Below are 57,671 nucleotides of genomic sequence, written 5' to 3'. Positions count from 1 at the left end.
CACGGAACACATCCCATTTCATTGTCAGCTCTTCATTTGGCTCCCGCTTTTTTAATCGTACAGATTCCTGATACACTTCTCCATCCGCTACCATACATAAGTTCACCGCAATACCAGCACCATAGCTTTGATGATACGGAAATTCAAAACGGACTATAGAATCGGATAAAACCAACCTTCTACTTTCTAACATTTGTTTACCAGTAAGTATATCCACCATCACATAAGCATTCTTATTCGATGTACCGAAATAGAAAACAGCCGGATGCGTTTCATCAAAATCCGTTTTATAATAATATTGCCATATTGGAGTTTTAACCGGCGGACATCTATCGTCTTTAGAAAAGAGAGTTGTTTTTACTTCATTAGTCATTTCTTTACCTTGGTTGTCCTTGACTAACATTCTCAAAACATAAAGTCCCGATGGAATATTTTTCCAGTCAAGCATCATTGTTTTGTTGGAAACGAATGTTCCGGTAGCAACGGGAGATTCCTCTAACTCATTGCCGGACTGGTCCTTTACACGAAACAACCGGTAAGTCCCATCTACTTCCACCAATTCCCCATTCAGATTCTGAGTTTCAAATGCTAAATTAACTAAATCATCCTTGCAGTTTCTGCTTGGCAAAGCCACGTGTAAATTCAACGAATGACTTCCTGCCGATACCGTATAAGTAGATGTTTGAGTTTCACCGGCCGCATTCCTAACAATTGCTTCTATCTCGTAACGATAGGAGATTTTCTCATTATTTTCACACCGTTTATCACCATCCAGTCGCACTGGAATAGTAAATTTACCATCCTCATCTGCCGTCACTTCACCGGAAGTAACATTTTTATGATCAATAATTCTCCAAAGCTCGTAAGCTGAATAACTTATCCTATAAGCAACGGTAGCATTCTGCAATAAAACGCCATTGTAAGCCTGTACTTTTCCCTGCAACAGAACTTCATCTCCCAACCGATAACTATTTTGCTGTTTTTCAAAAGTAATATCAAATGTCGGGCGTTTATACTCTTCCACCTCAATGATTCTACTTCCTGCCGATGTAACTAACTCGAAAGCACCATTCTGACAAACAGCCGGAATTATAAACTCCGTATAAAATGAACCAAACTCATTGGTTTTCAGCGTATTCTTTCCTATTTCCTGATGATTTGCATCCTTTAGAGATACTATATATTCTTTATTCGGAACTACATGAGCCGAATCCATCTTTTGGTTGTAAGCGATTCCTTTCACATATACAGTTTGCCCGGGACGATATAAGGAACGATCAGTCAATAAGATAACTTTTTCTTTTATTTCATCATTAATATAATATCCAAAATCTCTCTCTCTTCCAGTATTTTGTTTCGGCATAGCTGTATCATCATCTTTGGTAGCTATCAGATGTTCATACTCTGATTTCCAAGGAAATACTATTTCCCCTTCCAGCCCCGTGGTGAATTGCTGCAAAACTTCACCGTCTTTATTATAAAGGGTAATACACGCATTGGGAACGGGATGCCCCGTCTGTGCATCAAGTGTCAATACCTTATATTTTTGTTCGGGCAGACTACAAGTTAATACCTTAAACCGAGTCACCATCAAATCTTGTTCCATATCTTTCACTTCAGACTTGTCGGGGACAATACACATCCTGTACTTACCTACTTGTTCAGGAATTTTGAGTGTAAAAACAGTATCCTGTAAACAATAACTTTCCGGACGAACGACTGAATACTGTTGCTCTGACATCAACTTCCCTGCCAGATAAAGCCGAACAGTAAAGCCATCTATATTTTTATGAGAAGCCCTGATTTTAACTTCTTTGCCCGGAAAAGCAACCTGCAGTGTCCTCACAGCCAAAGAAGGTATTAGGATAGACTTACGAAGATTCTTCAAATCATTCACTCTACGATATTGGGGATACAGCTGAATAGCTTCATCACAAAGTTGCATAGCCATTACCAATTGATTCTTTCCCATTAAATATTCCACTTCTGCAATATATATTTCAGCACAAATATCGAATGACTTATAATCCTCAATCAGTGTATTTAGTTTTGCAAGATAAGGGTGCTGAGCCAATCCCTCCAATCCCTTCTTCTCATCGATGGCCAAAGACTCAATTCCCTTTTCATTCATCGGACGTTGGCGTTTCAAATAACTTAAGTAGGTTAATATATAACCTTCCTTATCATCCTCTCTTTGATAAACAGAAAACATATTTTCATAAAGCCTCACAATATCCTGTTTTATATTTTCTTCCTCTCTGGAAAATCTCATGATTTTACTTAAGGCATCAATGCTACGAAAAGCCAGCAGGTGATACATATTATGATGATAATATCCACTTGTCTCACCTAACTCCACAAAAGGAGCATAATTGCGCGAAGAAGTTTTCAGTAACAACACGGAATCCTCCATCGCCTTACGAGTATGTAATTTGACGCTTTCTATAAACATTCTTTCTGTCCATTCGCGCATATCTGTCGGAACTTCTCCAACAATTTCTTCACGGTCACGAAGTTGCCTCTGATTTTTATCTACATAATCCGCATAAAATCCTGCAATCAAAGAATGTAAAATAGCACGGTCCATGGGTACATCTGTCTGTTGAGCCCACTGCTCCAGACCTTGTAAACCAACATAAAAACTATCGGGAACAATTATATCACGATGTTTCATTCGCCACATATAGGCTTTTAGCATCTGGGGAGAATTCTTTTCTTTCTTTCCTTTCTGGTAGATTACATCTGTCAGTTTTACCACAGTTTCCGGCAAGCTTTTCTTTTCTGCTTGCTCCACCTGTTTCCATAACTTTTTAAAAGTTTGTGCCTGTGTGCCGGGAATACTTATCAGACATAGCAGTATTCCCATACAAATCTGTCTTATTTTCATAAGCTGTTATGTATTAGTTCAATAAACATCTTACTCTAGATTAACAAAGAAAAGAATTTTAATCCAGAAAGTTATACGTTTTACTTAAAATAATCGGTAGCATGATACTATTTCTCGAATTATTCTACTACTTCTTTTCTAAGAAACAATGATTATATATTTGATTAATGGGTTCTTTATTGTCGCATATTAAGAGAAAAGTTATTCTTACTTTATCATAAACTTCCTTTTGATTAAGAGTAAACTTCCTTTTGATTAAGAATAATCTATAAATGCAAGTTTTGTTTTTACAAATGCAAGTTGCATTTATATAATTACAAGTTTCATTTGTAAAAACAAAACTTGCATTTATAGTTTGATTCCTATCTAAAGAAAGATTAGTATTAGAGAACAAGAAGTTTATCACTAATAGACAATAATTTGTTTATTAATAGATATGCTTTAACTATATAATCATTGTACTGACAAGAGGCGATACATACTGTTTTATATAAAAAGAGAGGATAACACTTACAAGCATTACCCTCACTTAAATCATTTATTTAGTGCACTCTAAGTTCACTTACTAGGTTTGAAACCTGATAGCAACTCTACTTCGCAGAAGAAGACACTACTACCACCGTTGAAGCTGAATGTGAAGCATACTCCGGTGCATAAGCACATTGTATGGTAGCCAGACCTGTTTCATAAGTACCTTCGCGACTGACATAATAGCTATACTCCAATACATAAGTTCTTTTTCCCAAATGATCGAAGAAGAAATTGGTAGAAGCATCTTTGATATCGACATAATAACCAATGCCATCATCCCAACGATAACCGGAGATATTACCAACTGGTTCGAAACATGCACCACGTTGATCTTTCAACTGCACAAAGTCCATCGGACGATCTGCACGAATACTCAAACGGGAAACCACTTTATCACCTACCTGAAGGTTTGTCTTTTCAGTGACAGGCTGTAACTGGGCTACATTATTTACAATACGCTCTACATACAACTGTTTCTGTACATTCAATTCTCCACCCTGTTGTTTCACATCACGAATCGGTGATTCATATTCTGCATAAACAGCTCCCCAAGCAATGCCGGGATTCCGTTTTTCCACCTTAATAGTACGGGCATCAACTACGTTCTTTTGAGTAAATGAACGCTTAATGTATCCCAATCCGGGAACAGTCGTTTTGCTTGGAGAAACCGTTTCGAGCACTTCGTTAGCTATTGTTATCCGGACATCGCCCTGATTATCGAGAAGATTAATTCCTTTCATCAGTAAAGCATAAATAGCATCGACACTGGCTACCGGAGATTTCCATTGCTGAGTTTGCTTCTGTGTCAATAACCAAAGCTTCATTTCTTCTACAATTGCTTCATTGCCGCCAACGAGTTCCAACGCCTCCATTACATCAACATGAGTTTGAATCTTCATGCCACCCCAATCAAACGGATTTTCATTAAAAGCAAAGGACATACCTTGTTCACCTGTCTTGGTCAAATGCTCTTTCAAGGAAGCAATAAACTCTTGTGCTTCTTTCTTACGTCCTGCTTTATCAAGCACAATAGCTGCAAGGGCTTTAGTCTTCATTGAAGAAGATGGCAGCAGTCCACCCACTTTGGACAGGAAATAATCATAAGCGGTCTTGTTAGCGTCAGGAACTTTTTCGCCTGAAATAGCAATCAGATACAGGTAATTCAAAATATTTTCAGGAAGACCTGTTATCTTTATTCCTGCTTTCTGTGCTTCGAGAGTAGCTTCATATTCTTCTAAAGCCAATTTATGAAGATAGATGAAAGCATCTTGCTGCATTGCCAAAGCCAAATCGCCCGGTTGCTCACCTGTCAGCATAAATAGGCGGGCATACAATTCCATAATATAGGTAGTTACATACAGACTTCCGCTCATTCCTTTATACCACGACCATGTTCCATCACCATTTTGCAAGTTTTGCAGTCTTCTCAAAGCAGCAGAGTTATTGCTGAGAATATTATTCAGATCGAACAGCGTAGCGATACGTTCTTTCTGTTGTTCCTCTGTCTGGGCTTCGAGTATCCAAGGTGATTCAGAAAGAAGAATATTCTTCACTTCCTGATTCTTTTGCAAATTGCTCAGTAAAGTTTCTTTAGTTCCGCCTTGTAGTTTCCAGCTATCAAATACGGCTTTAATACGAGGTTGGCTATTCATAATATAAGCAGCCAATGTATTTGCATAATAAGCAGTAGCCCAGGAAATGGCGTTATCATTGGTCGGAAGACTCAATGAAGGTAATGCTTGTATAGCATACCAAGACGGATTACCTGTAAATTCAATTGTCAGGTTACGGTCTGTAGCTGTTGCACTATGGTGATTGAAAAGACTATCGAGTGAGAAAGTACGAGTCTCTTCTCCACGGATAGGCATCGGAAGAGTTTCAATCAAATGCTCTTTATCACTAAGCACCGGAATCAATTGCTGTTCACCGTCACTAAACGTTCCGCTATCAGCTATCATGCGGCAACCTAATATACTATATTTATCATCTACAGTGAACTCGAAGCTTACACCGATTGTTGCTCCCGCCTCGACTTTAAATTCCTGCTTCTGAGTACTTACTATCTTATCCGTCATCGGGTCAAAGAGAATCATGCTTACCGCTCCCGATTGCATCTTTCCTGTCATATTGGAGATAGAAGCAGCAATGGAAGTCTTGTCTCCTACACGTACAAAACGCGGAAGATTGGGGACAAGCATAAATTCTTTGCTGGTTACAGTTTCTCCATCCAATGTCCCCAACATCATATCCTTCGTATGAGAATATCCGCGGAAGTTCCAACGAGTCAGACTCTCGGGCATAGTAAATGAGAAAGAAACTTCTCCTTGCTCATTGGTACGGAGTTGAGGATAGAAGAAGGCTGTTTCGGCAAGGTTGGTACGGATATTATCAGTTACCGGAGAGATGGTTTCTCCCTCTGCCTCCAATATTCCCGGAACATTTCCTGCGAGAGCATCCTTCAAACTGCTGCTTCGAGTAGTTACAACCGATTCTTCGAGCACTGATCCTGTCTTTTTCTCTGAAAATTTAGCTCTGTTCTGTTGTGATGGAGATGCGATTCCTCTTATCCAGAATTCACCAACACCCTGCCCGGCTTCTGCTGGAATTGATGATGATGGTACTATCACAAAGTGATCATATTCGAATGAAGGTACTTTGAACAGCTTTTTATCCCACTCATATTCAAACCAAATAGAGGAAGTAAAATTACCCATCCAACTTATATTTATAAGATTTCGGTTATGGAATACCATGAATGTTTGCCTTTGCTTCCATATCTTATCCAAAGAAGCGTCATACATTGTTGCAAGCATCTCTGCATCCGCGCCTTTTCCCTGAGGGTTCTTAATCGTCAGTTTCCATTCCTCTGTCTGTCCGGGACGTAACTTATCACGAAATACCTCCCATTTCATATTCAGTTTTTCATCTAATGAACGTTTTGTCAACCAGACTCTTTCCTGATAGACTTGACCATTTCTTACCATATATATATTTACAGCAATTCCACCACCATAACTCGCCTGATAAGGATACTCAAAACGAGCAATGGAATCGGATAAATGCAATACTTTACTTTCTAGCAATGCCTCGTCACTGAATACATCAACCATCACACAAACATCTTTCTCTGATGTACCGAAATAGAATACAGCCGGATGTGTAGCGTCAAACTCAGTGTTACTCTTAAAATACCAGTCCGGAGTCTGAATAGGCGGTCGTTTATCATGAACAGAATAAAGAATTGTGCTCGCTTCTGCACTTCCTTCTCTACCCTGAGCATCTTTGGCTGATATTTTCAACACATAGGGTCCCGAAGGAATATCCTTCCAATCGAGGAATATTTCTTTATTAGAAGCAGCAGTTCCAGTAATAACCGGTGTATCTTCCAATTGCTTCATCGACTTATCTTTGGCACGATACAAGCGATATGTAACCTCTACATCAACAAGCTGACCTTGGTTAGAAGCATAGAAATCGAATTTGATTGGTTCATCCTTACATGATTTCGGCATTAAATATGTTCTTAAATACAATGGAGTATTTCCTGCAGAAATGACTTTTGTAGATGTCTGTGTCTCACCTGCGGCATTCGTAACGGTTACTTCTATCAAATAATTAAAGTAGTTTCCCCTACTGCTATTATATAGCGTATCACCTTCCAATTGTACTGGTATTGTAAATACTCCATCAGCACCGGTTGTCACCTCACCGGATGCTATCTGGTCATTCATTCTCAACTGCCAGAAACTGTAAGCTGAACGTTTTATGGTATATTTCACCGGAAGATCTCGTAAAAGGACGCCACTATAAGACTGCACCTTCCCTTTTATCTCAGCTTTATCTCCCAATTGATAATCTTCTTCCTGCTTCTCAAAAGTAATATCAAATGTCGGACGCTTATACTCTTCCACACGAATACTGGTTTCCCCGGCCGGAGTTATCAGTCTGAATTCTCCATTCAAGCAAGCCAAAGGCAAGGTAAAGCTTGTTGTGAACGAACCGAACTCATTGGTACGCAAAGTCCGTTTGCCCACTTCCTGATTATTGTTATCTTGCAAAGAGACTGTATATTCTTTATCAGTAAGTACATGAGCAGCACCCAGTTTAGATGCATAAGCAATACCTTTCACATAAACAGTTTGCCCGGGACGATATAAAGAACGATCGGTTAATAGAATAACCTTCTCCGGCGTATTATTCATAACAGGAGGTCTGAAAAATCCGTTTCTGATATCTTTTTTCTTCATAAAAGTATCATCCCCTTTAGTAGCTATCAAATAACTATAATCAGACTTCCAAGGGAATATGGCTTTCCCTTCTTCATTCGTCGTAAACACCTGCAAAGCTACATCCTTATTACTGTAAAGAGTAACTTGCGCATTTGCAATAGGATGTCCTGTCCGTGCATCCAATGTTATGACTTCGTATTGTTCTTTGGGTAATTCACTAGTCAAAACATAAAAATGAGTAACATTAAACTCCTTCTCTATTTCTTTTTTAACACGAATATCGGGAACAATACGCATTACATATTTCCCTACTCCCGGAGCTTTGAAAGTGAAAGTTGTATCCTGCGACTGATAATTCTCTGGTTGTATCACTGAATAATGTTGTTCGGATACGAACTTCTTTTCCCGATAGATACGAATAGTAAAACCATCCAGGTTTTTATGCGTAACTTTGATCTTCATCTCCTGTTCCGGGAAAGCAGTCTCTACTGTTTTGACAGACAAAAAAGGAGATAATATTTCCTCCCGAAGGTTCTTCAAAGCATTGATTCTTCGATAATCCGGATATAGCCGGATAGCTTCGTCACAAGTCTGCAATGCAGCAAGTGGTTGTTGCCTTTCAAGAATCAAATTAGCTTTTGCCAACAACACTTCGGCACAAATATCCAATGTTTTATAGTCAGCCGCTAACTTATTAAGATCTGTAATATACGGATCTTCGCTCAAGACATAAGGAACGGCTTTATCAATCACAGGCCGAAAAAAATAATTCGATTCATATTTCCATTTCAGAAAGTCTAAAGAAGTGAGCACATAACCCTCCTTATCCCCCTTCTCCTGATAAGCATAACGCATATTATCATAAAGCCCGGAAATATGTTGTTTTACATTCTTCTGCTTATCCAGATACTGCACTCTCAACAAAGCTTCAATGCTACGGGAAGCCAACAAATGGTACATATCATGATGATAATACTCACTCGTTTCGCCCAATTCTATGAAAGGAATGTAGGTACGTGAAGAGGTTTTAAGTAATAATACCGAATCGGCCATCGCTCTCTGGATATGAGTTTGTATTGTATCGACAAATATATTCGCTGTCCAATTGAGCATATTGGCAGGAACCACTCCCACAATATCTGTTTGCTGTTGAAGGGACCATTGATTTCTTGCTGCATAATCCGCATAAATTCCGGCAAGCAATGAATGTAGAATAGCACGGTCCATGGGTTTATCTGTATGTTCTACCCATTCTTCAAGTCCTTTAAGGCTAACATAAAAACTATCCGGAGTAATTCTCTCCCGATACTTCATACGCCACATATAAGCTTTTAGCATTTGCGGAGAATTCTTCTCCATTTCACCTTTCCGATAGATTTCATCTGTCAGCTTTATCACAGTTTCGGGCAGACTTTTCTTCTCCGCCCGCTCCACTTGTTTCCACAATTTGTCGAAAGTCTGCGCATATATGCCTGAAATACTTCCCAAACATAACAGCATGATCATACCAATCTGCCTTATTTTCATAATCTTTTCCATTTAAATTCAATAGATAACTAACCTATAAATAACAAAGTAAGGAAATAAAGTTTGAATTTTTATACTTTTTAGCTTAAAAAATAGTTTCTATCAAAAGCTGTTCTAAGAAGTAAAAGATATATTTAGTGTACTATTTATACGACAAAAAGGCGCAGAAAGCATATTATCCGCGCCTTTTAATCTCTTATACCTATTAAAAAGAAAATAGGATATATAGTAGAAAACTATTTCATTGGTGTCTGCTCCAAAGTAGCTACAAGAAAATCATAGAACTTCTGCACTGTCGGAATAAATGCTCTCTCGTCCGGTGAGTGCGGTGAACGCAAAGTAGGACCGAAAGATATCATATCTAATCCCGGAATAATAGCACCGATAATTCCACATTCCAAACCGGCATGAATCACTTTTACAGCAGGTTCTACACCAAACTGTTGTTTATAAGAAGCTTTCATAGCATGAAGAATAGGTGAATCAACATTAGGTTGCCAGCCGGAATAGCCTCCGGTCATTTCAACTTTCATTCCTGCCATAGAGAAACAGGATTCCAGACTTGTTGTCAAATACTCTTTCATACTATCACTGGAACTACGGGCAAGAATCTTAATCTCTGCCTTTCCTCCACCAATGGTAATAATAGCCAGATTGGAAGAAGTTTCCACTGTATCAGGCACCGTTGGAATCATACGTGTTACCCCATTCTGACAAGCAAAAATAGCGTCAATCAAATTATCCTGGATTTCTTCAGGTACTTCACCAACGGGAAGTTCAACACGTTCAGCCTTAAAGCTGATAGGTGTTTCAATTGCAGAAAATTCTTCATTGAAAAGATCCTCACAATACTTCACCAAACCAAGAAGTTCTTCTTCGTTTTCTGCCGGAATTGTAATGACTGCATGCGCTTCACGAGGAATGGCATTGCGCATATTACCGCCTTCCCAACTTGCCAGACGAGCTTCATAAGAAGCTACAGCTTCACGCAGGAAACGAACCAGTAATTTGTTTGCATTCGCACGACCTTGATTAATTTCCAATCCGGAATGTCCGCCACGCAAACCTTTCAACGTCACTTGTATAGCAATATCTCCTTCTTCAGGAGCTACTTCTTTATATTCTAAAGTAGCAGTAACATCCATACCGCCCGCACAACCAATATACAATTCTCCTTCATCTTCAGAGTCAAGATTCAATAGGATTTCTCCGTTCAAAGTTCCCGGCTTCAATCCGAAAGCACCATACATACCGGTTTCTTCATCTTTGGTAATTAAAGCTTCCAACGGACCATGTTTCAAATCTTTCGATTCCAATACAGCCATAATAGCTGCCACTCCAAGCCCGTCGTCGGCACCCAAAGTAGTACCTTTGGCTTTCACCCAGTCACCGTCAATATAAGTTTCAATAGGATCTTTTTCAAAATCATGTACTGTATCATTGTTTTTTTGAGGAACCATATCCATATGTGCCTGCAAAATCACACCTTTCCGGTCTTCCATTCCTGGAGTTGCCGGTTTACGGATAATTACGTTTCCTACTTCGTCTACAAAAGATTCCAATCCTAAACCTTTTCCAAAGTTAATCAAGAATTCAGTGATCTTTTCCATATGTCCCGACGGACGAGGAATCTGAGTCAATGAATAAAAATGCTTCCACACATTCTGCGGAGCTAAAGAAAGAATTGTACTCATAACAAATAATTTATTAAGTGATTACTTTCGCTGTCTATTGGTAAGCGGCAAGGCTACCAAACCATATATGCCCAACAAAGCTACTAAAAAGGTTTGAATCACGTGCACAATCAATGCAAATATTCCCGCATCTGTTACATTTACTCCATAAAGCATCATCATGGAAATAATAGCAAAATGCCATGGTCCCGCACCATTAGGAGTAGGAACAATCACAGCAAACGTACCGGCAACAAACATAACGAGTGCTGCCATTATATCTAAATGGGCTGTAAATGCAAAACAGTAGAATGTAAAATAGAAATGGAAAAAGTAACACGCCCAGATGGCTATTGTATAAAATATAAAGAGAGGAATATTACGTACTCCCTTCAATGACATCACACCTTCCCAAATGTTAAGAACAAAACCTTTTACTCGTTCATAAAAAAAGAGTGTCTTTCTCAGAGCATAAAGAAGAATTATCACGCCTATAAAACAGAAGAAAACAATATAAAACCAGACGGAAGACAAGAGATGTAAGAAAGAAGGTATCTTTGTACCTGTCTGATGTAGAAACGTAATAAATACGGGCATTTGCAACAGTACTGTAATTCCGGTAATCAGAAGAATTGTGAGGGTATCGACCAATCTTTCCGTGACAACTGTCCCCAATGACTTTGCAAAAGAAACATTATCGTATTTCGCCAGTATACCGCAACGACTCACTTCTCCGATTCGGGGAACAATCAAACTAGCCGCATAAGATACAAAAATGGCATTAACACAATCACTCTTTTTAGGAAAAGCATCTAACGGTTCCAAGGTCTGCCTCCACCGCCAACCACGAAACACTTGGGCAAATACTCCAAACACCAATGAAAAAAGCATCCATCCCCAGTTTGTACCGTATAGCAAGACATCACCGGCCTCTGCAAAATCAAAGTCCCGATAGACCCAATATAAGATAAAGCCACCCAAAACAATCGGCAATACCAGTTCAAGTGTCTTTTTTAATAGTTTCTTCATCCTTAATTCTTTATTCTTCATTTAAAAGAATTATCTTTGTCAGCTGCAAAAGTAATTATTTAGTTTGTAAATGAAATTAGTAAAGCCTAAAAAGTTTCTCGGGCAACACTTTCTGAAAGATCTGAAAGTAGCACAGGATATTGCCGATACAGTTGATACGTTTCCCGAATTACCTATCTTGGAAGTAGGACCGGGTATGGGAGTATTAACTCAATTTCTGGTGAAAAAAAACCGACTCGTCAAAGTCGTAGAAGTAGATTACGAATCTGTAGCCTACCTCCGTGAAGCTTATCCGTCTCTGGAAGATCATATCATTGAGGATGACTTCCTGAAAATGAACTTGCATCGGCTGTTCGACGGAAAACCTTTTGTACTGACAGGTAATTACCCATATAACATTTCCAGCCAAATATTTTTTAAAATGCTGGACAACAAAGATATCATTCCCTGTTGTACAGGAATGATCCAGAAAGAAGTAGCCGAACGGATCGCTGCCGGTCCGGGTAGTAAAACCTATGGTATACTAAGCATACTCATACAAGCATGGTATAAAGTAGAATATTTATTTACCGTCAGCGAATATGTGTTTAATCCGCCTCCTAAAGTGAAAAGTGCGGTCATTCGTATGACTCGCAATGAGACGAAGGAGCTGGGATGTGATGAGAAGTTATTCAAAGTGGTAGTGAAAACCACTTTCAATCAGCGCCGTAAAACATTGCGTAACTCCATCAAACCCATTCTGGGCAAAGATTGTCCATTGACAGAAGATCCGTTATTTAACAAACGTCCTGAACAACTATCAGTAGAAGAGTTTATCAGCCTGACCAACCAAGTGGAAATTGCTTTAAAAGCAATAAACACTTCAACAGCAAATTCTTAGTTCTTCCTTTTTAATTTTTGATTAATATGAACGAGGAATATATAGATAATGTAAAACAACTTATCGAGCAGAAGGATGCCGACAGGGTTAAAGAGCTTTTAATCGATCTTCACCCTGCCGATATCGCTGAATTATGTAATGACCTGAATCCGGAAGAAGCCAGATTTATCTATCGTTTACTAGACAATGAAATCGCTGCCGACGTACTTGTCGAGATGGATGAAGACGTGCGTAAAGAATTCCTCGAAATTCTTCCCTCTGAAACGATCGCCAAGAGATTCGTAGATTATATGGATACGGATGATGCCGTAGACCTGATGCGCGAACTTGACGAAGACAAACAAGAAGAAGTCCTTTCACACATTGAGGACATCGAACAGGCAGGTGACATTGTCGATCTGCTGAAATACGATGAAAATACAGCCGGTGGTTTGATGGGTACGGAAATGGTGCTGGTCAATGAAAACTGGAGTATGCCCGAATGCCTGAAAGAGATGAGGCTACAAGCAGAAGAACTGGACGAAATATATTATGTATATGTTATAGATGACGATGAACGTCTGAGAGGTATTTTCCCACTAAAAAAAATGATCACTTCTCCTTCTGTATCAAAAGTAAAGCACGTGATGCAGAAAGATCCTATTTCGGTACACGTAGATACTCCTATTGATGAAGTAGTACAAGTGATTGAAAAGTATGACTTAGTTGCTATTCCGGTAATAGACAGCATAGGTCGTCTGGTAGGACAAATTACCGTCGATGACGTTATGGACGAGGTTCGTGAACAGTCTGAACGCGATTATCAGTTGGCATCCGGACTTTCGCAGGATGTAGAAACAGATGATAATGTACTCCGTCAGACAACAGCACGTCTACCGTGGTTACTGATTGGTATGCTGGGAGGAATCGGTAATTCCATGATATTGGGAAATTTCGATTCTACGTTTGCTGCTCATCCGGAAATGGCATTGTATATTCCACTTATCGGTGGTACCGGAGGAAACGTAGGTACTCAATCTTCTGCTATTATTGTACAAGGTTTGGCCAATAGTTCGCTGGATACCAAAAACACATTCAAGCAAGTCACTAAAGAAGCGGTTGTAGCGCTAATCAATGCTACTATCATTTCTCTGCTGGTATATACCTATAATTTCATCCGTTTCGGAGCAACGGCTACAGTCACCTATTCAGTATCAATCAGTTTGTTTGCCGTAGTCATGTTTGCCTCTATTTTCGGAACATTGGTGCCTATGACACTTGAAAGATTTAAAATCGACCCTGCTATTGCGACAGGACCATTTATAGCTATCACAAATGACATCATTGGAATGATGCTATACATGGGAATCACGGTTTTATTATCGTAAAAACAAGATAAATAAAAAAAAACAAGCAAAATAGTATGAAGTAATCATTTTATTTCATTAATTTGTGATCCAAAACTAATATACAATGATGGACGCTCATGACACTAATCAACCTTTGAATCAAGGGGAATTAGAAGAAGAAAAGAAAACAGTCGAGGTTTCTGAAGAAATTACGGAAACTCCGGTTGAGGAAATTATTACCGAAATTCAACCTGAAGTAACCTCGAAATTTCCCACTAAGGAAGAGATATTGAAACGGTTGAAAGAACTTGCTCAGGATGCTGATAATGCTAGTAAGCAAGAAATCGATAGTCTGAAACAAACATTCTACAAGTTACATAATGCCGAATTGGAAGTTGCCAGAAAACAGTTTGTTGAGAATGGCGGCATCCTCGAAGATTTCGTACCTGAAGAAGACTCTGAAGAAAATGAATTCAAAGTCCTAATGACGACTATCAAAGAGAAACGCAATATGCAGACTGCCGAACTGGAACGCCAGAAAGAAGAAAATCTGCAAGTTAAACTTTCCATTATTGAAGAACTGAAAGAATTGGTAGAATCGGGTGATGATGCCAACAAATCATATACAGAGTTCAAAAAACTACAGCAGCAATGGAATGAGACTAAACTAGTTCCACAAGGTAAAGTCAATGAACTTTGGAAAAACTACCAGTTATATATAGAGAAATTCTATGATTTACTAAAACTGAACAACGAATTCCGCGAATATGATTTCAAGAAAAATCAGGAAATCAAAACCCATCTTTGCGAAGCTGCTGAAAAGTTGGCTGATGAAGAAGATGTAGTTTCTGCTTTCCACCAACTCCAAAAGTTACATCAGGAATTCCGTGATACAGGACCTGTAGCTAAAGAATTACGAGATGAAATCTGGAATCGGTTTAAAACTGCTTCAACAGCAGTGAATCGCCGTCATCAGCAGCATTTTGAATCATTAAAAGAATCAGAACAACATAATCTGGATCAGAAGACTGTAATCTGCGAAATCGTAGAAGCAATCGAATATAATGAACTGAAAACATTCTCTGCCTGGGAAAACAAAACTCAGGAGGTTATTGCCTTACAAAACAAGTGGAAAACCATCGGTTTTGCACCGCAAAAAATGAATGTAAAGATCTTCGAGCGTTTCCGTCATGCCTGTGATGATTTCTTCAAAAAGAAAGGAGATTTTTTCAAGAGTCTGAAAGAAGGAATGAACGAAAATCTGGAAAGAAAGAAAGATCTTTGTGAAAAAGCAGAAGCATTGAAAGACAGTACCGACTGGAAAACTACATCAGATGCATTAACCAAGCTTCAAAAAGAATGGAAAACAATCGGACCGGTAGCTAAGAAATATTCGGATGCTATCTGGAAGCGTTTCATCTCGGCTTGCGACTACTTCTTTGAACAAAAGAATAAGGCTACTTCTTCACAGCGCTCTGTCGAAGTAGAAAATATGGATAAAAAGAAAGCATTGATTGAAAAACTTTCTGCCATTGATGAAAATATGGATACGAATGAAGCCAACACTTTGGTACGTGAGTTGATGAAAGAATGGAATTCAATCGGTCATGTTCCGTTCAAAGAAAAAGATAAGTTATATAAACAATATCATGGATTGATTGACCAGTTGTTCGATCGCTTCAACATCAATGCATCAAACAAAAAATTAAGTAATTTCCGTTCTAACATCAATAATATTCAAGAAAGTGGTCCGCAATCTCTGTACAGAGAACGTGAAAAGCTAGTACGTACTTATGACAATATGAAGAATGAACTTCAAACTTATGAAAATAACTTGGGATTCCTGACTTCTACATCAAAAAAAGGTAGCAGCTTACTAACCGAGCTCAACCGCAAGGTTGATAAATTGAAAGCTGACTTGGAGCTAATTATGCAAAAAATTAAAGTTATTGACGAATCACTGAAAGAATAACAACGACTCTTTATGATTTAAAAACAGGTTTGATTGCCCCCAGGCAGTCAAACCTGTTTTATTTTTCTCCCACTCTAAATCATAGAAAGAGATATCGGAAATAAAATGTTTTTTAGGGTCAAAGCAGAAATCTTTATTGGTACTTTTTCAGGATCAAGTCAAAAAGTATGTGGGTGACAAATCACAACCGTAAATCATCGATGCAATCGGTATATAAATAAAGCTAATTATTGATTGATCTATAGTGTTTTATAAAAGGATATTATCACATTACAAAAAACATAAGCACTTCGATAATTTAACATACCCACAGGGCTTTCGGACTGATCTCTTTTTCAGACTAACTTAACGCCAAATCATAAAATACAAAAACCTACTAAAAAGATTCTTTTAGTAGGTTTTTATCTGTAAATAATTTATTTCTCTGTTGGGCTACCAAGACTCGAACTTGGAACGTCAGGACCAGAATCTGATGTGTTACCATTACACCATAGCCCAATAATATCCGTTTGCGGGTGCAAAGATACAAAGTTTTCGTGAACTACAAATATTTCCAATATTTTTTTTGCAAAAAAACTTCAAATTATCATTTCAAACAAAAGAGACTACACTAAAAAACACAAAAATTAGTCCATAACTTTCTTGTATCCAATAAATCAGCGTATATTTGTCAAAAATATCACGTTTATAAACTGAAACAAAGGGGAAACCTTTTTTGTTATAAACCAAAAGAGAACATGAATTATTAATTTCAATCAAAGAATGAACGAGACAAAGATATTAATTGAAAAAATAAAAGAGGGAATTCAAGAAAAGAAAGGTAAAAATATTATTATTGCCGATTTAACTAATATAGAAGATACTATCTGTAAATACTTCGTTATTTGTCAGGGAAACTCCCCCAGTCAGGTAAGTGCGATCGTAGATTCAATCAAAGAATTTGCACGTGAAGGTGCAAACAGTAAACCTTCTGCCGTAGATGGCCTGCGTAATGCAGAATGGGTGGCAATGGATTACGCTGATGTATTAGTGCATATTTTTCTACCCGAAACCAGAGCTTTCTATAATCTTGAACATCTCTGGGCTGATGCCAAACTTACGCAAATTCCCGATCTTGACTAATTTATAATTATGGATAATAACAACGCTAATAATAACAAGCCTACCAATAATAAGGTGAATATGCCCAAGTTCAATTTGAACTGGATGTATATGTTTATCGCTCTGATGCTTCTCGGACTCTATTGGAGTAGTAATTATCAAAGCAATGGAAGCAAAGCCGTTCCATACAGTGAGTTTGAAAAATATGTAAAAAACGGATATATCGGGAAAGTTATAGGTAATGATGACAGAACGATTGAAGCTTACATCAAATCCAATGCAGTAGGTGCTGTATTCGGAGCAGACTCCAGCAAAATTGGAAAAAATCCGATAGTAACGACTAATGGCCCGTCCAACGATGAATTAAATCAGTTTCTAAAAAAGGAACAAGAAGCAGGAAACTTTGACGGAACATTCGATTATCCGACAAAATCAGATCTATTTCCGACAATTCTGACCAGTATACTGCCACTTGTATTGTTAGTCGCTTTATGGATATTCTTCATGCGCCGGATGAGTGGCGGTGGCAGCGGTGGTGCCGGTGGTGTATTCAATGTGGGCAAATCTAAAGCACAGCTCTTTGAAAAAGGAGGATCTATAAAGATCACATTTAAAGATGTAGCAGGTCTGGCAGAAGCCAAACAAGAAGTTGAGGAGATTGTTGAATTTTTGAAAGAGCCTCAAAAATATACGGATCTGGGAGGTAAAATTCCTAAAGGTGCTCTACTAGTAGGTCCTCCGGGAACAGGTAAGACATTGCTTGCCAAAGCTGTTGCCGGTGAAGCAAATGTACCTTTCTTCTCCCTCGCCGGTTCCGACTTCGTAGAAATGTTTGTAGGCGTAGGCGCCTCTCGTGTACGTGACCTTTTTAAGCAGGCAAAAGAAAAAGCTCCTTGTATTGTATTTATCGACGAGATCGATGCGGTAGGACGTGCTCGTGGTAAAAATCCCGCAATGGGAGGAAATGACGAACGGGAAAATACACTGAACCAGCTTTTAACAGAAATGGATGGTTTCGGTTCCAATAGCGGTGTTATTATTCTGGCTGCTACCAATCGTGTAGATGTGCTTGATAAAGCCTTGCTTCGTGCCGGACGTTTTGACCGTCAGATACACGTAGACTTACCTGACCTGAATGAACGAAAAGAAGTATTCGGTGTACATTTGCGCCCTATCAAAATAGACGATAGTATCGATGTAGATTTGTTAGCACGCCAAACTCCGGGATTCTCCGGTGCAGATATCGCAAATGTCTGCAATGAAGCTGCCTTGATCGCAGCTCGTCACGGAAAGAAATTCGTAGGTAAGCAAGACTTCTTAGATGCTGTAGATCGTATCATCGGTGGTTTGGAAAAGAAAACCAAGATAACTACAGAAGCAGAACGTCGTTCTATTGCTCTGCATGAAGCGGGTCACGCATCTATATCTTGGTTACTGGAATATGCAAATCCATTAATTAAAGTCACCATTGTTCCCCGTGGACGTGCATTAGGTGCTGCCTGGTATTTACCGGAAGAGCGTCAGATCACTACGAAAGAGCAAATGCTGGATGAAATGTGTGCAACATTAGGAGGACGTGCTGCCGAAGACTTATTTATCGGTCGTATTTCTACAGGGGCTATGAATGACTTGGAAAGAGTTACCAAACAAGCATACGGTATGATTGCTTATTTAGGAATGAGTGATAAACTGCCGAATTTATGCTATTACAATAATGACGAATATTCTTTTAACCGCCCTTATAGTGAAAAAACTGCGGAGTTAATCGATGAAGAAGTCAAGAAAATGGTAAACGAGCAATATCAGCGCGCTAAACAAATTCTGTCTGAGCACAAAGAAGGTCATAACGAATTGACTCAACTGTTAATTGACAAAGAAGTTATCTTTGCTGAAGACGTTGAACATATCTTTGGCAAACGCCCCTGGGCTTCCCGTTCTGAAGAAATTATGGCAGCTAAAGAAAGCCAGGTAGCAGCCGAAGCTGAAAGGAAATTAGCCAAAGAAGTAGAAAAGGAAGAAAAAGAAATTAAGGAAGAAGAAGCTGAAAATTCTGCTAAAGAAAAGAATGCCGAATCCAATAACTAATAACACGATATATTTTGAATAGTAATTTTATAAAACGGGCTATTACTGGAGTACTTTTTGTAGCTATTTTAGTAGGATGTATTCTTTACGGGGTATTAAGTTTTGGCATTTTATTTGTTATAATCAGTTCATTAACTATTTTCGAGTATGGACAACTGATAAACAATCGGGCAGAAGGAGCCAACATTAATAAGTTCATTAATATGCTGGGAGGAGCTTATTTATTCCTGGCAATCATGGCGTTCTGTATTAATGCAGCAGATTCAAAGATATTCATTCCATATGTAGTGCTGCTACTTTATCTGATGATTAGTGAGTTATATCTGAAAAAGGAGAATCCGATACTAAACTGGGCATATTCTATGTTTAGCCAACTGTACATCGGACTACCTTTTGCTTTACTGAATGTACTGGCATTTAATGTAGATCCGGAATACGACAGTGTAAGTTATAATCCGATTCTACCACTATCTATTTTTATTTTTATTTGGTTGAATGACACCGGAGCCTATTGCGTTGGTTCATTAATCGGAAAACACCGTTTATTCGAACGCATTTCTCCTAAAAAATCGTGGGAAGGTTCTATTGGAGGCGGTATAGTAGCAATCGGAGCTTCTTTTGCACTCGCTCACTATTTTTCATTCATGTCTATGTGGCAGTGGGCAGGATTAGCCTTAGTGGTTGTTATATTCGGAACTTGGGGAGACTTGACTGAATCACTACTGAAACGCCAACTCCATGTAAAAGATTCCGGAACAATTCTTCCCGGACATGGAGGTATGCTCGACCGTTTCGACAGTTCTTTAATGGCAATCCCGGCAGCAGTTGTTTACATATATGCCCTGACTTGGATTTAAACCATCTTTTAGAGAGAAATATTATAGATTCCTTAATAGAGAAATCATAAAAAGGAAAAGACCGGAAGCTATTTTTATCAGAAAGCTCCCGGTCTTTTTTACACACTATCACATCAAAACATCACTATTATCATTGTATCATAGAAGAAGTAGTATGCACTGCCTTGGATTTTTCAGGTACTCCTACCGGATGATCAAAATCAAGAACGACAATTACACCGTCTCCATTTTCCTTTGAATTCATCTTTATCTTAAATCCTTTCATTACGGGCTCTGCATTTTCTTCTTTTTCTTTAGGATAAAACTCTTCAAGATTATAGGACACTCGTCCCCAACCCCAATCTTTTGTCACATCATCATAGGTATTATAACGTAATTCCAAATGTACATAACCATCTTCATCCACACTTTGAGTTTCTGGATTTTCTGGTACTTCAGGAGTTTTTATTTTATTCTGAACCAAGCTAATACGATGTTTTTTTGAATAAGGGACATTCTGATAGAAGATAATATTCAGAAATTTACCTCCAAGCCACATATCGCCCTGATAAATCAAAATAGGATCATTACCGAATTCTTCTTCATTCTCCGCAGTCATCTCTTCTACTTCTTTGGTTAGCACTTCATTAATGCCTTTCATCTGAACCTCCACACCATCTTTAGTATCAGCTAAAGGATTAAAAATAGCAACCACTCGTTTTCCATCCACCGGGCGATACCATGGAATTGCTGTAGTAACCGGATCAATAATACCCCAACGGTCACCTTCCAAATAATAGCTTCCACCACCTGTAGCATGAACGGTAGCCCAATCCCAACTAAAATCCTCGATAGAATAATAATCATCATTGTCATCACACGATTGCAGCACAGGTACTAATGCCAGCAACAACAAACTTAAAATCCAATTCAATTTTTTCATATTAGTTTTTTCTTAGTTAATCTTCTGTTTTATAAATAAAAAAGCCGGGCAATTACTGCACCGGCTTTACGTTTATTCAGAAAAAGAAAGTTATTTTTTCAAAATTCTCAGCATTTCATGAGCTGCCTTCTTAGGTGCACCGCCAGAACCTAGCCGTTCTGCCACGTACTCATAGCCTGCCAACATCGTTTTCTTATATTCTGCATCTTCAAGAATATTTTTTAATTCCAGTCGCATATTTCCAACTGTCATTGTATCGGCTACCAATTCTTTCACAACTTCACGATCAGCAATCAAATTGACCAATGAAATAAATTTCACTTTCAATATATGTCTGCGCAAAAATGAAATCACCTTTCCGATAGGAGTATGATAACAGACCACCTGAGGAATACGAAACAATGCAGTCTCAAGAGTAGCTGTTCCTGAAGTGACCAATGCAGCTTCCGCATTTTGCAAAAGCCGATAAGTCTGTCCAAAGATAATTCTCACTTCGACTTGCCCCACATATTGTTTGTAGTATTCCAGAGAAATACTTGGTGCACCCGCCAAAACAAGCTGATATTCGGAGAAAGCGGAAGCTGCTTTCAACATATCCGGCAGGTTATCTTTTATTTCCTGCTTCCGGCTACCTGCCAGCAAAGCAATGATAGGTTTATCTTCCAAGCCATTCTCTGTGATAAACTCTTGAAAGTTTGCGGGGTGAGCTTCCTGATAGGCAGTCACCTCATCCATTGTAGGATTGCCTACATAGTGAATAGGATATTGATGCTTACCTTCAAAAAACTCAATTTCAAAGGGAAGAATAGAAAAAAGTTCATCCACATCCCGTTTGATATTTTTAATACGGTACTCCTTCCAGGCCCAGATTTTCGGAGAAATAAAGTAGTAAACCGGAATTTGTGTCTTTTCATGCACAAATTTGGCAATTTTAAGATTAAACCCCGGATAATCTACCAGTATCACCACATCCGGATTCCATGCTACAATGTCTTCTTTGCAACGTTTCATGTTAGCAAAAATAGTGCGCAAATGAAGCAATACAGGAATAAATCCCATGTATGCCAACTCCTTATAATGCTTAACCATTTTCCCTCCAACAGCAGACATCAGATCCCCCCCGAAAAAACGGAAGTCGGCCTGCGGATCTTCTGCTTTCAAAGCAGACATCAGATGAGACGCATGTAAATCACCGGAAGCTTCACCGACAATCAGATAATATTTCATAAAACAAGAAAATTAATTACTCTTTATTTTCTTCCATCCAGCTATTTAGTTCTTCAATAAAACTATAAGCAGTTAAATCTACCGTAGTTGGAGTAATAGCCACATATCCGTTTGCCAATGCCCAGTGATCATTCTTTTCATTTTCCGGTTCATGATCAGCAAATTCACCTGTCAGCCAAAAGTAATTCCGGTCGTTTTGACGTGGGCAGACTTCCCATTCATTTGTCCAACATCCTTTCGCTTGTTCGCATACCTTTATTCCTTTAATATCAGGAGTATCAGGAAAATTCACATTCAGACAAGTCAGAGGAGGCAAACCTTTCTCCAGAACCATGGCTGCGATTTTACGCACATAAGGACCGGCAGCTTCAAAATCAGCACCCATATCATGATTACATAGTGAAAAGCCGATAGACGGAATACCATTCAGGCAACCCTCAATCACTACTCCCATCGTACCCGAATAATGCACGTTCGTAGCAGAATTATCACCATGATTAATACCTCCGACTACCAGATCCGGTCTTCGGCCGAGCACTGTATTCCATGCTAATTTAATGCAGTCAGTCGGTGTTCCGGAGCATTTATATACCGTCACTCCTACTTCTTGCTTGACCAATTTATAATGTACGGGTTGTGTCACTGTCAATGCACTAGCACTACCGGAACGCGGAGCATCAGGTGCCATTACAACTATTTCCCCCAATGTCCGAAGAAACTTAACCAATTCACTAATACCTTTAGCCATGATACCATCATCATTCGACACAAGTATCAGCGGTCGTTTATTTTCCATACTTTTCAATCCTTTCCTTTTTATTTAATGTCTGCACAAAAGTAACAAAAAGTAGACGTAATACCAACCACGTAGTTATTAATAATTAATTTATCACCGTTCATAAATGATGCTCTCGGTTTACCAAAACTAATTCGTTTTACTACTGTGTCCGTTTCGTTCTACATAGGTGGGATGAAACGGACACAGTGGTAGAACGAAGCGGCAACCTGGGTGGAACGAACCAAACATTACATTTTAAAATGGAAAAAATCACCACTCTACAAGGTACAAACTACTATCCGGCACATAACCACCCGTTTACAAATCTTAATCTTCTGCAAGCGACTAAAAAAAGAAATAGATTTCCAATATAAATATGTATATTTGCAAGCTCTGAGAAGAAAAACTGTTGATATAACTATCAAAGTTTTGTAATCGCCTCACCCGGCAGTTATTAACAAAACAGGCAACTTATCAACAGAAATTGCAAAGTTTCTATTTTTTCGTAGGCGCTCTAAGGATTTATCACTTATTTCGCTGCCAATAAATTTAGAGAATATGGGAAAGATTATTGCTTTGGCCAATCAAAAAGGTGGTGTAGGAAAAACAACGACTACAATCAACCTCGCAGCGTCACTTGCTACACTTGAAAAGAAAGTACTCGTGGTAGACGCCGATCCGCAAGCGAATGCCTCTTCCGGTTTGGGAGTAGACATTAAGCAATCGGAATGCACTATCTATGAATGTATTATAGACAGAGCCAATGTACAGGACGCTATCCTCGACACAGATATAGACTCTTTAAAAGTCATCTCCTCACATATCAATCTGGTAGGAGCTGAGATTGAAATGCTGAACCTTCCTAATCGCGAAAAAATACTAAAGGAAGTGCTCACACCATTGAAGAAAGAATATGACTATATTTTGATAGACTGTTCACCGTCATTAGGACTGATTACAATTAATGCATTGACCGCTGCCGATTCGATAATCATTCCTGTACAAGCTGAATATTTTGCCCTTGAAGGAATCAGTAAATTATTGAATACAATCAAAATTATTAAGTCAAAACTGAATCCGGCTTTGGAAATTGAAGGATTTCTGCTAACTATGTATGACTCACGTTTGCGCCAAGCCAATCAGATTTACGACGAAGTGAAACGACATTTCCGGGAATTAGTGTTCAACACTGTCATCCAACGAAATGTCAAGCTAAGTGAAGCACCTAGTTATGGCATCCCCACCATCCTTTATGATGCGGATTCAACCGGTTCTAAAAACCACTTAACTCTCGCAAAAGAGATTATCAACAGAAATAAATAACGAAGAAGATATGGCAACACAAAAAAGAAATGCATTAGGACGTGGACTTGACGCCTTGCTCTCAATGGATGATGTGAAAACCGAAGGCTCTTCTTCCATTAATGAAATAGAATTGGCAAAAATTTCTGTCAATCCTAACCAACCACGCCGTGAATTTGATACAACGGCATTGCAAGAATTGGCGGATTCAATTGCAGAAATCGGAATTATCCAACCAATCACTCTACGCAAACTCTCGGACGATGAATATCAGATCATTGCCGGAGAGCGCCGTTATCGTGCTTCACAAAAAGCAGGAATGAAAACAATCCCTGCCTACATTCGCACAGCGGACGACGAAAACATGATGGAAATGGCGTTGATTGAAAACATCCAGCGTGAAGACCTGAATGCTTTGGAAATAGCACTCGCCTATCAACATCTGCTCGATCAATATGAATTAACTCAGGAACGCTTGAGCGAACGCATCGGCAAAAACCGAACAACAATTGCTAACTATCTGCGTTTACTGAAACTGCCGGCTCCAATACAAATGGCCTTGCAGAACAAGCAAATTGACATGGGACATGCCCGTGCACTGATTTCATTAGGCGATCCTAAATTGCAAGTAAAAATATTCGAAGAGATACAAGAACACGGATACTCCGTTCGCAAAGTAGAAGAAATTGTTAAATCACTCAGCGAAGGAGAGGTTGTGAAGAGTGGTACACGGAAAATTGCTCCTAAACGTGCCAAACTTCCGGAAGAGTTTAATTTATTAAAGCAACAACTAACCGGCTTCTTTAACACAAAGGTACAACTCACTTGCTCCGAAAAAGGTAAAGGAAAGATCAGTATTCCTTTCAGCAACGAGGAGGAATTGGAACGTATCATGGAAATCTTCGATACGCTAAAAAAGTAAATGACTAGGAAAAGTAAAAGATATCAGTTACTAATCACTACCCTGCTTCTCTGTTTCTTACAGGTGGCAGGGATTGATATGTATGCGCAGGAGCCTGTAACTCCGGTACAAAAAGATAGCACAATCCAGCAACGTCAGCCTCCCAAAGCACGTGCCCGAAGACATCGTGATCCGGCTCAGGAACAAGATTCATTAAAGCAAGATTCCCTGAGACTTCTCAAACTAGAACGCTTGCAGCCAGTAGATAGCCTTTCTGCCGCTAAAATACATATAGCCGATAGTCTGGATGTATCCAACCAAAAAGAGTTGAAGAAAATAGAACAGCCAAACGCAATTGTGATTAGTCAAGACAGCCTCCCACCTGCGCAGGATTTAAACAAAAAAATATTTGTACCTAATCCGACCAGAGCCACATGGCTCGCTGTTGTTTTCCCGGGAGGAGGACAAATATACAATCGAAAATATTGGAAATTACCTATTATATATGGAGGATTTGCCGGTTGTGCTTATGCACTGAGTTGGAACGGCAAAATGTACAAAGACTATTCACAAGCTTATTTGGATATTATGGACAGTAACCCAAATACCAAAAGTTACGAAGATTTGTTACCTCCTAATGCTAATTATAATGAAGACCAATTAAAAAATACCATAAAAAAAAGAAAAGATATGTTCCGGAGATACCGGGACCTTAGTATATTTGCATTTATCGGAGTTTATATCATTTCCATTATCGACGCTTATGTAGATGCGGAATTGTCTAACTTTGATATCTCTCCCGACCTAAGCATGAAAGTAGAACCGGCAATCATTAACAACCAGTTCAACTCCAATAAAAAATCGGTCGGCCTACAATGCGTATTACGATTTTAAAAGCACAACTAAGATTGAACTTATTATTGAACATGAAGAAATTATCAAACTATTATCCGATTATTTTATTTTTTTTACTAGCAATTTCTCAAGCCAAAGCCCAAAGTGTAGATGTAGTCATTCATGAAAATGGAACCGAACGCAAAGAAAGCATCGAATTACCAATGAGTATGACATATCCGCTAGATAGCTTACTGAATGACTGGAAAGCTAAAAATTACGTTGATTTAGGTAAAGATTGCAGTACAGCAGAAGTAAATCCCCTATTCAGCGATTCCGTATACACAGACCGCCTTTCACGCATTCCAGCTATCATGGAAATGCCTTATAATGAAGTAGTACGTAAATTTATTGATATGTATGCCGGACGTCTGCGCAATCAGGTATCTTTCATGTTGAGTGCCTGCAATTTTTATATGCCGATTTTTGAAGAAGCTTTGGATGCCTACGGACTTCCAATAGAACTTAAATACCTCCCTATTATTGAATCAGCCTTAAATCCATCTGCCGTATCACGGGCAGGTGCATCAGGATTATGGCAATTCATGCTTGGAACTGGGAAAATATATGGTCTGGAGTCTAATAGTTTGGTAGACGAGCGTCGTGATCCTATTAAAGCAACATGGGCTGCTGCTCGTTATTTGAAAGAGATGTACACTATTTATGGAGACTGGAATCTAGTCATTGCTGCCTATAATTGTGGTCCTGGCACCATTAATAAAGCGATTCGCCGTGCGGGAGGAGAAACTGATTATTGGAAAATTTATAATTTCTTGCCGAAAGAGACAAAAGGATATGTACCTGCTTTTATTGCTGCTAACTATGTGATGACTTATTACTGCGATCATAATATTTGTCCGATGGAGACTAATATTCCGGCAAGTACAGATACAATACAAGTAAACAAGAACTTACACTTCGAACAAATATCCGAAATCTGTAATATTCCTTTAGATGAGGTCAAGAGCTTAAACCCGCAATATAAGCAGCAAGTCATTCCGGGAGATACGAAACCTTATACATTGCGACTTCCGATCAACGCAATAAGTACCTTCATTGATAAACAAGATACTATTTATGGACATCGTGCTGACGAATTATTCCGCAACAGAAAAACGGTTGCTGTAAAGGAAAAAGAACCCGCTACACGTAAACAAGCTACTTCTGTTGCAGGCAAAGGCACTCCGACCTATTATAATATCAAAAATGGAGACACATTATCTACTATCGCTGATAAGCTAGGTGTTCGAGTGAAAGATATACAAAAATGGAATGGAATGTCTAATACTAGAATATCTGCGGGTAAACGATTGAAAATATACAAATAAGCAGCTTCTCGCTTGCTTCATTCGGAAAATTGTTTATTTTTGCAAAACTAAGCAAGTGAAAGGATAACAAATATGGAGAATCTGACCCCCAAAGAAATAGCAGATGAGGAGATGATCAATCAGGCATTCCAGGAACTACTGAATGATTATCTTGCTACCAAACATCGCAAACGAGTTGAAATCATAACCAAAGCTTTCAACTTCGCCAATCAGGCACACAAAGGAATCAAACGTCGTTCCGGTGAACCTTATATCATGCACCCGATTGCAGTCGCTACAATCGTATGCAACGAAATTGGATTAGGTTCTACTTCTATCTGTGCAGCGTTGCTGCATGATGTAGTGGAAGACACCGACTACACAGTAGAAGATATAGAAAATATTTTTGGTCCTAAAATAGCTCAGATTGTAGACGGACTTACTAAGATCTCCGGTGGTATTTTTGGAGATCGCGCCTCCGCTCAAGCAGAGAACTTTAAGAAGTTACTGCTTACTATGTCTAATGATATCCGTGTTATCCTGATTAAAATAGCCGACCGTTTACACAATATGCGTACCCTGGGTTCTATGTTGCCAAATAAGCAATTTAAGATAGCCGGTGAGACTCTCTATATTTATGCACCATTGGCAAATCGTCTGGGACTCTATAAGATTAAAACTGAATTAGAAAATCTCAGTTTCAAATATGAACATCCTGAAGAATTTGCTGAAATAGAGGAAAAATTGACTGCTACCGCTGCCCAACGCGATAAAGTATTCAATGATTTCACAGCTCCTATCCGTACACAACTAGATAAGATGGGGCTCAAATATCGAATATTGGCAAGAGTAAAATCTATTTATTCCATCTGGAATAAAATGCAGACTAAGCACGTCCCCTTCGAAGAAATTTATGACCTACTGGCTGTCCGCATTATTTTCGAACCACGCAATCAGGAGGAAGAGTTGAATGACTGTTTCGATATTTATGTATCCATATCTAAGATATATAAGCCGCATCCCGACCGTCTGCGTGACTGGGTAAGCCATCCGAAAGCCAACGGATATCAGGCATTACACGTTACCTTGATGGGGAATAATGGTCAATGGATTGAAGTCCAAATCCGTAGTGAACGTATGAACGATGTTGCTGAACAAGGCTTTGCCGCTCATTGGAAGTATAAAGAAGGGGGAGGTAGCGAAGACGAAGGCGAATTGGAAAAATGGTTGAAAACAATCAAAGAGATACTTGATGATCCGCAACCGGATGCTATAGACTTTCTAGATACCATCAAATTAAACTTGTTTGCTTCCGAGATTTTTGTATTCACGCCCAAAGGAGAACTAAAGACGATGCCCCAAAACTCAACGGCACTTGACTTTGCTTTTTCTTTGCATACAGATATTGGTAGCCATTGTATCGGTGCCAAGGTTAATCACAAGCTAGTACCATTGAGCCATAAGCTGCAAAGTGGTGACCAGGTTGAAATCCTAACTTCAAAATCGCAACGTGTACAACCTCAATGGGAAGTTTTTGCGACCACTGCCCGGGCTCGTGCCAAGATTGCTGCTATTCTTCGTAAAGAGCGCAAGGCCAATCAGAAGATTGGTGAAGATTTACTGAGCGAATTCTTAAAGAAAGAAGAAGTACGTCCGGACGAGACAGTTATAGAAAAACTACGTAAACTTCATAATTCTAAAAATGAGGAAGAATTTCTAGCAGCTATTGGCAGTAAAGCCATTGTGCTGAGTGAGATCGACCGAAATGAGTTAAAAGAAAAGCAAACCAGTAATTGGAAAAAATACCTGACTTTCTCATTTGGAAATAATAATACCAAAGAAAAACAAGAGGAGAAAGAACCGCAAGAAAAAGAAAAAATCAATCCGAAGGAAATACTGAAACTTACGGAAGAAAGTTTGCAGAAAAAATATATCATGGCTGAATGTTGCCATCCCATTCCAGGTGATGACGTTTTAGGATACATCGACGAAAACAACAGAATCATTATTCATAAACGACAATGCCCAGTAGCTGCCAAGTTAAAAAGTAACTATGGAAACCGTATTATAGCAACAGAATGGGATACTCACAAAGAACTTTCTTTTCTTGTTTATATATATATAAAAGGTATAGACAGTATGGGCTTATTAAATGAAGTAACGCAAGTTATCTCCAGACAATTGAATGTAAATATCCGTAAGCTGGCAATTGAAACCAATGACGGAATATTTGAAGGTAAAATACAACTATGGGTACATGATGCTGAAGACGTAAGAGCTATCTGCAATAATTTGAAGAAGATTCAGAATATCAAGCAGGTTACCCGCATTGAAGAATAAAGGAGGAAAGCACGCCAATCATATTATGTAAAAGCAAATGAAAAACACGAAGAAATTACTATTACTATCGTTCACTGCAATTACTCTTTCCAGCTGTGATTTTTGTGCTCTTGGAAAGATAGAGAACCAGACAAATGATACAATAAGAATAGTCTGTCGTACTACTGAAGCGCTTTCGACATTTTATGCCAAAGGTGCAACTAAAGAGTATAATGATAAGACAGGCGGATATTTTTTCGGAATGAATCAGAATGGAAATGAGGGTCCCTATCATCAATTAAACGATAGCACCGTCTACTTCGATATTGCGCCCAAAAGTTCCTTTAATAAGATACGCTTGGGTATGAACCTCACTTGGAGTGAGGAAAGAGTTCAAGCCTATCTATCCTATATAAAACGAATGGAAATCAGAACACCTAACAATACCTTAGTATATAATGGGGGAAGACAGTTAAATAACCTCTTTTTAGAGAATAGGGGGTTTAATAAACAAATCCGAATCAATATAGAGAAATAGAGTCCGAGGTTTCCTCCCTAATGTCGTCCGTCCAACTCCTTTTTAATGGCTAGAAGTTCTTCCTTGATAGCTTTTAGCCGATTGACTATTTCATAGTTTTTGATAGTTACTTCCTTATTATCTTTCAACCGCTGGCGTGCTCCCGGAAGCGTCATTCCTTTCTCTTTTACCAAATGATAAATAAGTCCAATCGTTTCTACATCTTCCTTGCGGTATTGACGTACCCCTCTCCCACTAGTTCTGGGAGAAATTTGTGGAAATTCCTTTTCCCAAAATCGGAGTAAAGAAGGATTGACGCCAAACATATCAGCCACTTCGGCAATCGAATAATATAATTTTAATTCTTTATCAGTATGAAGCATAAGACTCGTTATTTATTAATTAATCAAAGACTTTACCATGGTTAGCAGCTAATTGAATCATCTTTTCGTAGTCTTCAGCACTCAAATCCATGAAATAATAATTAATAGGATTAACGATTTGTCCCTTCACATGGACTTCATAATGTAAATGAGGTCCAGTACTTTTACCTGTACTTCCCACCTTGCCTATCACTTCACCACGCACTACCTTCTTCCCAACTTTCGTATTAAAACCTTGTAAATGAGCGTAACGAGTTATATAGCCGAAGCCATGGTTAATTTCAATCGTATTCCCATATCCGGTTTCCCATCCGACTTTCACCACTGTACCATCACCTGTTGCATATACATCTGTCCCCGGATGAGCAGAGAAATCCATTCCGGCATGGAACTTTGTTGTACCATAAATAGGATCGACACGGGTACCATAGCCGGATGCTGTCTGACGAAGATCTTTATTAGAAATAGGTTGGATGGCCGGAATACATTTCAGCATCTCATCATGGTTCTTACACATATCCACTACATCATCAAAAGATTTGGACTGTATATATAACTGTTTAGAAAGCACATCTAATTTCTGAGTTGTATTCACCACCAACTTTGAATTGACCATATCCATCAATTCTTCATAACGGTTTGTACCTCCATAACCCGCTTGCCGAATAGCCGGAGAAACAGGATCTGCTTGCAGAATTACCCGATACAAATTATCATCACGCTGCTGGATATCTTGAAGAACTCCCATTGCATCATCCAATCGACGGGAAAGTACATTATATTGTGCTTGCAAACGACTGTTTTCAATTCGAAGTTCTTTCTCAGACGGAGAGCCAAATACTAGAAGTAATACAAGAAAACTTCCTGCTCCCAACCCCATTCCCCAGAAAAGCCGGCGTAAAATACTAAGCGCACGTTGCCGCACGGTGGGGTAAATTCGATCATACGTCTGCGTCTGTGAATTATATATGTAGTATACCTTGCGCATCTTTTTGGAAATATTTCGCTTGTTAATACGGCAAAAATAATAAAAACGAGCTATCTTTGCACTGTTTTTTGAGAATATTAACCTCAACAATAGATATATATAGAAGTATGCTGACTGCAAAAGAGATCAGAGATTCATTCAAGAATTTCTTCGAGTCGAAAGGACACCACATCGTTCCCTCGGCTCCGATGGTGATAAAAGATGACCCTACCCTGATGTTCACCAACGCGGGTATGAACCAGTTTAAAGATATTATTTTAGGTAACCAGCCGGTGAAATACCACAGAGTCGCGGATTCTCAGAAATGTCTACGTGTAAGCGGAAAGCATAATGACCTGGAAGAAGTAGGACATGATACATATCACCATACCATGTTCGAGATGTTAGGAAACTGGTCATTCGGTGATTACTTCAAGAAAGAAGCTATCAATTGGGCATGGGAATATCTGGTAGAAGTATTAAAACTCAATCCGGAATACCTGTACGCTACCGTATTTGAAGGTAGCCCTGAGGAAGGATTGAGTCGTGACGACGAAGCTGCTTCTTATTGGGAGCAATATTTGCCTAAGGATCATATCATCAACGGTAATAAACATGATAACTTCTGGGAAATGGGTGATACAGGACCTTGTGGACCTTGTTCTGAAATCCACATTGACCTTCGTCCGGCAGAAGAACGTGCTAAAATTTCAGGACGCGATCTGGTGAATCATGACCATCCTCAAGTAATTGAAATATGGAACCTCGTGTTTATGCAATATAACCGCAAGGCTGACAGTAGCCTCGAGCCACTCCCTGCAAAAGTTATTGACACAGGTATGGGATTCGAGCGTCTCTGTATGGCATTACAAGGCAAAACGTCCAATTACGATACTGACGTATTCCAGCCGATTATCAAAGTTATAGCAGCCATGGCAGGTACAGAATACGGTAAAGATAAGCAAAATGACATCGCTATGCGTGTAATTGCCGACCACATTCGTACAATTGCATTCTCTATTACAGACGGTCAGTTGCCATCAAATGCTAAAGCCGGTTACGTAATCCGACGCATCCTTCGCCGTGCTGTGCGTTACGGATACACTTTCCTGGGGCAGAAACAAGCATTCATGTATAAGTTACTGCCTGTATTGATAGAAAACATGGGAGAAGCATATCCTGAACTGATTGCACAGAAAGGTCTGATTGAAAAAGTAATTAAAGAAGAAGAAGAATCATTCCTCCGTACTTTGGAAACAGGTATCCGTTTGTTGGATAAAACAATGGAAGATACAAAAGCTACCGGAAAGACTGAAATCAGTGGTAAAGAAGCCTTCACTTTGTATGATACCTTTGGCTTCCCACTCGACCTTACCGAATTGATTCTCCGTGAAAACGGAATGACAGTCAATATCGAACAGTTCGATGCTGAGATGCAACAGCAAAAACAACGTGCACGTAATGCTGCAGCTATTGAGACAGGCGATTGGATTACTCTGAAAGAGGGAACAACAGAATTTGTTGGTTACGACTTTACGGAATACGAAGCTTCCATTCTTCGCTACCGTCAAATCAAACAGAAGAACCAGACTTTGTATCAGATTGTACTTGACTATACTCCATTCTATGCAGAAAGTGGTGGTCAGATAGGTGACACCGGTGTACTGGTTAGCGAATATGAAACCATCGAAGTAATCGACACCAAGAAAGAAAATAATCTTCCGATACATATTACCAAAAAGTTGCCCGAACATCCGGAAGCTCCGATGATGGCTTGTGTAGATACCGATAAGCGGGCTGCTTGTGCAGCCAACCACTCGGCAACTCACCTGTTAGACGAAGCACTTCGCGAAGTTCTGGGCGAGCATGTAGAACAAAAAGGTTCACTGGTGACTCCGGACTCTTTACGTTTCGATTTCTCACACTTCCAGAAAGTGACAGACGAAGAAATACGTAAAGTAGAACACTTGGCAAATGCTAAGATTCGTGCGAACATTCCATTAAAAGAATATCGCAACATTCCTATTGAGGAAGCTAAAGAACTGGGAGCAATCGCACTCTTTGGTGAAAAATATGGAGATAAAGTACGTGTAATTCAATTCGGTTCTTCTATTGAATTTTGTGGAGGTACACATGTAGCCGCAACCGGAAATATTGGAATGGTGAAAATTATTTCTGAAAGTTCTGTTGCAGCCGGAGTTCGCCGTATAGAAGCCTATACAGGTGTTCGCGTAGAAGAAATGCTGGATACAATTCAAGATACACTCAATGATTTGAAAGCACTCTTTAATAACGCTCCGGACCTTGGTATTGCGATCCGCAAATACATTGACGAAAATGCAGGCTTGAAGAAACAGGTAGATGATTTCATGAAGGAAAAAGAATCTGTTCTAAAAGAGAGATTACTGAAAAACATTCAAGAAATCAATGGCGTGAAAGTAGTGAAATTCTGCGCACCACTTCCTGCTGAAGTTGTGAAAAACATTGCCTTCCAACTTCGTGGAGAAATTACTGAAAACTTATTCTTTGTCGCTGGAACCATAGACAATAACAAACCGATGCTTACAGTTATGATTAGTGACAACTTGGTTGCAAGTGGATTGAAAGCCGGTAATATAGTAAAAGAAGCAGCCAAACTGATACAAGGAGGCGGCGGTGGACAGCCGCACTTTGCAACAGCCGGAGGAAAGAATACAGATGGAATGAATGCAGCCGTTGAAAAAGTACTAGAACTTGCAGGAATTTGATAAATAAAGAATGAAAAATGAAAAATTAAGAATTGCTATGCAGCTATTGTGCAGCTAATTCTTCATTCTTTATTTTATGATTCTTCACTATAAAAGAGATTAGTTTCTAATGAAAAGAAGAGACTAGTCTCTTCTTTTTAATTTATTTTTTCTACCTTTGTAAATAGATTAATTATTTTCTTTATCCTTCAAATAACAAAATAAGTAATCACTAATACCCAAAAGACAATGAAAACGCCGATTTATCTATGCCTGTTTTTAGCTTGCATTTTTGCTGCTTGCACTTCTACAGAAGAAAAACATGAAATAGATTATTCATCGTACGTAAACCCATTTATCGGAACCGATTTTACAGGTAATACTTATCCCGGTGCCCAAGCCCCCTTCGGCATGGTACAACTTAGTCCGGACAACGGACTTCCAGGCTGGGATCGTATCTCCGGTTATTTTTATCCAGACAGCACGATTGCAGGATTTAGCCATACCCACTTATCAGGAACAGGTGCAGGAGACTTATATGACATATCTTTCATGCCGGTCACGTTGCCATATAAAAAGGCAGAAGCCCCACTTGGTATTCACTCAAAGTTTTCTCACGAAGATGAAATAGCATCTGCAGGCTATTACCAAGTACGATTGAAAGATTATAATATTAATGTTGAATTAACAGCAACGGAGCGCTGTGGTATCCAGCGATACACATTTCCTAAAGCACAAGCAGCAATCTTCCTAAACCTGAAGAAAGCTATGAACTGGGATTTTACTAACGATTCTTATATTGAAGTGATAGATTCAGTTACCATTCAAGGTTACCGTTTCTCCGACGGTTGGGCACGTGACCAACATATCTACTTTCGTACTCGTTTCTCCAAACCCTTTGAAAAAGTTGAATTAGATACTACAGCTATTATTAAGGATAACAAACGTATTGGAATTACAACTATCGCACGTTTTGATTTCAATACTCAGGAAGGAGAACAAATCCTTGTAAATACAGCAATTTCCGGTGTCAGCATGGAAGGTGCAGCCAAAAATTTGCAAGCAGAAGTCCCAGAAAACAATTTCGACAAATATTTGGCAGAAACTAAAGACAGTTGGAATCGGCAACTCAGCAAAATAGAAGTAACGGGAGACAACGAAAATGATAAAGTGAACTTTTACACCGCCTTATACCATTCCATGATCGCTCCTACTATCTATAGCGATGTGGATGGAGCTTATTATGGTCCGGATAAAAAGATACATAAAGCAGATGGTTGGGTAAACTATAGTACCTTTTCTTTGTGGGATACTTATCGTGCTGCTCACCCACTTTTTACCTATACCGAACCGGAGCGTGTCAATGATATGGTGAAATCTTTCATTGCATTTTACGAACAGAACGGACGCTTACCAGTCTGGAATTTCTATGGAAGTGAAACAGACATGATGATTGGTTATCATGCAGTACCCGTCATTGTAGATGCTTACCTAAAAGGAATCGGTAACTTCGATGCAGAAAAAGCACTGGCTGCGTGTGTAGCTACTGCCAACATAGATAGTTATCGGGGAATTGGTATTTATAAGAAACTGGGATATATCCCATATGATGTAACAGATAAGTATAATGCTGAAAACTGGTCATTATCCAAAACCTTAGAATATGCTTTCGATGATTACTGTATCGCTGAAATGGCTAAGAAGATGGGGAAGAAAGACATTGCAGATGAATTCTATAAACGTTCTCAAAATTATAAGAATCTCTACAATCCCGCCACTTCATTCATGCAGCCTAGAGATAGTAAAGGAGGCTTTATCAAAGACTTCAAAGCTGATGACTATACTTCACACATCTGTGAAAGTAACGGTTGGCAATATTTCTGGTCTGTACAGCATGATATGAAGGGTTTAATAGACCTTCTTGGAGGCAAAAACCGATTTGCTCAGAAGCTGGATAGTATGTTTACTTATTCTCCTTCGTCAAATGAGGAACTCCCTATATTCAGTACAGGTATGATTGGACAATACGCACATGGCAATGAACCGAGTCATCATGTGATTTACCTCTTCAACTCCATTGGACAAGAGAATCGTACACAGGAATATATTGCCAAAGTAATGAATGAACTTTATCTCAATACTCCGGCCGGTCTTTGTGGCAACGAGGATTGTGGACAGATGTCCGCTTGGTATGTATTCAGTGCTATGGGATTTTATCCTGTCAATCCGGTAAGCGGGCAATATGAGATAGGCACTCCCCTCTTCCCGGAGATGAAACTTCATCTGGCTAATGGCAAAACATTCACAGTACTCGCCCCGAAAGTAAGTAAAAAGAATATCTATATTCGCTCAATCAAAGTGGACGGACACTCCTATAACAAAACCTATCTTACACATGAACAAATCATGAATGGAGTTAAAGTAGAATTTGAGATGAGCGATACTCCTAAAACATTTGGAGTCATTTTTGGAGGAAAAGAATGAACGAAAACTTCGAATTAACCTACAAAGTCCTATTCCGCAGGTACTATCCAAGCCTGATTTTCTATGCTACCCGCCTGGTAGGAGATGAAGAGGCAGAAGATGTAGTACAGGATGTATTTGTAGAACTCTGGAAAAGAAAAGACAGTATGGAGATAGGCGACCAGATTCAAGCCTTTCTCTATCGGGCTGTTTATACCCGGTGTCTCAATGTACTGAAACATCGCAGTATAGAGGAAGGATATTGTGCTGCTATGGAAGAGATTAACCAAAAGCGGGCAGAATTCTATCAACCGGATAATAATGAGGTTATTCGAAGAATCGAAGACCGGGAACTACGAAAAGAAATATACGATGCCATTAACGAGTTGCCAGACAAATGCAAAGAGGTATTCAAATTAAGTTACCTGCATGAGATGAAGAACAAAGAGATAGCGGACATTCTTGGAATCTCACTCCGCACAGTGGAAGCTCATATGTATAAAGCACTAAAATATCTACGAAATCGCCTCGATCACCTTTGGCTTGTTTTTTTCTTATTTTTATGGAAATAAGATAAGTGTTTTTAGAGATTAAATTGTTTTTATAATAAGAAGGAAAAGAAAAATGAGAAATCTGAGCGAAGACATACTAAAAAAATATTTGATGGGAGAATGTTCTGAAGAACAACTGACCGAGGTAAATGCCTGGGTTCAAGAGTCCGACGAACATGCCTGTCAGTTATTTCGTATGGAGGAAATTTATCAATTGGGTAAAGTAAACTCTTATGCGGATAAGTTACGTATGGATGTTGCAGAAAAGAGACTTTACAAGAGAATTAAACAAGAAAGCGACAAACAACTTAAAACAATACGTATGTACCGGTGGATGAAATATGCCGCTATTATTACTGTAATATTATTGTTAGGCGGAGGTGCCGGATACTGGTTCTATCAAAACGAAACAGAAATGTTGGTAGTTACTGCCAATAAAGGAATTGTCGAAGAAATAACTTTGCCGGATGGTACTCAAGTATGGTTAAATAATTCTGCTATCTTGAAGTATCCAAGTAAGTTCTCCGATACAGAACGGAATGTTTATCTGGAAGGAGAAGCTTTTTTTAAAGTAACCAAAAATCATCAATACCCATTTACCGTAGAAAGTGATGTGATGAAAGTACGGGTATTGGGCACCGTTTTCAACTTTAAATGCGACAAACAGGGTCGGGTTGCCGAAGCAACATTAATTGAAGGAGAAATCGAAGTAAAAGGCAAACAAAATGAAGGTCACATTATTCTAGCTCCGGGACAACGTGCTGAGTTGAATAGAAGCACCGGCAGGCTGACTGTTAAACAGGTTGAAGCCAGATTAGATGCAGTTTGGCACGATGATTTGATTCCATTTGAACAGGCCGATATCTTCACCATTACTAAAGCTTTGGAACGTTTTTACGATGTAAAGATCATCCTTTCACCGGACATTCGCTCCGACAAGACCTATTCAGGTGTATTGAAAAAAAAATCAAATATAGAGTCAGTATTGAAATCGTTGCAAAACTCAATACCAATCAATTATAAAATTGTAGGAAATAATATTTTTATTTCTTCAGATAACAAATAAGCAATTAAACATTAACAGACATATACCATGAATGTAAAAACACTCTTTATAGGATGTTTAGGGGGACTATTATCTCTAAATTCCTGTACTGAAACAACAGAAACTGCCGATTACAGTGCCTATGTAAATCCCTTTATCGGGACTGGCGGACATGGACATACTTTTCCGGGAGCTGTGGTTCCTCACGGTATGATCCAACCAAGTCCTGACACCCGTATTGATGGTTGGGATGCTTGCTCCGGATACTACTATGCTGACTCAACAATTAATGGTTTCTCTCATACACACATCAGTGGTACAGGCTGTTGTGATTATGGGGATGTACTCCTTATGCCTACTGTAGGCAAACAGCAATATGTAACAACAGATCCGGAAAGCCAACATCTGGCTTACGCTTCCTCCTTTTCTCACCAAAATGAGATAGCAGAACCCGGTTACTATTCAGTTTTTTTGGATACTTACCAGGTAAAAGCCGAACTCACCTCTACCAAACGCGGAGCTCTTCATCGTTACACTTTTCCTGAAAGTAAAGAAGCCGGATTTATTCTGGATCTTGATTATAGCCTACAACGACAAATCAATTCCGAGATGGAGATTGAAGTTATCAGTGATACTGAAATATGTGGACATAAAAAAACAATGTATTGGGCTTTCGACCAATATATAAATTTCTATGCGAAATTCTCAAAGCCATTCACTTATACATTAATCACTGACTCCGTCACAATGGATAATGGAAAACGTCTACCCAGTTGCAAGGTATTATTACACTTCGAAACTACAAAAGATGAAGAAATATTGGTAAAAGTCGGAGTATCTGCAGTTGATATAGCCGGTGCACGCAAAAATGTTGAAAGTGAAATAAAAGACTGGGATTTTGAAAAAGTACGCAAAAATGCACGACACGCCTGGAACAAATATCTGTCTAAAATAGATATCACTACACAAAACCAAGATGATAAAACGATTTTCTATACAGCTCTATATCATAGTGCCATCAGTCCAAACCTGTTTACAGATGCTGACGGACGTTATTTAGGTATGGATATGCAAGTTCATCAGGCAGATACAATCAACCCAATTTATACAGTTTTCTCTTTATGGGACACTTTCCGCGCATTGCATCCATTAATGACCATCATTGATCCTGATCTGAATAATCAATTTATCAACTCATTGATCAAGAAACATCAGGAAGGCGGTATTTTCCCAATGTGGGATCTAGCATCTAATTATACCGGAACAATGATTGGCTATCATGCTGTTCCTGTCATTGTAGATGCATATATGAAAGGATACCGAGATTTTGATGTCAAAGAAGCCTACAATGCTTGTCTACGTGCTGCTGAATATGATACAACTGAAATTAAATGTCCCGCATTGGTACTTCCTCACTTAATGCCTAAAGCTAAGTTCTACAAAAATTCCATCGGATATGTGCCGTGCGACCGTGAAAATGAATCCGTTGCTAAAGCTCTGGAATATGCATATGATGATTGGTGCATCTCTATATTCGCTGACGCTATGGGTGACTTTGAAAACAAAGCAAAATATGACCGTTTCGCAAAATCTTATGAATTCTATTTTGACAAATCAACGGGATTCATGCGTGGACTTGACTCCAATGGCGAATGGCGTACCCCCTTCAATCCTCGTGCTTCTACCCATCGTAACGATGATTATTGCGAAGGTACAGCCTGGCAATGGACATGGTTTGTTCCTCACGATGTAGAAGGATTGGTTAGTCTCATGGGAGGAGAAGATGCTTTTGCCGGCAAACTAGATTCATTGTTTACTGCCGACTCAGCATTAGAAGGAGAAACCACTTCTTCAGATATCAGCGGACTTATTGGACAATATGCACACGGAAACGAACCAAGCCATCACGTTATTCACCTATATAATTACGTAAACCGCCCTTGGAGAACTCAGGAACTGGTAGATAGTGTTTATCGCAGCCAATACGCCAACAGCATCGACGGATTGTCCGGAAACGAAGATTGCGGACAAATGTCTGCTTGGTATATTCTCAATTCAATGGGATTTTATCAACTATGTCCCGGCAAACCAATTTACTCAATCGGACGTCCGGCTTTCGATAAAGTAGTGATTCGCTTGCCAGAAAGAAAAACTTTCACTATAATTGCAAAAAATAATACGAAAACAAATAAATACATCAAAAGTGTTACTCTAAATGGACAACCACTTACCACTCCGTTCTTCGAACATTCAGATATCACGGCAGGAGGAATAATGGAAATCATAATGAGTGACAAACCGACAAAATGGGGGAAAAACAACTAACTACCAATAAATATAACATGAAAAGATTTTTATTATCAGCCTATGTATTTTGCATAGCACTCTTCTCGTATGCCGATGACTGGACACAGTACGTCAATCCGTTAATGGGTACACAGTCTACTTTCGAATTATCAACTGGTAACACCTATCCAGCCATTGCCCGTCCTTGGGGAATGAATTTCTGGACCCCCCAAACCGGAAAGATGGGTGACGGATGGCAATATGTATATACAGCCAATAAAATCCGTGGATTCAAACAAACTCACCAACCTAGCCCGTGGATCAACGACTACGGTCAGTTCTCTATCATGCCTGTAGTAGGTAAGCCTGAGTTTGACGAAGAAAAGCGTGCAAGTTGGTTTTCTCATAAAGGCGAAGAAGCAACTCCTTATTATTATAAGGTATATCTCGCAGAACATGATGTCATTACTGAGATGGCCCCTACAGATCGTGCAGCTATCTTCCGCTTTACATTCCCTGACAGCAAAAATTCATATGTCGTAATCGACGCTTTCAACAAAGGGTCCTACATCAAGGTAATTCCCGAAGAAAATAAGATTATTGGTTATACTACCCGCAACAGTGGAGGTGTACCCGAAAACTTTAAGAACTACTTCATCATCGAGTTTGATAAGCCATTCACTTATAAAGCTACTGTCAATAACGGTGCAGTACAAGAGAATGTTGCTGAACAGACTACAGACCATGCAGGTGCTATTATCGGCTTCGAGACTCACAAAGGTGAAAAAGTGAATGCCCGTGTAGCTTCTTCTTTCATCAGCTTTGAACAGGCTGCTCTTAACATGAAAGAACTTGGAAATGACCAACTGGAACAAGTATCAGAAAAAGGAAAAGAAGCTTGGAATCAGGTATTAGGCAAAATTGAAGTTGAAGGTGGTAATCTTGATCAATATCGTACTTTCTATTCTTGCTTATATCGTTCTCTCCTATTCCCGCGTAAGTTCTACGAACTTGATGCAGCCGGTAAACCGGTTCATTACAGCCCATACAACGGAAAAGTTTTACCCGGATATATGTTCACTGATACAGGCTTTTGGGATACGTTCCGTTGCTTGTTCCCATTGTTAAATCTGATGTATCCTTCTATGAACAAAGAAATGCAGGAAGGACTGATCAACACTTACAAAGAAAGCGGTTTCTTCCCCGAATGGGCAAGCCCCGGACATCGTGGTTGTATGATTGGAAACAACTCAGCTTCCGTATTGGTAGATGCTTATATGAAAGGTGTTAAAGTAGAAGATGCCCAGACGCTATATGAAGGACTGGTTCACGGAGCAGAGAATGTTCATCCGAATGTATCATCTACCGGACGCTTGGGACACGAGTATTATAACAAACTCGGTTATGTACCTTATGATGTTAAGATCAATGAGAATACTGCACGCACATTGGAATATGCTTACAATGACTGGTGTATCTACAAAATGGCTAAAGAATTGAAACGTCCGAAGAAGGAAATCAATCTTTACGCTCAACGTGCCATGAATTATAAGAATGTATATGACAAGGAATCAAAACTAATGCGCGGTAAGAATGCAGATGGTACTTTCCAGTCTCCATTCTCTCCGTTGAAATGGGGTGATGCCTTTACCGAAGGTAATAGCTGGCATTATTCATGGTCTGTATTCCACGATCCTCAAGGATTGATCGATCTGATGGGTGGAAAACAAGATTTCGTTCAGATGCTGGATTCCGTATTCTCCGTACCACCTATTTTTGATGAAAGCTATTATGGCGGCGTTATTCATGAAATCCGTGAAATGACTGTAATGAATATGGGTAACTATGCACATGGTAACCAACCAATCCAACACATGATCTATATGTACAATTATGCAGGCGAACCTTGGAAAGCTCAATATTGGTTACGTCAGGTTATGAACCGGATGTATACTCCGGGACCGGACGGTTATTGTGGTGATGAGGATAACGGACAGACTTCTGCTTGGTATGTATTCTCTGCATTAGGTTTCTATCCTGTATGTCCGGGAAGTAATGAGTACGTAACAGGAGCTCCGCTCTTTAAGAAAGCAACTTTGCACTTCGAAAATGGAAAGAACCTGGTAATTGATGCTTCTAATAACGACAAAAAAAACCTCTATATTGAATCTCTCAACTTCAACGGCAGTAATTATACAAAGAACTATTTCGGTCATGAAGATCTGTTAAAAGGAGGATTGATAAAGGTTAATATGAGCGATCAGCCAAACCTTAACAGAGGTACAAAAGATGACGAAGCTCCTTATTCTTTCTCTAAAGAATTGAAGAAGTAGCATTCTTTTCTCGCTGAGCATTATAATAATGAAATCCCGAAAGTTCGAAAGATCTTTCGGGATTTTATTATTATATCTGAATACATAAAGAGCTTTTTCTAAACCAATGTCTATATTGAAAATCAACTATATATTTCCTTCTGGATTTGGATTATGAGGACAGTAATCCTCGAGAAGACAGAGTTTAAATTTAACTTTTACACAAAAATAAAGTTTGGGTACTCTTTAAATAGAATACCCACACTACTGAGATATAGATTAAAGATTGGTTTTATGTTTCTTCACTTCATCCACGAGTTTTGAAAACGATTTATTCTTTTTTCGTTTTTCATGTTCCGAAGCAGAAAAGTACCATGCTTCCCGTTGAAGTTTCAGATAACTTTCATAAACTCTACAGTCTAACGCACCACTTTTTACCGCTTCTAAAACAGCACAACCCGGTTCATTAATATGCTCACAATCTCTGAAACGACACAGTTTTACATAGTCAGAAATTTCAAGTATTTCTGCCAGTGAATCGGAATTGCCGATAGTCAAACCAAATTCTCTCACGCCCGGAGTGTCGATTAATACACTTGAATTATCTATCAATACCATTTCCCGCCGGGTGGAAGTATGTCGTCCTTTTCCTGTGGACAAACTTATATCAGACGTGAGCAATACCGCTTTTCGGCAAAGCGCATTCACCAGAGAACTTTTTCCAACTCCCGAAGAACCGACAAAAACAACCGTTTCGCCTTCTGATATAGATTCCCGCAATTGGAGAATTGTTTGAGACTGATGAATACTTGTGAAAAGCACTGGCATCTGTCGGGCAATATGTTCAATTTGCTCTTCTATTTTCTGTCTATCAAGACCCAAATCAGCTTTATTAAGAACTAAGACAGGCTTGATATTTTCTTCCAATATCTGAACCATGAAACGTTCGGCCCTACGAACATTGAAATTATCATCAAGACTTTGCACAATAAATGCTTTATCGACATAAGACGCAATGGCTTGTTTATCGGCAACCGTCCCGTTTTTCTTACGATACAATGTTCGTTCACGGGGAAGCATATCAACTATAATCCCTTTATGGTCATCAAATGGTTGAAAAATCACCCAATCGCCCGTACAAGGTAATTCGGAATCTAACTTCCCATACATCATATTTCCGGTTAGTTCGCACTGAAACAGTCCGTTTTCAGAAACTACCTCATAACACGTCCTATGTACTATGGATACACGGCCATGACTCAAGGTATTGTATGTTGATTCTTGCTTTAGTTGGTTTAACTTATCATTCCAACCATAATTATTCAAATTCATCATTGTTTTATCTTTTTTGCGATGAAAAATACATAACCGTAGAATTCTTTATACTTACGGTATAGTTCTACTTCAATAGATTGAAGTTCGTTGAATTCTTCGGCGATCTTATTTCCTGCATATTTATTAAGAAAAATCTCCTGCGCTGGAATCTTTAGAGCAAAGTAATGTTCTGTCCAACAATTTTCGGGCAAAATAAATGTAGCGACAGGAAGATACCCTGCTTTATGTATCTTGGCTACTTGGTTAGGAATCGTATCTATTTCAGGATACGCATTCATCCAGAAGTCATTGATTTCCGCAGGACGTTCGTCTGTAAACCACGAACTTTCCGAAACGGCAATATATCCTCCTGTTTTCAAATACTTACGCCACTCATTCAGCCCTCGTTCAAAACCTATATTATATATAGCCCCTTCCGACCAAATCAGGTCTAATTCTTCATTCTGAAAAGGAAGTTCATCCATTGAACCGACAATACCTTCTACCCTGTCTTGCAAACCTAATTGCCTTGTATTACGATTAAAAATATTAATAAATCCGGGAAGAAAGTCAAGTCCGGTAATCCGTCCCTGTATATATTGAGCCAACACCATTGTCTGACCTCCTGTCCCACAACCGATATCAGCGATAAAGGATTTGTCGGTGAGGTTGTCTATAAAGCTCAATGCTTTCAGTGTTACCTCAGGACTTCCCGGTCCTTGTCGTTCCATATTGGAAAAGAAGTCACAAATTAAATTAAGTTCGAATTCGTGGATTGTTTTATTTTCGTTACTCATTATCTTACTGTATTTTGCATACACGGAAAGCACAACAATGCTTTCATCATTGTACGCAGATTAAACTTGAATTATAATAATAGAAAACCACTCTCGAAAAGGAGTTATCCGAGAGTAAACGAAAGGACAATCTGTATCAGAAACACAGATTGTTTATAAAACCAAATCCGATTTAAATGTCTTTGTCATACAGCAAAGATATATAATATTTTATTTGATAGTAATTTTTTTGCCAATAAAATGTGTTATCATCACAACAGAGTTATTTGAAACCATAGACAACAAATAGAACATACAGCTAAAACTTCACGATCATCTATCAGCTTTCAACTTTATTTACCGCTCAACGAGAACAGATACCGGCCCCATTAATCCACTCTCTCTTAGGGCAGCATTTTTATCAGGCCATCTTAGCACCCAGGTCTTTCGCTCATTTTCAGGTTGAGCCGCATCAAAAACAAGCCGGTTAAACCAAGTACTAGTAACCTTTACTGTAAGTTGATTTTCTCCCGATTGAAGTGCATCAGTTATATCAGCCCGATAAGGCAATGTCCAGAGAGTCCGTACCGGTTTACCATTGAGAAGCACCTCAGCAATCATATCTACTTTTCCTAAATCAAGAATATAGTTTGTACCATGACTCTTATCTACCTTAAAAGTAGTACTATAATCTACAGTTCCTGAAAAAGCCTTAGCCTCAGCCGAAAGCTCTAAGTCTTTCCATGCCTTCAAAGCTGTTAGTTGAAGCGATTCCGGTGCTCCCCATCCACTAGGAAATCTTACTGTCCAAGTATTAGTAAATGGTATTGTTGCTATTACTTTTCTTTCTTTCGCTATTATTTCCGTAGCTGGTTTGTCTTTACGAAAAACAACAAAGCATGAACCGGCCTGAGGTAAATCAACTTTTACCATGGTCCGTGCTCCTTTTGTTTCATAAACAGCCGGTGTCACATCACCAGTCAAAGGATCCCATATCTCAACATTACCTTTATTTCGAAAATCCAACTGCCCTGCAAATTCCTTACCCTGAGGAGCTGCCACATAATACCAATCGGCTTGATCAATATTCCTATGTGACCATAATACATCCTGACCTTTTACATCCGGTTCCATATTCAACTTCGTTAAAGCCTCATCCAAAGTCATTCCGCTTATCATTCGACCTTTGCCGATTGACCGAATTCCTTGCCGGATATTATTACCCCAAATCTTTTTAACCATCTTATTAAAATGCTTCTGAGCTACCTTTCCACCGGAAAGTGTAGCTAAACCAACCGGAGCTTCTCCAATTACAGTCGCTCCCGCTTGAATAAGCGCATATAACTTATCCAAAGTTTCCACACACATACGTGGAGCTTCCGGCAGCCAAAGCACACGATAACGAAGTCCTTCAGGAGTAATCAAATCACCATTATCAACACCTAAACGATTCAACAAAACATCCTGATTACAATAATCATATTTAAATCCAATGGGGAAAGGTGCATTTTGATCAGGTTTATGATTGATTTCATCACCCAAATACCAAAGAACATCTGACACAGGTTTCCCTCTCTCCATCAAATAGCTACAACGAGCCAAATAAGTGGTAAACTCAGGCATATACTTCCACCACGTCTGTCCACGCAAGAAAGGAGTACCGATACCGGCCCCGGAGAAAGAGGTCCCCGGCGCAAGGGAAGTAACATTGGGATTGTGTGTATAAGTATGGAAAACCAAATGAGTGACTCCTTCGATACTATTTATATTAGCCACTTCTTTCAACATTTGCCAATGTTCATCCCAAGTATGAGAGAATGAAGTAAAAGCTTCCGCAGCAACACGTGGTTTACCATAAATACGAGCAGCGGAAGTAGTTGGCTTAATAGGTTTAAAGTTGAGCGAACCCACAAAATTATCCATTATAGGTTGCCAAAATTCGCACATCGGCACATCGGCAAACTTGTAATATTCTAATATATCTGCGGGAAAAACATCTCCGCCCGCTGTTTCATAAGTTATAGAGAGATTGTTTTCCTTTGCCTGTTTAGACATATTGCCATAGAAGTTATGAACAAACAGCTTATTCAGGACTCTACGCCAATCACACAAAAAGCGGAAAGTACTCTCTTGATCATCGACCACATAACCCAACAGTGCGGGTAACCATTTCTGCATGGAATACCCCATCATTTGCTCAAACTCTTTATCTAGTTCGGCAGTCCATGTTTGCGTCCGGCATTCCCAACTGTCAAGCAACATTCCTTTAAGCAACCCGTTTGCTAATGGACCATTATCTCCGGACAGACGCCCTATATAACCGGCAAAATGAGTACTCGAACCTTCCGTAGAGAGTTTATTACATTCCCATCCTGTTCCTTCAGGAGGTGCCGGAGAATTACGCTGGCCTGTATTGATATGTCCGATACGTAATATAGTCCATTTGCCCTTAGGGGCTTTCCATCTCAAATTGCCTTGCTTATCCATTGAAGCAGTTATGTCAATTATTTCAGCGGAATTCACAAAAGTTTCCAATGCAACTTGTTTGCCCTCTCCACTTCTTTCAATACTTCTTAAAGTCCAACCGGCTTCCGATTCCCAATTATTTTTTCGGGAAGCAGAAAACAAACGTAGTGACCTAAGTGCAATGTCATGTTGATTAACAATAGAAATCTTATATTTCTTTGCACCTTTCGATTCAGAGCAAGCCAATGATATGGGATAATTATCTTGCCAATTACTTTGAGGTAAATCGGTATCCAATACTTTCTGAACAGTTCCGTCTGATAAATAAGCTTCCAATTTTACATGAATACCGGGTACAAAACACCAAGGATGATTGGCTTCATTGATAGAAGGAAATTCCAATGTCCGGATCACAGTTTCATTTAAAAACTCTACCTCTATCCAATAGGGATTATCAGCAGATGTAGGGTTTAAGCGCATTGCGTCTTTTGCCTTACCTAAGAAATAATCCCCCCACATTTCCTGTTTATTACTTTTAAAAGAAGAAGGATTCAGCGGTTCACCGGTATCATCTTTAGGAGTTGGAAACGCAATTACCATGATATCATTATAATCTCTCCATTCTTCATTACTAGGTTGAGGAATGGGAAGTACTTGTGTCATTTCTATACCATTACCCTCTATATCTGTTCTGCTCGATGCCAAATGACGCATTGCATTCGAAGGCTTAATCCAAGGGCCGCCCGACATTGCCCAGCCGGGACAGTTCTGCATAGTGAATCGCAAACCCAATCGTTGGCACTCTTCGGCTGTATGTTTTACCATTCCATCCCATAACGGACTAAGACACGTTATCTGTGGTTCAACTCCGGGCCATGGACCACCAAATTGTCCATGAAACAAATGCACACCCGAAAAACCGGCAGATGCAATCGCTTCCAAATCTTTCGTAATCCCTTCGATCGATACATTACCTCCTATATAGTGAAACCACGTCTCCGGGTAGAAAACCTTATCCGGAGACGTGAATTTATTTATATCCGAATCATTAAAAGGCGAATAAAGTTCTTCAGTGGATGGAGTGACAGGAACTTGTGCTTCGATAGGAATGGATATGCCAACTAAGAACCCGATAATAGAAACCAATAAAAGTGTATTTCTCATAATAATATTTTTAGAATGAAGTAACATTTGGATAATACAAGAGCCATGTAAAATCTCATATACAAAACTATTGCACAATATTCGTAAATTTAGTTCACATCTGCAAAATAATTACTGATAATTTAGGCAACAGACAGATAATATATCAAATATAAAAATATTGAGATAGATATGTTTTCTCAATTAATTTATATTATTAGAAATAACCCATGCAGAAATGAGTATAACTGCTTCGGAAATGACAGAAATACGATCAGGAAAATTAATTTGATCCGGTATTTGCTCTCACGCTCTCACTTTTTGTTTGTATCTGCCTATTTATCGGCGTTTCAGCAGTGAGAGCAACTGTGAGAGCGGAGTGAGGGCAAGTGTTTGCCCTCACTGTAAACGGACCGAAAATTCTAGGTAAGTTTTACTTTAACCAAGGATACTTTTATTGATAACCCTTTAGGTCTTTCTATTAGTTCCCTTTGTTTGTTAATAGCTCACAAGTGTGAGCCTATTTGTTTACTATCGTAAGCTAATAGGCTCACACTTATAAATAAATAAGCTAACAATAGTGGACGTTTGTATTTGATTAGTTATTAGTATTGTATGTACCTATGGTTTTACTAATAGGAAGCTAGCTTTGGTATCAGATATGCTAATCGTTTCCTCTATTTGTCTTGAGTGAGGGCAAATGGTTGCTCTCACTCTGCCCTAACAGTTGCTCTCACTGCTGAAATGCCAATCAATAGGTGGATACAAGTATAGAGTGAGGGCGTGAGAGCAAAACTGCTGCAAATCTTTTATTGTGTAGTATGTTTCGGTTGATTCAAAACGGTGCAGAACTGAATTAATATAAACTAATATAAAAGACATAGTTACCTTAAATAATCGACTATGCAACACTTTTTTAAAGATTTCTTCAAAAAAAAGAAGATTTAGGCTAAGTGTTTATTAAATTGTCATTGTTTTATTATTGAAAGGCAGGGGAAAAGCGAACCTTGTCTAACATTAACGCGAGAAATAATCAACTAATGTATAACCATTAATTTAAGTTTATGAAAAGCAATCGTTCACGACGAGTGTCGAATCTATTTCGGACTTTATTGATTCTATTATTTGTGATCATCCCATCTCAATGGGCTATAGCACAACTGACATTATCAACGTCACGCACTAATTTGGGAACTGTTATCAAACAGATCCAGTCGCAATCAAAGTACCAGTTTTTTTACAGCGACAAATTATCTACAGTCAGCGTAGGTGCTTTGAATGTAAAGGACGCTTCATTGGAAAGCGTATTAAGCACACTGTTGAAAGGAACTAATATTTCTTTCAAGGTAGAAGATAACATCGTTTATTTATCTGAAAAGAATGCACCTCAAGCTAGCCCACAGCAGGTAAGTCAGGAGCGCACCATCAAAGGGCAAGTCATTGATACTAAAGGAGAACCGTTAATTGGTGTAAGTATTTTATTAAAAGGAACAAGTAATGGTACCATTACTGATATGGACGGTAACTATACACTGAAAGTCAGTGGAACCAATCCTGTCTTAGTGTTCTCTTATATAGGATATAAGTCAATAGAAGTTCCTGCCAAAGAAAACAATATTAATATTACTTTATCTGATGATACTCAAGTAATTGACGAAGTTGTCGTTACTGCTTTAGGTATCAAACGCGAAAAGAAAATGTTGGGATACGCTGTCCAGGAAATCAAAAGTGATCAATTGAACAAGACAGGTGATCCTTCTGTAACCAGTGCATTGCAAGGTAAAGTAGCCGGTTTGCAAATGAACACATCGGGAACAGGCCTAGGAGGTTCTACTAAAATCACGATCCGTGGTAACTCTTCCTTATCAGACAACAACCAACCGTTGTGGATTGTAGATGGTGTTCCTTTTAGCGATAACAACAATTCAGATGCGTCTTACTATGGTGGTGTAGACCGTGGAGGCTCTGCTGTCGATATCAATCCGGAAGACATTGAATCAATCTCTGTACTGAAAGGCCCTAATGCTGCTGCCCTTTACGGTTCACGTGCCGGTAATGGTGTTATTTTGGTTACGACTAAGAAAGGTAGTAAAAAAGATGGTTTCGGGGTTCAATATAATGGTAATTTCACATGGAGCCAAGTAGCTGAAACTCTTGAGATGCAGGATAGATATGGTCAAGGTCATATCGTTACACAAGATGCTAACAAAAATCCGCTTTCTCAGTATTATGCGACTTACGATCCTAAAGATGCTTCCAGTTGGGGTCCTGTATTGGACGGAAGTATGCAAAAAGCATGGAACGGAGACACTTATGCTTACTCTAAATATGGTAACAAGCTGGAAGACTATTTCAATGTAGGCTTCGCACAAAATCACAATGTAGCTGTTAGCAATGTAACAGAAAAATCTCATTTCCGCGCTTCTTTCGGTAGCTCCAGTAACAAAGGAGTATTTCCTAATGAAAAGTTGAACAGAATCAATCTCGACCTGAATGCCGGGATGGAATTGAACAAGTATTTCTCTATGGACGGAAAAATCTCTCTTTCACGTACCAAAGCTGAAGATCGTCCTTATTTCGGAACCTATGGAGCCGTTGCTCAATTAATGGGTATTCCTAATAATATTCGTCTGGATGACTTAAAACAATATTCCAATGCTAATAATGCACACGTAAACTGGACAGGTCCGACAGCCGGTATACGTAATCCTTATTATGTATTGAACCAACGTCACAATTCTGACGAACGTTGGAGGGCTTTCGGCTACTACGGTGCCAAGATCAATTTCACAGATTGGCTGCACCTTTCTGCTAAATATGCATTTGACTATTACCGTACACGCATCCAGGATACAAATGCCGGAGATGGTATTAACGGTGAAAGTAGCATGAAAGATATCACCGACGATTCATTCGACCGGTCTGAAGATAACTTCTTCGAATCAAATGCAGAATTTGTATTAATCGGTGATAAACAATTGACTGAAAACTTCCGTTTAGGGTTCTCTGCAGGTGCTAACTTTATGTATCAGAAGAACGAATCCTTAAATGCGGGTGTACGTAATATGTTGGATAAAGGACAATGGATATTCAATGCCGCTAATATGCTAAACACAGCTGGCGAATCCGGATATGAAAGAGCTACCAACTCTGTATTCGGTTCCTTACAGTTGTCATGGAAGGAGTATTTGTCATTGGACTTGACTGCTCGTAACGACTGGTCATCTACACTTCCACAACAGAACAACTCTTTCTTCTATCCATCTGCCAACATTAGCTTTGTCATTACAGACTTTGTCCGTTCATTGGATAAGTCGTTGCCTAGCTGGCTGACATTTGCAAAAGTACGTCTTTCTGCTGCACAAGTTGGTAAAGATACTTCTCCTTATCAGTTGTATAATACATACGCATTCAAATTTGAAAAAGGCGAGTTAATCCCAAGCAAATCGAATGTGAAAATGAACGACCAACTAAAACCTGAAATTGCTTCTTCTTACGAAGCAGGTTTGGATATGAAATTCCTTAAAAACCGTCTGGGATTTGACTTTACCTATTATTATAGTCGTACTAAGAACCAGATCATGAAAGTTCCTGCCGCAGCTCCCTGGAGTGGTGGTAAATGGGTAAATGCCGGTTTGATTACTAACAAAGGATTTGAATTTATGATTTATTCAACTCCCGTTCAGACAAAAGACTTTACATTCGATTTGAATGTCAATCTTGCCAAGAATATATCAAACGTTAAAGAGTTAGCCGAAGGGGTTGATTATCTGTACTTCAACGGTGACTCCAATTTCCCTGTGAATGTAGGTACTCGTCCCGGTCATAAGCTAGGAGAAATTTATGCGAAGACTCTGTATAAACGCGATGATAATGGTAACATCCTTATCAACAAAGAAAATGGTCTGCCAATGACTACAACAGATGCAAACGAACGTTTGGCTAACCCTATTGGAAATATACAGCCGAATCTACTAATGTCCGTAGCACCTGCATTCACTTACAAAGGATTCACACTTTCTGCTATGTTTGATATGAAGTTTGGTGGTGATATCATTTCTATCTCTGAAATGAATTCTACCGGAAACGGACTTTCCAAACGTACAATGAATCGTGGTGAAAACGATAATTACATGATGGTATTCCCCGGAGTATATGAAGATGGCACTCCAAACACGAAAAAGATCTCTGCATCTAACTATTACGGAGCTTTAATAGCAGAAGATTTCATCTATGACGCATCTTTCATCAAATTGAAGGAATTGTCTTTCGGCTATACATTCCCTAAAAGTATGTTGAAGAAGAGTCCTATTCAGTCATTGAGCCTTTCCTTCGTAGCCCGTAACTTGGCATACTTGTTGAAGCACACTCCGGGTACAAGTCCTGAGGGTGGATATGATACAACGATGTTCTCTCAAGCTATTGATTTTATGGCTGTACCTTATACCCGTACTTTCGGATTCTCAGTAAACTTTAGTTTCTAACCATCAAATAATGATAGACATATGAAATTCAAATTATATAAACCGCTTGCTCTGTGTACCCTGATAATGGGATTGACAGCTTGCCATGATTTTGAAGAATTAAATACCAATCCCTATGCACCGGTATATAATCCGGAAGTTATAGGAGCCACCCCCGATGGTATTGACATCGACTATGAACTGTCTGAAAGTGCACTACAGAGCCTTCAAGGTACTGAAAGCGCTATTGGTTCTGTGTTTGCCAACTTCACTTATGAAGGTGTGTACAATGACTATCAAGTAACAACAAACCTGACTCACGATTTTTACGCAGCCTATTTTGCAAACAACGTTAGTGGTTTCGTTACAGATTCTCCAACATATCGCTACAGAGATGACTGGTCTAAAAAAAGATGGGAACATTTCTACGATAACCGTACGGTAGAAGAGTATAGCCAGTTGATCAAGACTTTCTGGTTCTGTGGTAAAGATCGTTATCATAACGCATTTTATATCACTCGTATCTACTATGCATTCCTTCTTTCTATGCTAACAGATACTTACGGTGCAGTGCCTGTAGAATATTATGTGAAAGGTGCAATGCCAACAGAAGAGAAAGTAAAATATATGGATCAGAAGGATGTATACGATGTGATCTTCCAATTACTTGATCAGGCTATTGCCAAGTTACATAATACTCCGGCTACTTCACAATATAGCTTAGGCGAAAATGACAAATGCTACGGCGGTGATAAAGAGAAATGGTTGCGTTTTGCTAATACTCTGCGTTTGCGTCTGGCACTTCGTGTTTCAAATGTAGCTCCGGAGCTTGCTCAGGAACAAGGCAAAAAAGCATTGGAAGATCCTTCCGGTCTTATGCAAAACGACGATGACAATATGAAACAAACACCTAAATATTCTTATATAACAGGTGGTAATGAAAACATCTACACTTTATTATATAACTGGAGTGCCAATGTTGTATTGTCCAAAGAAATGGAGATTGCCTACAAGGAACAATCAACAATTTTAGACCCTCGTTGCGAAATCTTATGGTGGAGACCCACTTCACTTGATGCTTTAAATCAAGATGAGCCTAAGGAATCGGATAAAGACTTCAATGGTTGTGAGAATGGAGAAACAGCGTTAGGTGGAAGTTATACTACCATTTATTCACCGAGCCGTGTATTTATCAAACAAGACCAACGGAAATTAGATCGTAAACATTGGTGGTGTTATGGACGTGAAATCACATGGTTGGGATACTCGGAAAGTTTGTTCTTACGTGCAGAAGCAGCTCTACGCAAATGGAGTGCAGAAGATCCTAAAGACTTATACCTACAAGGTATCCGCGCCTCATTCAATTACTTCGAAATCGGGGCGGATAAAAAAGGACAAGACAAAATTGAAAAGTATATCGATAATCTTAAAGGTTTGGAAGCTTTCAATGGTACAAATAAAGAGGAACAATTAGAACAAATCATTACCCAAAAATGGATTGCAGTTTACCCGAACGGAAACGAAGGTTGGGCTGAATTCCGCCGTACAGATTATCCCAGATTCATGAAGACTCCAAAGAATGGAAACAACTCAGGTGGAGAAGTTCCTAATGGCAAGTTCATCAAGCGTTTGAGATACCCGGATAGCGAAGCTTCAAATCCGAATCGTCCGAAAGCTGAAGATACACAAGGAACACGTCTGTGGTGGGATATTGCCGATACCAACAATGGCTCGGGAACATATCAGACTCCAAACAACTTCTAATAAAGTCTTATAAAATTCGGCTATTCCCAAAAGCCTTGAATTTACAAAATCACTTTCGTTACAGCATTGTAACGAAGGTGATTTTTCGTTTTAAGATCCTTTCACTCTATCTGCCCTTTGGGATAATTCACTAAATACAAAGTTTTTGTAGCTCGTGTAAACGCTGTATACAACCAACGAAAATAATCAGGAGTCAGATATTCATCCGTCATGTACCCTTGATCCAAAAAGACATTCTGCCATTGTCCACCCTGAGCTTTATGGCAAGTTACTGCATAGGCATATTTTACTTGCAGAGCATTATAATACGGATCAGCCTTCATCTTTTTCATTCTCTCCTGCTTTAGAGAAATGTCCGCATAATCTTCCAATATCGTATAAAACAGACGGTCATTTTCTGATTTAGGCAAAGCAGGTGCATCCGAATGTAACGTATCCAACAATAAATTAGCATCCAACTCAAAATCATTCTGATCGGGAAATCTGAGAGTAACCTCAGCAAAGCGAAATCCATACAGCTCACGCGTCCGACGAACACGCCGAACAACGGCAATTTCGCCATTAGCTATAAAATCCATCTCTTTGTATTGCTCCGTCCAATAATAATTATTCTTTGCTATCATCAGCAGATCCCCAGCATTCAATTCATCCTCCCTCCAAAGGATTTGAGCACGAATTCCTTTATTATATAGGTTCGCGCGTTTATTAGAACGACAAATTACAATGGTTTCATCCATACCGTCACTCCCGTAGCAATTAGTCAATTCATCAATCAGCTCTGTCCCGGGCAACACCTTGATATCAGCAAAACCGTTCACCTTTATCTTAGGCAAAGAATAGCAATTATCTTCCGCTATCAATTGCCGCAATTGAGTAGCATTCCAAAGAATTCCGGATTCCTGCACCTGCCGAACCACTTGCGTCAAATTAACCTCACGCACTTCCAAGCCATATCCTTTTAAAGCATCTGCAAAAAGTGCAGGACTCAATTCTTCTCCTACAGGTGGTAGCTGTGCAGTATCTCCCATCAATAGTAATCGGCATCCTTCTCCCGAATACACAAACTGTATCAGATCATCCAACAATCTTCCTGTACCGAACATATTGCCCGATAAACCTTCGTTAGAAATCATCGAAGCTTCATCGACTATAAAAAGAGTATTTGTAGCCAGATTATCATTAATCGAGAAATTAGTCATCTCATTCGAGAAAGAGCGTTGGCGATATATTTTCTTATGAATTGTAAATGCCGAATGACCCGCGTACGCTGAAAAAACTTTAGCAGCACGTCCTGTTGGAGCCAGTAGTACAGACTTCTGTCCTAACTTATCCAACGTTTTGACCAATGCCCCTACCAAAGAGGTTTTACCCGTTCCTGCATACCCACGTAGAACAAAAACCTCGCCACTTATTGTAGAAAGCAGAAACTCTGAAAGAGATTTTACAGCTATTTCCTGTTCAAAAGTTGGTTGATAAGAAAAATTTTCCTTAATTTGCCTTTCTAAATAGTTATTTATCATTTTTGTACGAGAAAAAAGTTCTCGGAACTATCGTATTTAAATTAATTTATTCTATTTTTGCGATGCGAATATAACAACTAAAAAACATAATTTATCATGAAAACTGTATTTAATATTGTATTAGGACTCTGCGTGATTGCATTGATCTATATTTGCTATAACAGCATTATGGGTCCTATCAATTTTGAAGAAGCCAAAAAAGCAAGAGAAGAGGCTGTTAAAACCCGCTTAATCGACATCCGTAAGGCACAGCAAGAGTACAAAAATGCACACCGTGGACGCTATGCTGACAAATTTGACGTTTTGATCGATTTCGTTAAAACACAAAAGTTGCCATTCGTTAGAAAAGAAGGTGAATTGACCGATAAACAATTAGAAGACGGACTTACCGAGAAACAGGCAGTGGAAATCGTCAATAGAGCTGAGAGAACAGGTCGTTTTGACGAAGTTAAAAAAATGGGACTCGAAAAGTTCAGACGTGATACCATGTGGGTAGCTATAATAGACACTATGTACCCTAGAGGTTTCAACGCTGATTCTATGAGATTTGTTCCTTATGGAAATGGAGCTGAATTTGAATTCATTATAAGAAATGATTCCACTGCTTCAGGTGCTGCCGTATCTCTATACGAAGTAAGAACCCCGTATGAGGTTTATCTTAACGGTCTTAATGAACAGGAAATTATCAACCAAAAAGACTTAGACAGCAAAACTGGCAGATACTCCGGTTTGATGGTTGGTTCTATTGATGCTCCTAACAATGGTGCCGGAAACTGGGAATAATGATTGATTTGACTAAATCAAAACAATATACTTTATCCATCCGTCTTAGTACGGATGGATTTTCTTTTTCTATCTATAATCCGATTAATGAAGACTCACTATCATTAATTGAAAAAGAGGTAGATTCATCTCTATCTCTTACAGCCAATCTGAAAAACATCTTTCAAGAATCGGACTTTTTAAGTTGCTCTTATAAAAGAATAAATATAATAATGCCAAGCAAACGTTTTACGATTGTGCCATTAGATTTCTTTGATGAAGAGCAAAGTGAACTTTTATTTTATCACAATCATACAAAACGGGAAAATGAAACCATCATCTATAATATTCTGAAAAAGAATAATATAGTTTCGATTTTTGGTATTGATAAAAGTGCATACGCCTTTTTAAATGAACAATGCCCCGAAGCACGTTTCTATTCCCAAGTTACCCCACTCATAGAC

The 57,671-nt window shown here is 39.0% G+C and carries 34 protein-coding genes, 1 tRNA gene and 1 pseudogene (2 of these 36 cut by a window edge); 22 read left to right on the top strand and 14 right to left on the bottom strand.

Going from position 1 to position 57,671, the window contains the following annotated elements:
* The 4 genes from PHO71_RS04370 to PHO71_RS04355 form a co-directional block, all read right to left on the bottom strand.
* On the bottom strand, positions 1-2,887 hold the 5' portion of the coding sequence (locus PHO71_RS04370; RefSeq protein ID WP_300199481.1) for an alpha-2-macroglobulin family protein. Its footprint begins 2,795 nt before the window's first position; 2,887 of the gene's 5,682 nt are visible here — the first part of the coding sequence; it begins with the start codon at positions 2,885-2,887; its stop codon lies beyond the left edge, outside the window.
* A 590-nt stretch (positions 2,888-3,477) separates the two neighbouring features.
* On the bottom strand, positions 3,478-9,174 hold the full coding sequence (locus tag PHO71_RS04365; protein WP_300199478.1) for an alpha-2-macroglobulin family protein: 5,697 nt from the start codon (positions 9,172-9,174) through the stop codon (positions 3,478-3,480).
* A gap of 236 nt (positions 9,175-9,410) precedes the next feature.
* Positions 9,411-10,868: an aminoacyl-histidine dipeptidase gene (locus tag PHO71_RS04360; protein WP_300199475.1), complete on the bottom strand. Its 1,458-nt coding sequence runs from the start codon at positions 10,866-10,868 to the stop codon at positions 9,411-9,413.
* A 21-nt stretch (positions 10,869-10,889) separates the two neighbouring features.
* On the bottom strand, positions 10,890-11,876 hold the full coding sequence (locus tag PHO71_RS04355) for a lysylphosphatidylglycerol synthase transmembrane domain-containing protein (protein ID WP_300199472.1): 987 nt from the start codon (positions 11,874-11,876) through the stop codon (positions 10,890-10,892).
* 70 nt (positions 11,877-11,946) lie between these two features.
* On the opposite strand from PHO71_RS04355, the gene rsmA reads away from it, so the two are divergent.
* The 3 genes from rsmA (at position 11,947) to PHO71_RS04340 (ending at position 16,056) form a co-directional block, all read left to right on the top strand.
* On the top strand, positions 11,947-12,756 hold the full coding sequence (gene rsmA / locus PHO71_RS04350; RefSeq protein WP_300199469.1) for a 16S rRNA (adenine(1518)-N(6)/adenine(1519)-N(6))-dimethyltransferase RsmA: 810 nt from the start codon (positions 11,947-11,949) through the stop codon (positions 12,754-12,756).
* A 26-nt stretch (positions 12,757-12,782) separates the two neighbouring features.
* Positions 12,783-14,123 carry a magnesium transporter gene (mgtE, locus tag PHO71_RS04345; protein ID WP_300199467.1) on the top strand — a complete coding sequence of 447 codons (1,341 nt, stop codon included), beginning with the start codon at positions 12,783-12,785 and terminating at the stop codon, positions 14,121-14,123.
* An 85-nt stretch (positions 14,124-14,208) separates the two neighbouring features.
* A complete protein-coding gene (locus PHO71_RS04340; RefSeq protein ID WP_300199463.1) occupies positions 14,209-16,056 on the top strand; it encodes a DUF349 domain-containing protein in 1,848 nt (615 codons plus the stop codon).
* A gap of 427 nt (positions 16,057-16,483) precedes the next feature.
* Here PHO71_RS04340 and PHO71_RS04335 read toward each other — a convergent pair.
* Positions 16,484-16,554 (bottom strand) — tRNA-Gln (locus PHO71_RS04335).
* 264 nt (positions 16,555-16,818) lie between these two features.
* On the opposite strand from PHO71_RS04335, the gene rsfS reads away from it, so the two are divergent.
* From rsfS to PHO71_RS04320, 3 genes and pseudogenes are all read left to right on the top strand, one after another.
* The gene (rsfS, locus tag PHO71_RS04330) at positions 16,819-17,178 is read left to right on the top strand and encodes a ribosome silencing factor (protein ID WP_300199460.1); all 360 of its coding nucleotides are present in this window, start codon (positions 16,819-16,821) and stop codon (positions 17,176-17,178) included.
* A gap of 9 nt (positions 17,179-17,187) precedes the next feature.
* Positions 17,188-19,221, top strand: a pseudogene (gene ftsH / locus PHO71_RS04325) (ATP-dependent zinc metalloprotease FtsH); the annotation flags it as partial.
* Positions 19,222-19,256: 35 nt separating this feature from the next.
* Positions 19,257-20,099 (top strand): phosphatidate cytidylyltransferase, encoded by an 843-nt coding sequence (locus tag PHO71_RS04320; protein ID WP_300199454.1) that lies wholly within the window; start codon positions 19,257-19,259, stop codon positions 20,097-20,099.
* Positions 20,100-20,229: 130 nt separating this feature from the next.
* Here the strand turns inward: PHO71_RS04320 and PHO71_RS04315 are convergent, their stop codons facing one another.
* The 3 genes from PHO71_RS04315 to surE all read right to left on the bottom strand — a co-directional run bounded on the left by PHO71_RS04315 (position 20,230) and on the right by surE (position 23,044).
* A complete protein-coding gene (locus PHO71_RS04315; RefSeq protein WP_300199452.1) occupies positions 20,230-21,021 on the bottom strand; it encodes a NigD-like protein in 792 nt (263 codons plus the stop codon).
* Positions 21,022-21,111: 90 nt separating this feature from the next.
* Positions 21,112-22,248 (bottom strand): lipid-A-disaccharide synthase, encoded by a 1,137-nt coding sequence (gene lpxB / locus PHO71_RS04310; RefSeq protein WP_300199450.1) that lies wholly within the window; start codon positions 22,246-22,248, stop codon positions 21,112-21,114.
* Positions 22,249-22,264: 16 nt separating this feature from the next.
* Positions 22,265-23,044 (bottom strand): 5'/3'-nucleotidase SurE, encoded by a 780-nt coding sequence (surE, locus tag PHO71_RS04305; protein WP_300199424.1) that lies wholly within the window; start codon positions 23,042-23,044, stop codon positions 22,265-22,267.
* A gap of 540 nt (positions 23,045-23,584) precedes the next feature.
* Here surE and PHO71_RS04300 point away from each other — a divergent pair.
* The 6 genes from PHO71_RS04300 to PHO71_RS04275 all read left to right on the top strand — a co-directional run bounded on the left by PHO71_RS04300 (position 23,585) and on the right by PHO71_RS04275 (position 30,287).
* On the top strand, positions 23,585-24,349 hold the full coding sequence (locus PHO71_RS04300) for a ParA family protein (protein ID WP_300199421.1): 765 nt from the start codon (positions 23,585-23,587) through the stop codon (positions 24,347-24,349).
* Between the two features lie 10 nt (positions 24,350-24,359).
* Positions 24,360-25,250 carry a ParB/RepB/Spo0J family partition protein gene (locus PHO71_RS04295; protein WP_300199419.1) on the top strand — a complete coding sequence of 297 codons (891 nt, stop codon included), beginning with the start codon at positions 24,360-24,362 and terminating at the stop codon, positions 25,248-25,250.
* A complete protein-coding gene (locus tag PHO71_RS04290) occupies positions 25,251-26,123 on the top strand; it encodes a DUF5683 domain-containing protein (protein WP_300199417.1) in 873 nt (290 codons plus the stop codon). It abuts the gene before it with no gap.
* A 32-nt stretch (positions 26,124-26,155) separates the two neighbouring features.
* Positions 26,156-27,451 (top strand): lytic transglycosylase domain-containing protein, encoded by a 1,296-nt coding sequence (locus PHO71_RS04285; protein ID WP_300199414.1) that lies wholly within the window; start codon positions 26,156-26,158, stop codon positions 27,449-27,451.
* A 72-nt stretch (positions 27,452-27,523) separates the two neighbouring features.
* On the top strand, positions 27,524-29,770 hold the full coding sequence (locus PHO71_RS04280; protein ID WP_300199411.1) for a RelA/SpoT family protein: 2,247 nt from the start codon (positions 27,524-27,526) through the stop codon (positions 29,768-29,770).
* Between the two features lie 37 nt (positions 29,771-29,807).
* Entirely contained in the window at positions 29,808-30,287 is a 480-nt protein-coding gene (locus PHO71_RS04275) for a hypothetical protein (protein ID WP_300199409.1), read from the top strand.
* Positions 30,288-30,304: 17 nt separating this feature from the next.
* Here the strand turns inward: PHO71_RS04275 and PHO71_RS04270 are convergent, their stop codons facing one another.
* Both PHO71_RS04270 and PHO71_RS04265 read right to left on the bottom strand, forming a co-directional pair.
* On the bottom strand, positions 30,305-30,649 hold the full coding sequence (locus PHO71_RS04270; RefSeq protein ID WP_300199406.1) for a MerR family transcriptional regulator: 345 nt from the start codon (positions 30,647-30,649) through the stop codon (positions 30,305-30,307).
* A 19-nt stretch (positions 30,650-30,668) separates the two neighbouring features.
* Positions 30,669-31,637, bottom strand: a complete 969-nt coding sequence (locus tag PHO71_RS04265; RefSeq protein WP_300199403.1) for a M23 family metallopeptidase — start codon at positions 31,635-31,637, stop codon at positions 30,669-30,671.
* A 107-nt stretch (positions 31,638-31,744) separates the two neighbouring features.
* Here PHO71_RS04265 and alaS point away from each other — a divergent pair, with 107 nt between their 5' ends.
* The 6 genes from alaS to PHO71_RS04235 all read left to right on the top strand — a co-directional run bounded on the left by alaS (position 31,745) and on the right by PHO71_RS04235 (position 43,020).
* A complete protein-coding gene (gene alaS, locus PHO71_RS04260) occupies positions 31,745-34,363 on the top strand; it encodes an alanine--tRNA ligase (RefSeq protein WP_300199400.1) in 2,619 nt (872 codons plus the stop codon).
* A gap of 228 nt (positions 34,364-34,591) precedes the next feature.
* The gene (locus PHO71_RS04255) at positions 34,592-36,826 is read left to right on the top strand and encodes a GH92 family glycosyl hydrolase (protein ID WP_300199398.1); all 2,235 of its coding nucleotides are present in this window, start codon (positions 34,592-34,594) and stop codon (positions 36,824-36,826) included.
* Positions 36,823-37,377 carry an RNA polymerase sigma-70 factor gene (locus tag PHO71_RS04250; protein WP_300199395.1) on the top strand — a complete coding sequence of 185 codons (555 nt, stop codon included), beginning with the start codon at positions 36,823-36,825 and terminating at the stop codon, positions 37,375-37,377. Before PHO71_RS04255 ends, PHO71_RS04250 begins: the two co-directional genes overlap by 4 nt.
* A gap of 52 nt (positions 37,378-37,429) precedes the next feature.
* The gene (locus tag PHO71_RS04245; protein WP_300199393.1) at positions 37,430-38,422 is read left to right on the top strand and encodes a FecR family protein; all 993 of its coding nucleotides are present in this window, start codon (positions 37,430-37,432) and stop codon (positions 38,420-38,422) included.
* A gap of 27 nt (positions 38,423-38,449) precedes the next feature.
* The gene (locus PHO71_RS04240; RefSeq protein ID WP_300199390.1) at positions 38,450-40,726 is read left to right on the top strand and encodes a GH92 family glycosyl hydrolase; all 2,277 of its coding nucleotides are present in this window, start codon (positions 38,450-38,452) and stop codon (positions 40,724-40,726) included.
* 17 nt (positions 40,727-40,743) lie between these two features.
* Complete coding sequence (locus PHO71_RS04235) at positions 40,744-43,020, top strand: GH92 family glycosyl hydrolase (protein ID WP_300199388.1); 2,277 nt, start codon at positions 40,744-40,746, stop codon at positions 43,018-43,020.
* Positions 43,021-43,278: 258 nt separating this feature from the next.
* On the opposite strand, the gene rsgA is transcribed toward PHO71_RS04235, so the two are convergent.
* The 3 genes from rsgA to PHO71_RS04220 form a co-directional block, all read right to left on the bottom strand.
* Positions 43,279-44,334, bottom strand: coding sequence for a ribosome small subunit-dependent GTPase A (gene rsgA, locus PHO71_RS04230; RefSeq protein WP_300199386.1), 1,056 nt, complete (start codon positions 44,332-44,334; stop codon positions 43,279-43,281).
* Positions 44,331-45,143, bottom strand: coding sequence for a class I SAM-dependent methyltransferase (locus PHO71_RS04225; protein ID WP_300199383.1), 813 nt, complete (start codon positions 45,141-45,143; stop codon positions 44,331-44,333). The genes rsgA and PHO71_RS04225 overlap by 4 nt, the downstream gene beginning before the upstream one ends.
* A gap of 303 nt (positions 45,144-45,446) precedes the next feature.
* The gene (locus PHO71_RS04220) at positions 45,447-48,719 is read right to left on the bottom strand and encodes a glycosyl hydrolase (RefSeq protein ID WP_300199380.1); all 3,273 of its coding nucleotides are present in this window, start codon (positions 48,717-48,719) and stop codon (positions 45,447-45,449) included.
* Positions 48,720-49,762: 1,043 nt separating this feature from the next.
* Between PHO71_RS04220 and PHO71_RS04215 the strand changes: the two genes are divergently transcribed.
* Positions 49,763-53,182, top strand: a complete 3,420-nt coding sequence (locus tag PHO71_RS04215; protein ID WP_300199377.1) for a SusC/RagA family TonB-linked outer membrane protein — start codon at positions 49,763-49,765, stop codon at positions 53,180-53,182.
* Positions 53,183-53,203: 21 nt separating this feature from the next.
* A complete protein-coding gene (locus PHO71_RS04210) occupies positions 53,204-54,925 on the top strand; it encodes a SusD/RagB family nutrient-binding outer membrane lipoprotein (protein ID WP_300199375.1) in 1,722 nt (573 codons plus the stop codon).
* A gap of 101 nt (positions 54,926-55,026) precedes the next feature.
* Here the strand turns inward: PHO71_RS04210 and PHO71_RS04205 are convergent, their stop codons facing one another.
* Positions 55,027-56,445, bottom strand: coding sequence for an ATP-dependent RecD-like DNA helicase (locus PHO71_RS04205; protein ID WP_300199372.1), 1,419 nt, complete (start codon positions 56,443-56,445; stop codon positions 55,027-55,029).
* A 96-nt stretch (positions 56,446-56,541) separates the two neighbouring features.
* On the opposite strand from PHO71_RS04205, the gene PHO71_RS04200 reads away from it, so the two are divergent.
* Together PHO71_RS04200 and PHO71_RS04195 are read left to right on the top strand one after the other, a co-directional pair.
* Entirely contained in the window at positions 56,542-57,228 is a 687-nt protein-coding gene (locus PHO71_RS04200) for a hypothetical protein (RefSeq protein WP_300199370.1), read from the top strand.
* A protein-coding gene (locus tag PHO71_RS04195) for a DUF3822 family protein (RefSeq protein ID WP_300199367.1) crosses the window boundary here: on the top strand, positions 57,228-57,671 show its 5' portion. Its footprint extends 327 nt past the window's final position; 444 of the gene's 771 nt are visible here — the first part of the coding sequence; its start codon is at positions 57,228-57,230; its stop codon lies beyond the right edge, outside the window. The genes PHO71_RS04200 and PHO71_RS04195 overlap by 1 nt, the downstream gene beginning before the upstream one ends.

Source organism: Bacteroides sp., from assembly GCF_028690125.1.
Taxonomy (GTDB): domain Bacteria; phylum Bacteroidota; class Bacteroidia; order Bacteroidales; family Bacteroidaceae; genus Bacteroides.
Note: the sequence above shows the minus strand (reverse complement) of the source record. Positions and strands in the feature narration are given on the sequence as shown.

Excerpts from the sequence above, each read along its gene's own strand:
- PHO71_RS04245 (WP_300199393.1), top strand. The coding sequence starts at position 37,430 with ATGAGAAATCTGAGCGAAGACATACTAAAAAAATATTTGATGGGAGAA.
- rsmA (WP_300199469.1), top strand. The coding sequence starts at position 11,947 with ATGAAATTAGTAAAGCCTAAAAAGTTTCTCGGGCAACACTTTCTGAAA.
- PHO71_RS04200 (WP_300199370.1), top strand. The coding sequence starts at position 56,542 with ATGAAAACTGTATTTAATATTGTATTAGGACTCTGCGTGATTGCATTG.
- PHO71_RS04270 (WP_300199406.1), bottom strand. The coding sequence starts at position 30,649 with ATGCTTCATACTGATAAAGAATTAAAATTATATTATTCGATTGCCGAA.
- PHO71_RS04255 (WP_300199398.1), top strand. The coding sequence starts at position 34,592 with ATGAAAACGCCGATTTATCTATGCCTGTTTTTAGCTTGCATTTTTGCT.
- PHO71_RS04355 (WP_300199472.1), bottom strand. The coding sequence starts at position 11,876 with ATGAAGAAACTATTAAAAAAGACACTTGAACTGGTATTGCCGATTGTT.
- PHO71_RS04360 (WP_300199475.1), bottom strand. The coding sequence starts at position 10,868 with ATGAGTACAATTCTTTCTTTAGCTCCGCAGAATGTGTGGAAGCATTTT.
- PHO71_RS04290 (WP_300199417.1), top strand. The coding sequence starts at position 25,251 with ATGACTAGGAAAAGTAAAAGATATCAGTTACTAATCACTACCCTGCTT.
- PHO71_RS04275 (WP_300199409.1), top strand. The coding sequence starts at position 29,808 with ATGAAAAACACGAAGAAATTACTATTACTATCGTTCACTGCAATTACT.
- PHO71_RS04250 (WP_300199395.1), top strand. The coding sequence starts at position 36,823 with ATGAACGAAAACTTCGAATTAACCTACAAAGTCCTATTCCGCAGGTAC.
- PHO71_RS04265 (WP_300199403.1), bottom strand. The coding sequence starts at position 31,637 with ATGCGCAAGGTATACTACATATATAATTCACAGACGCAGACGTATGAT.
- PHO71_RS04340 (WP_300199463.1), top strand. The coding sequence starts at position 14,209 with ATGATGGACGCTCATGACACTAATCAACCTTTGAATCAAGGGGAATTA.
- PHO71_RS04220 (WP_300199380.1), bottom strand. The coding sequence starts at position 48,719 with ATGAGAAATACACTTTTATTGGTTTCTATTATCGGGTTCTTAGTTGGC.
- PHO71_RS04315 (WP_300199452.1), bottom strand. The coding sequence starts at position 21,021 with ATGAAAAAATTGAATTGGATTTTAAGTTTGTTGTTGCTGGCATTAGTA.
- PHO71_RS04365 (WP_300199478.1), bottom strand. The coding sequence starts at position 9,174 with ATGAAAATAAGGCAGATTGGTATGATCATGCTGTTATGTTTGGGAAGT.
- PHO71_RS04215 (WP_300199377.1), top strand. The coding sequence starts at position 49,763 with ATGAAAAGCAATCGTTCACGACGAGTGTCGAATCTATTTCGGACTTTA.
- PHO71_RS04280 (WP_300199411.1), top strand. The coding sequence starts at position 27,524 with ATGGAGAATCTGACCCCCAAAGAAATAGCAGATGAGGAGATGATCAAT.
- PHO71_RS04210 (WP_300199375.1), top strand. The coding sequence starts at position 53,204 with ATGAAATTCAAATTATATAAACCGCTTGCTCTGTGTACCCTGATAATG.
- rsfS (WP_300199460.1), top strand. The coding sequence starts at position 16,819 with ATGAACGAGACAAAGATATTAATTGAAAAAATAAAAGAGGGAATTCAA.
- PHO71_RS04300 (WP_300199421.1), top strand. The coding sequence starts at position 23,585 with ATGGGAAAGATTATTGCTTTGGCCAATCAAAAAGGTGGTGTAGGAAAA.
- PHO71_RS04205 (WP_300199372.1), bottom strand. The coding sequence starts at position 56,445 with ATGATAAATAACTATTTAGAAAGGCAAATTAAGGAAAATTTTTCTTAT.
- PHO71_RS04240 (WP_300199390.1), top strand. The coding sequence starts at position 38,450 with ATGAATGTAAAAACACTCTTTATAGGATGTTTAGGGGGACTATTATCT.
- lpxB (WP_300199450.1), bottom strand. The coding sequence starts at position 22,248 with ATGAAATATTATCTGATTGTCGGTGAAGCTTCCGGTGATTTACATGCG.
- PHO71_RS04235 (WP_300199388.1), top strand. The coding sequence starts at position 40,744 with ATGAAAAGATTTTTATTATCAGCCTATGTATTTTGCATAGCACTCTTC.
- rsgA (WP_300199386.1), bottom strand. The coding sequence starts at position 44,334 with ATGATGAATTTGAATAATTATGGTTGGAATGATAAGTTAAACCAACTA.
- surE (WP_300199424.1), bottom strand. The coding sequence starts at position 23,044 with ATGGAAAATAAACGACCGCTGATACTTGTGTCGAATGATGATGGTATC.
- alaS (WP_300199400.1), top strand. The coding sequence starts at position 31,745 with ATGCTGACTGCAAAAGAGATCAGAGATTCATTCAAGAATTTCTTCGAG.
- PHO71_RS04295 (WP_300199419.1), top strand. The coding sequence starts at position 24,360 with ATGGCAACACAAAAAAGAAATGCATTAGGACGTGGACTTGACGCCTTG.
- mgtE (WP_300199467.1), top strand. The coding sequence starts at position 12,783 with ATGAACGAGGAATATATAGATAATGTAAAACAACTTATCGAGCAGAAG.
- PHO71_RS04285 (WP_300199414.1), top strand. The coding sequence starts at position 26,156 with ATGAAGAAATTATCAAACTATTATCCGATTATTTTATTTTTTTTACTA.